This is a genomic window from Kitasatospora sp. NPDC093806, from assembly GCF_040683335.1.
GTDB lineage: Bacteria > Actinomycetota > Actinomycetes > Streptomycetales > Streptomycetaceae > Kitasatospora.
Genome location: NZ_JBFBDO010000038.1, coordinates 1 through 57671, shown reverse-complemented (window position 1 = coordinate 57671; position 57671 = coordinate 1). Strand labels below are relative to the sequence as shown.

Annotated in this window: 50 protein-coding genes; 36 read left to right on the top strand and 14 right to left on the bottom strand. The window is 73.4% G+C overall.

The genetic code is table 11. The features are described from left to right. Positions 1–55: 55 nt before the first annotated feature. A complete protein-coding gene (gene idi, locus AB0N76_RS19810) occupies positions 56–709 on the bottom strand; it encodes an isopentenyl-diphosphate Delta-isomerase (RefSeq protein WP_363558772.1) in 654 nt (217 codons plus the stop codon). Between the two features lie 442 nt (positions 710–1151). On the opposite strand from idi, the gene AB0N76_RS19805 reads away from it, so the two are divergent. The 15 genes from AB0N76_RS19805 (at position 1152) to AB0N76_RS19735 (ending at position 19115) form a co-directional block, all read left to right on the top strand. Continuing rightward, positions 1152–1907 carry a phosphocholine cytidylyltransferase family protein gene (locus tag AB0N76_RS19805; RefSeq protein WP_363558771.1) on the top strand — a complete coding sequence of 252 codons (756 nt, stop codon included), beginning with the start codon at positions 1152–1154 and terminating at the stop codon, positions 1905–1907. After that, positions 1895–2956, top strand: a complete 1062-nt coding sequence (locus AB0N76_RS19800; protein WP_363558770.1) for an iron-containing alcohol dehydrogenase family protein — start codon at positions 1895–1897, stop codon at positions 2954–2956. The genes AB0N76_RS19805 and AB0N76_RS19800 overlap by 13 nt, the downstream gene beginning before the upstream one ends. A 91-nt stretch (positions 2957–3047) precedes the next feature. After that, the gene (locus AB0N76_RS19795) at positions 3048–3785 is read left to right on the top strand and encodes a CDP-alcohol phosphatidyltransferase family protein (protein WP_363558785.1); all 738 of its coding nucleotides are present in this window, start codon (positions 3048–3050) and stop codon (positions 3783–3785) included. 89 nt (positions 3786–3874) lie between these two features. Beyond that, positions 3875–4720: a glycosyltransferase family 2 protein gene (locus AB0N76_RS19790; RefSeq protein WP_363558784.1), complete on the top strand. Its 846-nt coding sequence runs from the start codon at positions 3875–3877 to the stop codon at positions 4718–4720. A gap of 131 nt (positions 4721–4851) precedes the next feature. After that, positions 4852–5793, top strand: a complete 942-nt coding sequence (locus tag AB0N76_RS19785) for an ABC transporter permease (RefSeq protein WP_363558769.1) — start codon at positions 4852–4854, stop codon at positions 5791–5793. A 73-nt stretch (positions 5794–5866) separates the two neighbouring features. Then, entirely contained in the window at positions 5867–6661 is a 795-nt protein-coding gene (locus AB0N76_RS19780; protein WP_363558783.1) for an ABC transporter ATP-binding protein, read from the top strand. Positions 6662–7082: 421 nt separating this feature from the next. After that, positions 7083–8009 (top strand): squalene synthase HpnC, encoded by a 927-nt coding sequence (gene hpnC, locus AB0N76_RS19775; RefSeq protein WP_363558782.1) that lies wholly within the window; start codon positions 7083–7085, stop codon positions 8007–8009. A gap of 41 nt (positions 8010–8050) precedes the next feature. Beyond that, the gene (gene hpnD / locus AB0N76_RS19770) at positions 8051–8908 is read left to right on the top strand and encodes a presqualene diphosphate synthase HpnD (RefSeq protein ID WP_363558781.1); all 858 of its coding nucleotides are present in this window, start codon (positions 8051–8053) and stop codon (positions 8906–8908) included. 166 nt (positions 8909–9074) lie between these two features. After that, positions 9075–10511, top strand: a complete 1437-nt coding sequence (gene hpnE, locus AB0N76_RS19765) for a hydroxysqualene dehydroxylase HpnE (protein ID WP_363558768.1) — start codon at positions 9075–9077, stop codon at positions 10509–10511. A 269-nt stretch (positions 10512–10780) separates the two neighbouring features. Next, complete coding sequence (locus AB0N76_RS19760; RefSeq protein ID WP_363558780.1) at positions 10781–11812, top strand: polyprenyl synthetase family protein; 1032 nt, start codon at positions 10781–10783, stop codon at positions 11810–11812. Positions 11813–11819: 7 nt separating this feature from the next. Continuing rightward, positions 11820–13913, top strand: a complete 2094-nt coding sequence (shc, locus tag AB0N76_RS19755; RefSeq protein ID WP_363558767.1) for a squalene--hopene cyclase — start codon at positions 11820–11822, stop codon at positions 13911–13913. After that, a complete protein-coding gene (locus AB0N76_RS19750; RefSeq protein ID WP_363558766.1) occupies positions 13910–14605 on the top strand; it encodes a 1-hydroxy-2-methyl-2-butenyl 4-diphosphate reductase in 696 nt (231 codons plus the stop codon). The genes shc and AB0N76_RS19750 overlap by 4 nt, the downstream gene beginning before the upstream one ends. A 2-nt stretch (positions 14606–14607) precedes the next feature. Next, positions 14608–15633 (top strand): adenosyl-hopene transferase HpnH, encoded by a 1026-nt coding sequence (hpnH, locus tag AB0N76_RS19745; protein ID WP_363558765.1) that lies wholly within the window; start codon positions 14608–14610, stop codon positions 15631–15633. Positions 15634–15703: 70 nt separating this feature from the next. Next, the gene (gene dxs, locus AB0N76_RS19740) at positions 15704–17617 is read left to right on the top strand and encodes a 1-deoxy-D-xylulose-5-phosphate synthase (RefSeq protein ID WP_363558764.1); all 1914 of its coding nucleotides are present in this window, start codon (positions 15704–15706) and stop codon (positions 17615–17617) included. Between the two features lie 16 nt (positions 17618–17633). Further along, a complete protein-coding gene (locus tag AB0N76_RS19735) occupies positions 17634–19115 on the top strand; it encodes an aspartate aminotransferase family protein (protein ID WP_363558763.1) in 1482 nt (493 codons plus the stop codon). 63 nt (positions 19116–19178) lie between these two features. On the opposite strand, the gene AB0N76_RS19730 is transcribed toward AB0N76_RS19735, so the two are convergent. Continuing rightward, positions 19179–19451 carry a DUF6343 family protein gene (locus AB0N76_RS19730; protein ID WP_363558762.1) on the bottom strand — a complete coding sequence of 91 codons (273 nt, stop codon included), beginning with the start codon at positions 19449–19451 and terminating at the stop codon, positions 19179–19181. Positions 19452–19549: 98 nt separating this feature from the next. Between AB0N76_RS19730 and AB0N76_RS19725 the strand changes: the two genes are divergently transcribed. Beyond that, the gene (locus tag AB0N76_RS19725) at positions 19550–19738 is read left to right on the top strand and encodes an I78 family peptidase inhibitor (protein WP_363558761.1); all 189 of its coding nucleotides are present in this window, start codon (positions 19550–19552) and stop codon (positions 19736–19738) included. Here the strand turns inward: AB0N76_RS19725 and AB0N76_RS19720 are convergent. Then, the gene (locus AB0N76_RS19720) at positions 19689–20495 is read right to left on the bottom strand and encodes a phosphatase PAP2 family protein (RefSeq protein WP_363558760.1); all 807 of its coding nucleotides are present in this window, start codon (positions 20493–20495) and stop codon (positions 19689–19691) included. The genes AB0N76_RS19725 and AB0N76_RS19720 overlap by 50 nt on opposite strands. Positions 20496–20727: 232 nt before the next feature. Next, entirely contained in the window at positions 20728–21495 is a 768-nt protein-coding gene (gene fabG / locus AB0N76_RS19715; RefSeq protein WP_363558759.1) for a 3-oxoacyl-ACP reductase FabG, read from the bottom strand. 577 nt (positions 21496–22072) lie between these two features. Here fabG and AB0N76_RS19710 point away from each other — a divergent pair. Next, positions 22073–22873, top strand: a complete 801-nt coding sequence (locus AB0N76_RS19710) for a MarR family winged helix-turn-helix transcriptional regulator (protein ID WP_363558758.1) — start codon at positions 22073–22075, stop codon at positions 22871–22873. 242 nt (positions 22874–23115) lie between these two features. Here AB0N76_RS19710 and AB0N76_RS19705 read toward each other — a convergent pair whose 3' ends face one another. After that, the gene (locus AB0N76_RS19705; RefSeq protein WP_363558757.1) at positions 23116–23979 is read right to left on the bottom strand and encodes an aldo/keto reductase; all 864 of its coding nucleotides are present in this window, start codon (positions 23977–23979) and stop codon (positions 23116–23118) included. 287 nt (positions 23980–24266) lie between these two features. On the opposite strand from AB0N76_RS19705, the gene AB0N76_RS19700 reads away from it, so the two are divergent. The 11 genes from AB0N76_RS19700 to AB0N76_RS19650 all read left to right on the top strand — a co-directional run bounded on the left by AB0N76_RS19700 (position 24267) and on the right by AB0N76_RS19650 (position 35136). Further along, on the top strand, positions 24267–26039 hold the full coding sequence (locus AB0N76_RS19700) for an ABC transporter ATP-binding protein (RefSeq protein WP_363558756.1): 1773 nt from the start codon (positions 24267–24269) through the stop codon (positions 26037–26039). Positions 26040–26100: 61 nt separating this feature from the next. Further along, positions 26101–27873, top strand: coding sequence for an ABC transporter ATP-binding protein (locus AB0N76_RS19695; protein ID WP_363558755.1), 1773 nt, complete (start codon positions 26101–26103; stop codon positions 27871–27873). A gap of 109 nt (positions 27874–27982) precedes the next feature. Next, positions 27983–28228 (top strand): LapA family protein, encoded by a 246-nt coding sequence (locus AB0N76_RS19690; RefSeq protein ID WP_363558754.1) that lies wholly within the window; start codon positions 27983–27985, stop codon positions 28226–28228. Positions 28229–28329: 101 nt separating this feature from the next. Then, positions 28330–29058, top strand: coding sequence for an amino acid ABC transporter ATP-binding protein (locus AB0N76_RS19685; protein ID WP_363558779.1), 729 nt, complete (start codon positions 28330–28332; stop codon positions 29056–29058). Between the two features lie 10 nt (positions 29059–29068). Continuing rightward, entirely contained in the window at positions 29069–29956 is an 888-nt protein-coding gene (locus AB0N76_RS19680; RefSeq protein ID WP_363558753.1) for a glutamate ABC transporter substrate-binding protein, read from the top strand. A 15-nt stretch (positions 29957–29971) separates the two neighbouring features. Further along, the gene (locus AB0N76_RS19675; protein WP_363558752.1) at positions 29972–30616 is read left to right on the top strand and encodes an amino acid ABC transporter permease; all 645 of its coding nucleotides are present in this window, start codon (positions 29972–29974) and stop codon (positions 30614–30616) included. Beyond that, entirely contained in the window at positions 30613–31482 is an 870-nt protein-coding gene (locus AB0N76_RS19670; protein ID WP_363558751.1) for an amino acid ABC transporter permease, read from the top strand. The genes AB0N76_RS19675 and AB0N76_RS19670 overlap by 4 nt, the downstream gene beginning before the upstream one ends. A 124-nt stretch (positions 31483–31606) precedes the next feature. Continuing rightward, the gene (locus AB0N76_RS19665) at positions 31607–32521 is read left to right on the top strand and encodes a LysR family transcriptional regulator (RefSeq protein WP_363558750.1); all 915 of its coding nucleotides are present in this window, start codon (positions 31607–31609) and stop codon (positions 32519–32521) included. 99 nt (positions 32522–32620) lie between these two features. Continuing rightward, positions 32621–33187, top strand: coding sequence for a cysteine dioxygenase family protein (locus AB0N76_RS19660; RefSeq protein ID WP_363558749.1), 567 nt, complete (start codon positions 32621–32623; stop codon positions 33185–33187). Between the two features lie 7 nt (positions 33188–33194). Next, positions 33195–34238, top strand: coding sequence for a putative sulfate exporter family transporter (locus AB0N76_RS19655; protein ID WP_363558748.1), 1044 nt, complete (start codon positions 33195–33197; stop codon positions 34236–34238). 172 nt (positions 34239–34410) lie between these two features. Further along, entirely contained in the window at positions 34411–35136 is a 726-nt protein-coding gene (locus AB0N76_RS19650; protein ID WP_363558747.1) for a spermidine synthase, read from the top strand. A 46-nt stretch (positions 35137–35182) separates the two neighbouring features. On the opposite strand, the gene AB0N76_RS19645 is transcribed toward AB0N76_RS19650, so the two are convergent. From AB0N76_RS19645 to AB0N76_RS19630, 4 genes are all read right to left on the bottom strand, one after another. Then, positions 35183–37477, bottom strand: a complete 2295-nt coding sequence (locus tag AB0N76_RS19645) for a glycoside hydrolase family 18 chitinase (RefSeq protein WP_363558746.1) — start codon at positions 37475–37477, stop codon at positions 35183–35185. Between the two features lie 257 nt (positions 37478–37734). After that, positions 37735–39381, bottom strand: a complete 1647-nt coding sequence (locus AB0N76_RS19640; RefSeq protein ID WP_363558745.1) for a hypothetical protein — start codon at positions 39379–39381, stop codon at positions 37735–37737. 127 nt (positions 39382–39508) lie between these two features. Next, a complete protein-coding gene (locus AB0N76_RS19635) occupies positions 39509–40444 on the bottom strand; it encodes a TetR/AcrR family transcriptional regulator (RefSeq protein ID WP_363558744.1) in 936 nt (311 codons plus the stop codon). A gap of 85 nt (positions 40445–40529) precedes the next feature. Next, the gene (locus AB0N76_RS19630; RefSeq protein ID WP_363558743.1) at positions 40530–41030 is read right to left on the bottom strand and encodes an NUDIX domain-containing protein; all 501 of its coding nucleotides are present in this window, start codon (positions 41028–41030) and stop codon (positions 40530–40532) included. A gap of 61 nt (positions 41031–41091) precedes the next feature. Between AB0N76_RS19630 and AB0N76_RS19625 the strand changes: the two genes are divergently transcribed. Then, positions 41092–42312: a serine hydrolase domain-containing protein gene (locus AB0N76_RS19625; RefSeq protein ID WP_363558742.1), complete on the top strand. Its 1221-nt coding sequence runs from the start codon at positions 41092–41094 to the stop codon at positions 42310–42312. A 14-nt stretch (positions 42313–42326) separates the two neighbouring features. Here AB0N76_RS19625 and AB0N76_RS19620 read toward each other — a convergent pair whose 3' ends face one another. From AB0N76_RS19620 to AB0N76_RS19610, 3 genes are all read right to left on the bottom strand, one after another. Further along, positions 42327–42650, bottom strand: coding sequence for a nuclear transport factor 2 family protein (locus AB0N76_RS19620; protein ID WP_363558741.1), 324 nt, complete (start codon positions 42648–42650; stop codon positions 42327–42329). A 241-nt stretch (positions 42651–42891) separates the two neighbouring features. Then, the gene (locus AB0N76_RS19615) at positions 42892–44415 is read right to left on the bottom strand and encodes an aldehyde dehydrogenase family protein (protein WP_363558740.1); all 1524 of its coding nucleotides are present in this window, start codon (positions 44413–44415) and stop codon (positions 42892–42894) included. 297 nt (positions 44416–44712) lie between these two features. Then, the gene (locus AB0N76_RS19610) at positions 44713–45660 is read right to left on the bottom strand and encodes a terpene synthase family protein (RefSeq protein ID WP_363558739.1); all 948 of its coding nucleotides are present in this window, start codon (positions 45658–45660) and stop codon (positions 44713–44715) included. A 297-nt stretch (positions 45661–45957) separates the two neighbouring features. Between AB0N76_RS19610 and AB0N76_RS19605 the strand changes: the two genes are divergently transcribed. From AB0N76_RS19605 to AB0N76_RS19575, 7 genes are all read left to right on the top strand, one after another. Further along, complete coding sequence (locus tag AB0N76_RS19605; RefSeq protein WP_363558738.1) at positions 45958–49041, top strand: AAA family ATPase; 3084 nt, start codon at positions 45958–45960, stop codon at positions 49039–49041. Positions 49042–49202: 161 nt separating this feature from the next. Next, on the top strand, positions 49203–50288 hold the full coding sequence (locus AB0N76_RS19600) for an aldose epimerase family protein (RefSeq protein WP_363558737.1): 1086 nt from the start codon (positions 49203–49205) through the stop codon (positions 50286–50288). A gap of 354 nt (positions 50289–50642) precedes the next feature. After that, on the top strand, positions 50643–51920 hold the full coding sequence (locus AB0N76_RS19595; RefSeq protein WP_363558736.1) for an extracellular solute-binding protein: 1278 nt from the start codon (positions 50643–50645) through the stop codon (positions 51918–51920). 112 nt (positions 51921–52032) lie between these two features. After that, positions 52033–53037 (top strand): sugar ABC transporter permease, encoded by a 1005-nt coding sequence (locus AB0N76_RS19590; RefSeq protein WP_363558735.1) that lies wholly within the window; start codon positions 52033–52035, stop codon positions 53035–53037. A 36-nt stretch (positions 53038–53073) separates the two neighbouring features. Continuing rightward, a complete protein-coding gene (locus tag AB0N76_RS19585; RefSeq protein WP_363558734.1) occupies positions 53074–53985 on the top strand; it encodes a carbohydrate ABC transporter permease in 912 nt (303 codons plus the stop codon). Positions 53986–54041: 56 nt separating this feature from the next. Beyond that, a complete protein-coding gene (locus AB0N76_RS19580) occupies positions 54042–55748 on the top strand; it encodes a glycoside hydrolase family 13 protein (RefSeq protein ID WP_363558733.1) in 1707 nt (568 codons plus the stop codon). A 25-nt stretch (positions 55749–55773) separates the two neighbouring features. Further along, positions 55774–56793, top strand: coding sequence for a LacI family DNA-binding transcriptional regulator (locus AB0N76_RS19575; protein WP_363558732.1), 1020 nt, complete (start codon positions 55774–55776; stop codon positions 56791–56793). A gap of 69 nt (positions 56794–56862) precedes the next feature. On the opposite strand, the gene AB0N76_RS19570 is transcribed toward AB0N76_RS19575, so the two are convergent. Together AB0N76_RS19570 and AB0N76_RS19565 are read right to left on the bottom strand one after the other, a co-directional pair. Continuing rightward, positions 56863–57063 carry a hypothetical protein gene (locus AB0N76_RS19570; protein ID WP_363558778.1) on the bottom strand — a complete coding sequence of 67 codons (201 nt, stop codon included), beginning with the start codon at positions 57061–57063 and terminating at the stop codon, positions 56863–56865. Positions 57064–57222: 159 nt separating this feature from the next. Beyond that, on the bottom strand, positions 57223–57671 hold a 449-nt coding region (locus AB0N76_RS19565), incomplete at its 5' end, for a C40 family peptidase (RefSeq protein WP_363558731.1).

Sequence of the window (57671 nt, the reverse complement as noted above, 5' to 3'; positions counted from 1 at the left end):
TGCCGGCCGGACCGCCGGCCGAGTCACGATCCGTGAACCGGGCCGGGCCCGCGACCTACCAGTCGTTGCCGGCGATCTCCCGGATCCCCGGCAGCGCCGCCTCGAACACGGTCCGGAACCACACCGAGAACGGCCGCTCCTTCTCCAGCTCGCGCAGTTCCTCGGCGGTCACGAAGGCGTAGTCGTCGACCTCCTCCGGGTCCGGCTTCACCGGCCCGGTGACCAGGCCCACGAACAGGTGGTTCCACTCCCGCTCGATCAGCCCGGAGGCCTCGTCCGGCAGGTCGTAGCGGACCGTCCCCGCCTCGCACAGCAGCGCCGGGGCGACCCCCAGCTCCTCGGCGGTCCGCCGGGCGGCGGCCACGAACGGCTGTTCATCGGGGTACGGGTGCCCGCAGCAGGTGTTCGACCAGACGCCGGGGGAGTGGTACTTGCCGAGGGCGCGGCGCTGGAGCAGCAGCCGGCCCTGGCGGTCGAAGAGGAAGACCGAGAAGGCCCGGTGCAGCCGGCCGGGCTGCTGGTGGGCCCAGTGCTTCTCGGCGGTGCCGATGGTCACGCCCTCGTCGTCGACCAGTTCCAGCAGGATCTCGGTGGCGCCGGCGGCCTGCGCACCGCTCGTGGTGCTGGGGGAGACGTCGGTCTCCACGTCGAGACCGGTGTCGATCTCCGAGGTGAAGTGCGTCGGGTCGGTCGGCAGGCTCTGGGGCATGAGGCCTCTTTCGGAAGCTTCGGGACATCGGGGGCAACGGGAGCGTGGCAACGGGGGCATTGCGGGCGGCGGGAGCATGCAACGGAGCATCGCGTCGGGAGCATTGCGGGCGACCACGGCACCGGTGGCGTCGGGCCCAAGTCTGCCGTACGGGTGGCACCGCACAGGGGTCCCACGCACAACACAGGGGGGTCCCGGGCACAACCGGCCGGGAAGGGGCGGGAAGCGGCCGGGGATGAACGTTGGATTAGCAGAGCCGTTCGGAATGTGTTCGATTTGTGTTCGAGTCCTTGGCCGCGTTCGGGCTGGTCGTCGCGGTCGCCTACCATCACATAGGACACCGCGGCCGCATCTCGGTGGCCCGGCGCGCCACCGCCGACACCCGGAGCGAACCCGGAACCGGGCGTGGCAGCGCACCGCACGACGGATCAGGAGACCCCGCATGATCGGCCTCGTTCTGGCAGCCGGCGCCGGCCGCCGACTGCGCCCGTACACCGACACCCTGCCGAAGGCACTGGTGCCGGTCGACGGGGAGCGGACCGTCCTGGACCTCACCCTCGGCAACTTCGCCGAGGTCGGCCTGCGCGAGGCGGCGATCGTCGTCGGCTACCGCAAGGAGGCGGTGTACGACCGCAAGGAGGCGCTGGAGCGCCAGTACGGCGTCAAGCTCACCCTGGTCGAGAACGACAAGGCCGAGGAGTGGAACAACGCCTACTCGCTCTGGTGCGCCCGTGAGCTCTTCGCCGAGGGCCTGCTGCTCGCCAACGGCGACACCGTCCACCCGGCCTCGGTCCAGCGCACCATGCTGGAGGGCAACGCCCGGCTGACCGCCGAGGGCCGCGCCCCCGGCATCCTGCTCGCCCTCGACACGGTGAAGTCGCTCGCCGACGAGGAGATGAAGGTCGTCGTCGACCCGGCCACCGGCATGCGCCGGATCACCAAGCTGATGGACCCGGCCGAGGCCACCGGCGAGTACATCGGCGTCACCGTGATCAACCCGGCCGCCGCCGCCGACCTCACCGACGCCCTGCGCGCCACCTACGAGCGCGACCCGCAGCTGTACTACGAGGACGGCTACCAGGAGATGGTCGACCGCGGCCTGCGGATCGACGTCCAGCCGATCGGCGAGGTGTCCTGGGTCGAGGTCGACAATCACGACGACCTGGCGAAGGCGCGGGAGATCGCGTGCCAGTACTGACGCGGCTGGTGCCGTCGCCGGTCTTCGTGGAGATCCGCCCGGGCGCGCTGGACGCGCTCGGCGGGATCCTCGCGGACCAGCGGCTCTCCGCCTCGGGCCGGATCGCGGTGGCGATCAGCAACGGCTCGGGCGCGGTCCTGCGCGCCCGGCTGGAGCCGGCGCTGCCCGGCGCCGACTGGTTCGGCGTCGACGACGGCAGCATCGACAGCGCGGTCCGGCTGGCGGACGCGATGCGCGGCGGCCACTACGACACCATGGTCGCGCTGGGCGGCGGCAAGATCATCGACGCGGCCAAGTACGCGGCCGCGCGGGTCGGCCTGCCGCTGGTCTCGGTCCCGACCAACCTGGCCCACGACGGCATCTGCTCACCGGTCTCCACCCTCGACAACGACGCCGGGCGCGGCTCCTACGGGGTGCCCAGCCCGATCGGCATCGTGATCGACCTGGACGTGATCCGGGACGCCCCGCCGCGCTTCGTCGCGGCCGGGATCGGCGACGTCGTCTCCAACATCTCGGCCTGCGCCGACTGGGAGCTGTCGCACGCCGTGACCGGTGAGCCGGTGGACGGACTGGCCGTCGCGATGGCCCGTTCGGCCGGCGAGAACCTGCTGCGGCACCCAGGAAACCTCCAGGATCGGGACCTCCTCACCGCGCTCGCCGAGGCACTGGTACTGTCCGGCATCGCGATGAACATCGCGGGCAGCACCCGGCCCTCGTCGGGCGCCTGCCACGAGATCTCGCACGCTCTGGACGTGCTGTATCCCAAGCGGTCCGCCCAGCACGGCGAGCAGGTCGGCCTCGGCGCGGCCTTCGCCAGCTTCCTGCGGGGCGAGCGCGAGCTGACCGGTCTGATCGTGGCACGCCTGGCGCACCACGGGCTGCCGGTGACCGCGGCCCAGATCGGTTTCACCGAGGCGGAGTTCACCGAGGCGGTGCACTACGCTCCGAACACCCGGCCGGGCCGTTTCACCATTCTTGAGCACCTCGACCTCTCCCCTTCCGCAATCAGGGACGCGTACGCCGACTATGTCCAAGCCGTCAACAGCTGACCGCTCCGCCGCGGGGGCCACGCCGCCGCCGGTGGACCTGACCCGCCGCCCCTCGATCGAGGAGCTGCGCGCGGTGATCCACCCGGAGGGGATGCTCCAGCGCCGCAGCGCCGAGCACTGGGCCGGCCGGCTCTACATGCGGAAGATCTCGCTGCGGATCACCCGCGTGCTCTCCACCATGACGGCGATCACGCCCAACGGCCTGACCTACCTGATGATGGTGACCGGCATCCTGGCCGGTGCCGCGCTGATCGTCCCGGGCCTCGCGGGCGCCGTGCTGGCGGCCGTACTGATCCAGGTCTACCTGCTGCTGGACTGCGTGGACGGCGAGGTGGCCCGCTGGCGCCGGCAGACCTCGCTCACCGGCGTCTACCTGGACCGGGTCGGCCACTACATGTCCGAGGCGGCCCTGCTGACCGGCCTCGGCCTGCGCGGCACGGACCTGCTGCACCGCGAGGGCTCCGGCGCGCACTGGGAGTGGGCGTTCCTGGGCACCCTGGCGGCGCTCGGCGCGATCCTGATCAAGTCGGAGACCGACCTGGTCGACGTGGCCCGGGCCCGCAGCGGCATGACGGCGGTCGAGGACAGCGCCTCGGTGCCGCGCTCGGCCGGCGTGGCCAAGGCCCGCAAGGCGGCCTCCCTCCTCAAGTTCCACCGGCTGGTGGGCGCGGTCGAGGCCTCGCTGTTCATCCTGGCCGCCGGGGTCGCGGACGCCGTGCACGGAGGCCTCTTCTTCACCCGGATCGCGGTGGTCGTGCTGGCCGCGATCGCCATGCTGCAGACTGTGCTGCACCTGCTGAGCATCGTCCTGTCGAGCAGGCTCCGGTGAGCGACGTGACGGAGAGCACCCTGAACACCCGGCCCACCCCCGCCACGTCCCCGGCGGACAGCTTCAAGCTCGGCGCGGTCATCATCACCATGGGCACCCGCCCGGCCGAGCTGAACGCGCTGATCGAGTCGGTCCGCGCCCAGCAGGGCCCGGCCGTCGAGCTGGCGGTGGTCTGCAACGGCGCCCCGCTGCCCCCGCTGCCGCCGGACGTGCGCTCGGTCGAGCTGCCGGAGAACCTCGGCATCCCGGGCGGCCGCAACGTCGGCATCGAGCTGTTCGGCCGCAACGGCCGGGACGTCGACGCGGTGCTGTTCCTGGACGACGACGGCTCGCTGCCCGGCACCGACTCGGCCCGCCTGCTGCGCGAGGCCTTCACCGCCGACCCGGAGCTCGGCATCGTGAGCTTCCGGATCGCCGACCCGGACACCGGCGTCACCGCGCGCCGGCACGTGCCCCGGCTGCGCGCCAGCGACCCGCTGCGCTCTTCCCGGGTGACCACCTTCCTGGGCGGTGCCAGCGCGGTGCGCTGCGCCGTCTTCGAGAACGCCGGACAGCTGCCCGCCGAGTTCTTCTACGCGCACGAGGAGACCGACCTCGCCTGGCGCGCGCTGGACGCCGGCTGGGCCATCGACTACCGGGCCGACGTGGTGCTGCACCATCCCACCACCTCGCCCGCGCGGCACGCCACGTACTTCCACAACGTGGCCCGGAACAGGGTTTGGCTCGCGAGGCGGAACCTTCCGGCCCTGTTGGTGCCTCTCTATCTGGGAACCTGGTTCCTGCTGACGCTGGCCCGCCGCCCCTCCCCGGAGGCGCTGAAGGCCTGGCTGGGCGGGTTCCGGGCGGGCTGGCGCGAACCCTGCGGTGCGCGGCGGCCCATGCGATGGCGTACCGTTTGGCGATTGACCAGGCTGGGCCGGCCTCCGGTCATCTGATCCGATCGCCTGGCCGGTGACCACACACCGGCCGCACTCCCCCCGAGATCCGAGTGGATCCCCCTCGGCGCAAGGCCGGCGGACCCCCGTCGACCGGCCCGCCCCGACCCGATCCCGCGCGAAGGACGAATGTGTCGACAGTGAGTGAACCCGTCAGCCTCTCAGCCCCGAGGGGGGTGGACGCGGGCCTGACCCCCAAGCAGCTCGCGGACAAGTACGGCCTGGCGGTGAGCGGCAGACGGCCCGGCCTGATCGCCTACACCAAGCAGGTGTGGGCGCGGCGCCACTTCATCTGGGCCTTCGCCACCGCGCGCCTGGTGGCCCAGTACACCGACGCCAAGCTCGGCCAGCTGTGGCAGGTCGTGACCCCGCTGCTGAACTGCGCGGTGTTCTACCTGGTCTTCGGTGTGATCCTGAAGAGCAAGGACAACTTCCCCGAGGGGACGTACACCGCCTGGCTCTGCATCGGCGTCTTCGTCTTCCAGTTCACCCAGAACGCGGTGCAGTCGGGCACCCGGGCGATCGCCGACAACCTCGGCCTGATCCGGGCGCTGCACTTCCCCCGCGCCTCGCTGCCGATCGCCTTCACCGTGATCCAGCTCCAGCAGCTGCTGATCTCGATGGTCGTGCTGGTCGGCGTCGTGCTGGTGAGCGGGATCGAGCTGGGCCGCACCTGGGTCCTGGTGGTCCCCGCCCTGCTCCTGCAGTCGGCGTTCAACACCGGTGTGGCCCTGATGATGGCCCGGATCGGTTCCAAGACCAGCGACATCTCCCAGCTGATCCCGTTCGCGATGCGGGCCTGGATGTTCCTGTCCGGCGTGATGTTCAGCATCCAGGACAAGATCAAGGAGTGGCCGGAGTTCTGGCAGAAGGTGATGCAGCTCAACCCGGCCTCGGTCTACATGGACCTGGTCCGGCACGCCTTCGCCCCGCTCATCTACAACAAGCACCTCCCGGCGCACCAGGACTTCCCGCCGCACCAGTGGAAGTACGCGATCGCCTGGGCAGTCGGTATGTTCGTGATCGGATACGTCTTCTTCTGGAAGGCTGAGGAGGAGTACGGCCGTGGCTGACACCGACGTGCGCAAGAGCGACCTGCGCAAGACCGGCCTGGGCAAGAAGGGCGAGGACGGGCTGGAGGACCTGCTGCCGCCGCGCCGCAAGGTCTTCGACGCCGACGTGGCCCGCGACCCCACCGTCGTCGTGGACGACGTCCACATCGTCTACCGGGTGCACGGCGCCGGCTCCGGCAAGGGCAGCGCGACCTCCGCGCTGAGCCGGATCATCAGCCGCAAGCGCGGCGCCGGCGTCCGCGAGGTGCACGCCGTCAAGGGCGTCAGCTTCACCGCGTACAAGGGTGAGGCGATCGGCCTGATCGGCTCCAACGGCTCCGGCAAGTCCACCATGCTGGCGGCCATCGCGGGCCTGCTGCCGACCGAGAAGGGCGGCATCTACACCAACGGCCAGCCCTCGCTGCTCGGTGTCAACGCGGCGCTGATGAACGAGCTCACCGGTGAGCGCAACGTCATCCTCGGCTGCCTCGCCATGGGCATGTCGCCGGCCGAGGTGAAGCGCCGCTACCAGGAGATCGTCGACTTCTCGGGCATCAACGAGAAGGGCGACTTCATCTCGCTGCCGATGCGCACCTACTCCTCCGGCATGGGCGCCCGGCTCCGGTTCGCGATCGCCGCGGCCAAGACCCACGACGTGCTGCTGATCGACGAGGCGCTGGCCACCGGTGACCAGGCGTTCCAGGCCCGCAGCAAGAAGCGGATCGAGGAGCTGCGCGAGTCGGCCGGTACCGTCTTCCTGGTCAGCCACGACAACGCGTCGATCCGCGAGACCTGCGAGCGGACCATCTGGATCGAGGCCGGCGAGCTGATCATGGACGGGCCGACCGAGGAGGTCGTCGGCGCCTACGAGCGCGGCGAGCGCCCGTAACGCAGTACCGGAACGTCAGCGAGGGCCGGCCGCCGGAGGGATCCGCGGCCGGCCCTCGCTCGTTCGCGCGCATCGTTCGGGCACCGTCGTTCGTGCGCCCCCCGGCCGCCGGTCGTGCCCCGGGTGGCCCGCCACCGCCCGGGTGAGCGCCCCGTGCGCCGGGCGAGGCGCTCTTCTCCGGCGCGGCCGACGGTGTCAGGCTGTAGGCGCGGGGGTGGTGTGCCGGACGTGACTACCGAGTCGGACGCGTGTCCGACTCGGGCCGATCACCTGAGCGGTGTAGAACGGGGGAGTGACAGCAGTGTCGGCTTCGGCCCAGCCCAGCAGTGAATCCCAGCCCGGCGGCGGGCCCCGGCCCGGTGACGGCCACCCCGGGGAGCGCCCCGCGCAGAGCGCCGCGGCGAACCAGGCGGGCGCGACCCTGGCCAAGGCGGACGCGGAGAACTTCCCGGTCGCCCCGTTCTTCCTGCCCGCCGCCTGGCGCGACGACCTGATGACGGTCTACGGATTCGCCCGGCTGGTCGACGACGCGGGCGACGGCGACCTCGCCGACCCGGCCGGCGCCGCCGCCCTGCTCGGGGTCGCCGCGCCCCCCGCGCCGCCGGCCGGCGTCACCCCTTCGGCGCAGCCCACCCCGGCCGAGACGGAATTCCGGCTGGCCCTGCTGGACGGCCTGGAACGGGACCTCGACCGGGTCTTCGAGGCCGCCCTGCACCCGGGGGCCGCCGAGGCCCCCCGGCACCCGCTGATGCGCCCCCTGGTGCCCCTGGTGGACCGGCGCGGACTCACCCCGGAGCCGTTCCGCCGGCTGATCGAGGCCAACCGGGTCGACCAGACCACCGCCCGGTACGCCACCTACCAGGACCTCGCCGGCTACTGCACGCTCTCCGCCGACCCGGTCGGCCGCCTGGTGCTGGCCATCGCGGGCGTCGCCACCCCCGAGCGGATCGCCCTCTCGGACGCGATCTGCACCGCGCTGCAGATCGTCGAGCACCTCCAGGACGTCGCCGAGGACCTCGCCCGCGGCCGGATCTACCTGCCCGCCGAGGACCTCGACCGGTTCGGCGTGACCGAGGCGGACCTCGCCCGGCCGAGCGCGAGCGGCGCCGTCCGCGAGCTGATCGCCTTCGAGGCGGACCGGGCCCGCACCCTGCTCGACCGCGGTGCGCCATTGGTAGGTACGGTTCGGGGGAGGCTTCGACTGCTCCTGGCGGGATTCACCGCCGGCGGCTACGCGGCCCTGGCGGCCGTCGAGGCCGCCGGGTACGACGTACTCGCCCAGCAGGCGAAGCCGGACAAGCGCCGCCTCGCAGCGAAGGCGGCGGCCATCTTCGCGAAGGGAAGGTGAACGCCCGAGTGGCGGCATCACCACTGGCGTCGGCGCCGGTCATGGCGGCCTACCGGTACTGCGAGGCAGTGACCGGACTGCAGGCCCGCAACTTCAGCTACGGGATCCGGCTGCTGCCGGAGCCGAAGCGGCTGGCCATGTCGGCCCTGTACGCCCTCGCCCGCCGGGTGGACGACATCGGCGACGGCGACCTCCCCGCGGACCGCAAGGCGGAGGCGCTGGTGCGCACCCGCGAGCTGCTGGACGAGGTCCGGGCCGGCTCGGTCGCGGAGGACGACACCGACCCGATCAAGGTCGCCCTGGCGGACACCGCCCGGCGCTTCCCGATCCCGCTCGGCGGCTTCGACGAGCTGATCGACGGGGTCGAGATGGACCTCAAGGGCGCCGAGTACCAGACGTACGAGGAGCTCAAGGTCTACTGCCGGTGCGTGGCCGGCGCGATCGGCCGGCTCTCGCTCGGCGTGTACGGCTGCGAGGACCCCGAGCGCGGCGCGGAGTACGCCGACACCCTCGGGCTGGCGCTCCAGCTCACCAACATCCTGCGCGACCTGCGCGAGGACGCCCTGAACGGCCGCACCTACCTGCCCACCGAGGACCTGGTCCGGTTCGGCTGCCAGGAGGGCTTCGCGCTGGCGAAGCCGCCGGTCGGCGCCGACTTCTCGGGCCTGATCTCGTTCGAGGCGGCCCGCGCCCAGGCGGCGTTCGAGGAGGGCCTGCGGCTGCTGCCGATGCTGGACCGCCGCAGCCGGGCCTGCACCGCTGCGATGGCCGGCATCTACCACCGGCTGCTCGGCCGGATCGCCGCCGACCCGGAGTCGGTGCTGCGCGGCCGGGTCTCGCTGCCGGGCTGGGAGAAGGCGTACGTGGCGCTTTCCGGGCTCGCCGGGGGGCGTTCTTGATTCTTGCCACAGTTCTGTCACGCTGTGTCAGCGGGGAATCACTGATGGGTAGAGCCCTGTTGACCGCCGTGCCGGGTCCGGTCGCACCGGTCCCGGGCACGACCGCACCGACCAGGGGCGTCCCGGCCACGACCGGGCCGGGCGCCGGACGCGAGGGGGAGGGCCGATGACCGGGCGAGCCGATTCCGCGCGCCCGGCCGCCGTCGTGGTCGGCGGCGGCCTCGCGGGCATCACCGCCGCGCTGCGGCTGGCCGAGGCCGGCCACCGGGTCACCCTGGCCGAGGGCCGGCCCCGGCTGGGCGGGCTGGCGTTCTCCTTCCAGCGCGGCGAGCTGACCGTCGACAACGGCCAGCACGTCTACCTGCGCTGCTGCACCGCCTACCGGGGCCTGCTGGACCGGCTCGGGGCGACCGGGCTGGCGCGGCTCCAGGACCGCCTGGAGGTGCCCGTGCTGGGCGTCTCCGGGCCCGCCGACGCCCCGGTCCGCACGCTCGGCCGGCTCTCCCGCGCCGCGCTGCCGGTACCGCTGCACCTGGCCGGCAGCCTGGCCCGGTACCCGCACCTCGGTCCGGCCGACCGGGCCCGGGTGGTCCGCGGCGCGCTCGCGCTGCGCCGCCTCGACCTCGCCGACCCGGCGCTGGACGCGGTCTCCTTCGGCGACTGGCTGCGCGGTCAGGGCCAGAACGAGCGCACCCTCGCCGCCCTGTGGGACCTGGTCGGCGTGGCCACCCTGAACGCCCGGGCCGACCAGGTGTCGCTCGCGCTGGCCGCCATGGTGTTCAAGACCGGCCTGCTGTCCGACCCCGGCGCCTCCGACATCGGGATCGCCGGCGTCCCGCTCGGCACGATCCACCACGACCGGGCGCTCGCCGAGCTGGAACGCGCCGGCGTGCGGGTCCTGCTGCGCGCCCGGGTGACCGAGCTCAAGCCGGCCGCCCCGCAGCACGCCGTCCGGCTGGAGGGCCGCGAGGAGCCGCTCGCCGCCGAGACCGTGGTGCTGGCCGGCGCCCAGGACACCGCGGCCGCGCTGCTGCCGGCCGACGCCATCGCCCGGCAGTCCCGGCTGGCCGAGTTCGGCACCGCGCCGATCCTCAACGTGCACGTGATCTACGACCGCGAGGTGCTGCGGCGGCCGTTCTTCGCCGCGCTCGGCTCCCCGGTCCAGTGGGTCTTCGACCGCACCGCGCACTCCGGCCTGGCCGGCACCGCGCTCGGCGCGGCCCACCCCGGCGCCCAGTACCTGGCGCTCTCGCAGTCCGCCGTACAGGACGAGATCGACCTGCCGGTGGCCGAGCTGCGCCGGCGCTACCTGCCCGAGCTCGCCCGGCTGCTCCCCGCCGCCGGGGGCGCCGAGGTGCTGGACTTCTTCGTCACCCGCGAGCGCACCGCCACCTTCGACCCGGCCCCGGGCACGGCCGCGCTCCGCCCCGGGCCGCGCACCGCCGTCCCCGGCCTGCTGCTGGCCGGCGCGTGGACGGCCACCGGCTGGCCCGCGACCATGGAGGGCGCCGTCCGCAGCGGCCACGCCGCCGCCGACGCGGCCCTCGCCGCCGACGCCCGGCACCGGCCGGTGGACCGCGGCGACGGGAGGTGGCCGAGGTGACCGGGGCCTCGTACGCCGGCGACCTCGGCGAGCCCGCCAGAGCGGGCGGTCACCCCAGCGGTCCCACCGGTCCCGGCAGCCCCACCGGCCCCGGTGGCGCCGCCGCCCGGACCGGCCTCGTCAGCACCGGCCCCGTCAGCACCGGCCGCACCACCACCGCCAGCGTCCGGCCGTCCCACGCGGCCAGGCACCACCAGGGAGAGGGAACACACGTGGAGTCACGCAGCGGCGCCGCCGTCGGAGGCACGGCACCGGCGGACCCGGTCTCGGTGCCGGAGCTGCTCAACCGCAGCCGCGCGCTCTGTACCCCGCCGCTGAGAGCCACCGTCGCCCGTCTGGCGGCACCCATGGACACCGTGGCCGCGTACCACTTCGGCTGGATCGACCGGGACGGCACGCCGGTCACCGGGGACAGCGGCAAGGCCGTCCGCCCGGCCCTGGCGCTGCTCTCGGCCCGGGCCGTCGGCGCCCCGGCGGAGGCCGGCGTGCCCGGTGGGGTCGCTGTTGAACTGGTGCACAACTTCTCCCTGCTCCATGATGATCTGATGGACGGTGACGAGACCCGGCGCCACCGGGCCACCGCCTGGACGGTCTTCGGTCCGGCCCAGGCGATCCTGGTCGGTGACGCCCTGGCGACGCTCGGTACGGAGGTGCTGCTCGACGCCGCGACCACGGGCGGCGCCAGCGCCGTCGACGCCGCGCGCGCCGTCCGGCTGCTCAACACCGCGACCCGGCAGCTGATCGACGGGCAGGCCAGGGACGTCGCCTTCGAGACGCGGGACAGCGTCACCGTCGCCGAGTGCCTGGAGATGGAGGGCGGCAAGACCGCCGCCCTGCTGGCCGCCGCCGCCGCGATCGGCGCCGTCCTGGCCGGGGCCGACGACCGCGTCTCGGACTCCCTCCAGCGCTACGGCCAGCACCTGGGCCTGGCCTTCCAGGCGGTGGACGACCTGCTCGGCATCTGGGGCGCCACCGAGGTCACCGGCAAGCCGCACTGGGGCGACCTGCGCCAGCGCAAGAAGTCCCTGCCGGTCGCCGCCGCCCTCGCCGAGGGCGGCGCCGCCTCCCGCGAGCTCGCCGAGCAGCTCGCCGACCCCAAGGGCCGCGGCGAGGAGAGCGAGAGCGAGCTCGCCGCCCGGGCCACCCTGATCGAGCGGGCCGGCGGCCGCGCCTGGACCCAGGAGGAAGCCCGCCGCCAGCACACGACTGCCCTCGCCGCCCTGGACGAGGTCCCCATGCCCGACGGGGTGCGCGAGCACTTCGTCGCACTCGCCGAATTCGTGGTGGTACGAGAGAGGTGACGTTACGTTGACAGCAACCGCGGACGGCCGGCTCGACCCTGAGTACGATTCCGAGCCGGTCGCGGTGGGCGGCCTCCCCCCGGCGCTGATGGGCGCCGGGCGGTGGCAGCCCGACGGGTCCGCCCCGGCCGTCCCGGCCGAGCGGACCGAGCACCACCGGGACGGGCCCGCCTCCGCCGAGGAGGCGCTGGCCCGCGCCACCACCCACCTGCTCTCGCTCCAGAGCTCCGAGGGTTGGTGGAAGGGCGATCTGGAGACCAACGTCACCATGGACGCCGAGGACTTACTGCTCCGGCAGTTCCTCGGCATCCGGACCGAGGAACAGACCAAGGCCACCGCCGAGTGGATCCGCTCGCAACAGCGGGAGGACGGCACCTGGTCCACCTTCCACGGCGGGCCAGCCGAGATCTCCACCACCGTCGAGGCCTACGTCGCCCTCAAGCTCGCCGGCGACGACCCCAACGCCCCGCACATGCTGGCCGCCGCCCGCTGGATCCGCTCCGCCGGCGGCATCGCCGCCTCCCGGGTCTTCACCAGGATCTGGCTCGCGCTGTTCGGCTGGTGGCCCTGGGACCGGCTGCCCGAGATGCCGCCCGAGATCATCTTCCTGCCCAGGTGGCTGCCGCTGAACATCTACGCCTTCGGCTGCTGGGCCCGCCAGACCATCGTCCCGCTGACCGTGGTCTCCGCCCACCGGCCGGTGCGCCCGGCCCCCTTCCCGCTCACCGAGCTGCACACCGACCCGGACGACCCCTTCCCCGTCCGGCCGCTCGCCCCCGCCACCAGCTGGGACGGCCTGTTCGAACGGCTCGACAAGGTCCTGCACGCCTACCACCGCCGCGCGCTGCGCCCGCTGCGCCGGCTCGCCGTCTCCCAGGCCTGCCGCTGGATCGTCGAACGGCAGGAGGCCGACGGCTGCTGGGGCGGCATCCAGCCGCCCGCCGTCTACTCCCTGATCGCCCTCCACCTGGAGGGCTACGAGCTCGACCACCCGGTGATGCGGGCCGGACTCGCCTCGTTCGACCGGTTCACCGTGCACACCGAGGACGGCCGGCGCTGGCTGGAGGCCTGCCAGTCCCCGGTCTGGGACACCTGCCTGGCCACCATCGCGCTGGCCGACGCCGGACTGCCGGCCGACCACCCCGCCCTGGTCTCCGCGGTCGACTGGATGATCGGCGAGGAGATCACCAAGCGCGGCGACTGGTCGGTCCAGCGGCCCTCGCTCGCCCCCGGCGGCTGGGCCTTCGAGTTCGAGAACGACACCTACCCGGACATCGACGACACCGCCGAGGTGGTGCTCGCGCTGCGCCGGGTCGCCCACCCCGACCCGGCCAAGGTCGACGGCGCCGTCGACCGGGGGGTGCGCTGGAACCTCGGCATGCAGTCCAAGAACGGCGCCTGGGGCGCCTTCGACGTCGACAACACCAGCACCCTGCCGAACAAGCTGCCGTTCTGCGACTTCGGTGAGGTCGTCGACCCACCCTCCGCCGACGTCACCGCGCACGTGGTGGAGATGCTCGCCGAGGTCGGCAAGGCCCGCGACCCGCGCACCCGGCGCGGCGTCGAGTGGCTGCTGCGCAACCAGGAGGCCGACGGCTCCTGGTTCGGCCGCTGGGGCACCAACTACGTCTACGGCACCGGCTCGGTGCTGCCCGCCCTGGTCGCCGCCGGCGTCCCGGCCGAGCACCCGGCGATCCGGCGCGCCGTCCGCTGGCTGGAGGACCGGCAGAACACCGACGGCGGCTGGGGCGAGGACATGCGCTCCTACGAGGACCCGGCCCGCTGGGCCGGGCGCGGCGACTCCACCGCCTCGCAGACCGCCTGGGCGCTGATGGCGCTGCTCTCGGTCGGCGAGGGACCGGACGGCCGGGCCAACCCCGCCGTCGAACGCGGCGTCGACTGGCTGGTCCGCACCCAGCTGCCCGAGGGCACCTGGGACGAACCCCAGTTCACCGGCACCGGCTTCCCCTGGGACTTCTCCATCAACTACCACCTGTACCGGCTGGTCTTCCCGGTCACCGCGCTCGGCCGCTACCTGCACGGCAGCCCCGCGACCGGCCGGCCGGCCACCGGTACCCCGGCGATCGGGGCGTCCCGGTGAAGCCTGCCCCGCTGCTGGTCCTCTGCGCGCTCGGCCCCGAGGTGTGGGCCCTGCGCGGCGGGGACTGGCGCGGCGCGGCCGGCGGCCCGCCGGTCGTGGTGCGCACCGGCGTCGGCCGGCGGCGGGCCTCACTGGCCGTCAGACGGCTGCTCACGGCCGCCCCCGGCGGCTACGGCGCCGTCGTGGTGGCCGGCTTCGGCGCCGCCGTCGCGCCGGGAATAACGCCCGGTGACGTGATCGTTGCGGACGGGGTGCGCGATGCCGAGGGGAACCACTTCGCCGTCGACTCCGGCCCGGAGCTCACCCGGGCCCTGACCGTGCGCGGGATCACCGCGCACACCGGCGTGCACCACACCGCCGACCACGTGGTGCGCGGCCTGGAACGCCGCGCCCTGCACCTGCAGGGCGCGCTCGCGGTCGACATGGAGGCCGCCGCCGTACTGGCGGCCCTGCGCGAGCTGCGTCCCGCCCTGCCCGCCGCCGTGCTGCGGGTCGTGGTCGACACGCCCGAGCGCGAGCTGCTGCGCCCGGGCACCCTTCCGGCCGGCGTCCGCGCCTGGCGGACGCTGCGGGCCACCGTGCCCGCACTGGTCGACTGGCACCGGCGCGACGACCGGCCGGACCGGGGGCGCCCCTCGCCCGCCACCCTCAACCACCCCACACCCTCGACGCTCCCCCAGGAGGCGAGCTAGCCATGGCCATGCCGTTGCGCCAGACCGTGCGGGTCGGCACCTACCTCATGCAGCAGAAGCTCAAGCGCCGCGACAAATTCCCGCTGATCGTCGAGCTCGAACCGCTCTTCGCCTGCAACCTGGCCTGCGAGGGCTGCGGCAAGATCCAGCACCCGGCGGGCGTGCTGAAGCAGCGGATGCCGGTCGCCCAGGCGGTCGGGGCGGTCCTGGAGTCGGGCGCCCCGATGGTCTCGATCGCCGGCGGCGAGCCGCTGATGCACCCGCAGATCGACGAGATCGTCCGCCAGCTCGTCGCCCGCCGCAAGTACGTGTTCCTCTGCACCAACGCGCTGCTGCTGCGCAAGAAGCTGGACAAGTTCAAGCCCTCGCCCTACTTCACCTTCACCGTGCACATCGACGGGCTGCGCGAGCGGCACGACGCCTCGGTGGCCAAGGAGGGCACCTTCGACGAGGCGGTGGCGGCGATCAAGGAGGCCCAGCGGCGCGGCTTCCGGGTCACCACCAACTCCACCTTCTTCAACACCGACACCCCGCAGACCATCATCGACGTGCTCGACTACCTCAACGACGAGCTCAAGGTCGACGAGATGATGATCTCCCCGGCGTTCGCCTACGAGAAGGCCCCCGACCAGGAGCACTTCCTCGGCGTCGAGCAGACCCGGGACCTCTTCCGCAAGACCTTCGCCGGCGGCAACCGGCGCCGCTGGCGGCTCAACCACAGCCCGCTCTTCCTGGACTTCCTGGAGGGCAAGGTCGACTTCGAGTGCACCGCCTGGGGCATCCCCAACTACTCCCTGTTCGGCTGGCAGCGCCCCTGCTACCTGATGGCCGACGGGTACGTGCCCACCTACCGCGAACTGATCGAGAAGACCGACTGGGACAAGTACGGGCGCGGCAAGGACGCCCGCTGCTCCAACTGCATGGCGCACTGCGGCTACGAGCCCACCGCCGTCCTCGCCACCATGGGCTCCCTCAAGGAGTCGCTGCGGGCGATCACCGAGACCGTCGGCTCCAGCCGGAGCCACTGAGCGCACCCGCCGGCGGCCCGCGCCGCCGGCGGGTGCACCACCGCACCGCTCCGAGTCGTGAGGTGAACCCATGTCACTGCTCTCCAGCGTCACGTCCCCGGCGGACCTGAGATCCCTGCCGGCGGCCGAACTGCCCCGGCTCGCCGACGAGATCCGCGACTTCCTGATCGACGCCGTCACCCGGACCGGCGGCCACCTCGGCCCCAACCTCGGCGTGGTGGAGCTGACCATCGCGCTGCACCGGGTCTTCGATTCCCCGCGCGACCGGATCGTCTGGGACACCGGCCACCAGAGCTACGTCCACAAGCTGCTCACCGGCCGCCAGGACTTCTCCCGGCTGCGCTCCAAGGGCGGCCTGTCCGGCTACCCGTCCCGCGCCGAGTCCGAGCACGACCTGGTGGAGAACTCGCACGCCTCCACCGCCCTCTCCTACGCCGACGGCCTCGCCAAGGCCGCCCAGCTGCTCGGCCAGCGCGACCGGCACACCGTCGCGGTGATCGGCGACGGCGCGCTCACCGGCGGCCTCGCCTGGGAGGCGCTCAACAACATCGCCGCCGCCAAGGACCGGCCGCTGGTCATCGTCGTCAACGACAACGAGCGCTCCTACGCCCGCACCATCGGCGGCCTGGCCAACCATCTCGCCGCGCTGCGCACCACCCAGGGCTACGAACGGTTCCTGTCCTGGGGCAAGGACGCGCTGCAGCGCACCCCGGTGGTCGGCCAGCCGATCTTCGACGCGCTGCACGGGGCCAAGAAGGGCTTCAAGGACGCCTTCGCCCCGCAGGGCATGTTCGAGGACCTCGGCCTCAAGTACCTCGGGCCGATCGACGGCCACGACGTCGCCGCGCTGGAGTCCGCGCTCGCCAAGGCGCGCGGCTTCGGCGGCCCGGTGATCGTGCACTGCCTCACCGTCAAGGGCCGCGGCTACCTGCCCGCCGAACAGGACGAGGCGGACCGCTTCCACGCCGTCAACCCGATCGACCCGTACACCTGCCTGCCGATCGCGCCCAGCGGCGGCGTCTCCTGGACGTCCGTCTTCGGCGACGAGCTGCTGGCCGTCGGCGCCGAGCGGCCGGACGTGGTGGCGATCACCGCGGCGATGCTCCAGCCGGTCGGCCTGGCCAAGTTCGCCAAGGCCTACCCGGAGCGGACCTTCGACGTCGGCATCGCCGAGCAGCACGCCGTGACCAGCGCCGCCGGCCTGGCCACCGGCGGACTGCACCCGGTGGTGGCGGTGTACGCGACCTTCCTCAACCGGGCCTTCGACCAGGTGCTGATGGACGTCGCGCTGCACCGGCTGGGCGTCACCTTCGTCCTCGACCGCTCCGGCGTCACCGGGCCGGACGGCGCCTCGCACAACGGCATGTGGGACATGTCGATCCTCCAGGTCGTCCCCGGCCTGCGGCTGGCCGCCCCGCGCGACGCCGACCAGCTGCGCGCCCAGCTGCGCGAGGCGGTCGACGTCGCCGACGCCCCGACCGTGGTCCGCTTCCCCAAGGCGACCATCGGCCCGGCCGTCCCCGCGGTCGAGCGGGTCGGCGGCGTGGACGTGCTGCTGCGCACCGGGGAGCTGCCGGAGATCCTGCTGGTCGCGGTCGGCACCACGGCCGGCGCCGGGCTGGACGCGGCCCGGCTGCTGCTCGCCGAGGGGTTCACCGCGACCGTGGTCGACCCGCGCTGGGTCAAGCCGGTCGACCCGGCGCTCCCGCTGCTGGCCGCCGAGCACCGGCTGGTGGTCACCGTCGAGGACAACGGCCGCACCGGCGGCGTCGGCGCGGCGATCGCCCAGGCGCTGCGGGACGCCGACGTGGACGTCCCGGTCCGGGTGCTCGGGCTGCCGCAGGAGTTCCTGGGGCACGCCGCGCGCGGCGAGATCCTGGAGGAGACCGGCCTGACCGGGACCGGGGTCGCCGCCCAGACCGCCGCCTTCGCCAAGAACCTGCTACCGGCCCGCGGACTTCCGGACCGGGGACTACCGAAGTGAGGAGCGAACCAGCACCATGCCGGCCGACCCCGACAGCACCGACCGCCTGGACCGTCCCGAGCACCTCGACGGTCTCGACCGCCTCGACCGCCGCGCCGCCGGGGCGGACCGCGCGGAGCCGCGCTTCGACCTCGCCGCGCTGCTCGCCGAGCGCGGCGGGGAGCGGTACGAGCTGCAAGAGCGCTACCTGAACCCGCAGCTGTCGCGGATGCTGCACACCATCGGCTTCGACAAGTACTACGAGCGTGCGAAAGGGCAGTACTTCTACGACGCCGAGGGCAACGAGTACCTCGACATGCTGGCCGGTTTCGGCATCTTCGCGCTGGGCCGCCACCACCCGGTGGTCCGCTCGGCGATCCAGCAGGTGATGGACCTGGACCTGCCCGACCTGGTCCGCTTCGACTGCTCGCCGCTGCCCGGCCTGCTGGCCGAACGCCTGCTGTCGTACGCGCCCGGGCTGGACCGGGTGTTCTTCGGCAACAGCGGCACCGAGGCGGTGGAGACCGCGCTCAAGTTCGCCCGCTACGCCACCGGCCGGCGGCGGATCCTCTACGCGGACCACGCCTTCCACGGGCTCACCACCGGGTCGCTCTCGGTGAACGGCGAGAGCGGCTTCCGCAAGGGCTTCGACCCGCTGCTGCCGGACACCGCCATCCCGCTCGGCGACCTCGGGGCGCTGGCCAAGGAGCTGAAGCGCGGCGACGTCGCGGCGCTGATCGTCGAGCCGATCCAGGGCAAGGGCGTGCAGGCCGCCCCGCCCGGCTGGCTGCGGGCGGCGCAGGAGCTGCTGCACCAGCACAAGGCGCTGCTGATCTGCGACGAGGTGCAGACCGGCGTCGGCCGCACCGGCGACTTCTTCGCCTACCAGCACGAGGACGGCGTGCTGCCGGACCTGGTCTGCGCGGCCAAGGCGCTGTCCGGCGGCTACGTGCCGGTCGGCGCGACGCTCGGCAAGGGCTGGATCTTCGAGAAGGTGTACTCCTCGATGGACCGGGTGCTGGTCCACTCGGCCAGTTTCGGCTCCAACGCGCAGGCGATGGCGGCCGGGCTGGCGACCCTGGAGGTGATGCGGGACGAGCGGGTGGTGGAGAACGCCCGCAAGGTCGGCGACCACTTCCGGGAGCGGCTGGCGGCGCTGGTCGACACCTACGAGCTGCTCGCCGAGGTGCGCGGCCGCGGTCTGATGATCGGCATCGAGTTCGGTCGGCCGAAGTCGCTGAAGCTGCGGACCGGCTGGACGGCGCTGCAGGCGGCCCGCAAGGGGCTGTTCGCCCAGATGGTGGTCGTCCCGCTGCTGCAGCGGCACCGGATCCTCACCCAGGTGTCCGGCGACCACCTGGAGGTGATCAAGTTGATCCCACCGCTGATCATCACCGAGCAGGACGTCGACCGGTTCATGGACGCGTTCACCGAGGTGATGGAGGACGCCCACCGGGGGAGCGGCCTGATGTGGGACTTCGGCCGGACGCTGGTGAAGCAGGCGGTCACCAACCGCTGAGCCCGCCGCGGTGCGGGGCGGGAGGCCGGGCGGCCGGCTTCCCACCCCGCGGGAGACACCGCGTCAGAGCTCGGTCCGGCGGCGCCGGAGGACGACGACGAGATCGACGACGGCGAACAGGGTGAGGATCCCGCAGGCCACCGCGAAGCCGGTCAGCGTCCCCCGGCTCGGCGCGCCGAACGCCGGGGCGCGGGCCGCCCAGACCGCGAACCCGGCGGTGGCCAGGGCGAACAGCGGGGTGAAGGTCAGCGCGAGCAGGTAGCGCAGCTTGAGGTCACTGCGGGCGGTGGCGGGCTCGGTGCCGCTGCGCCACCGCCGCGGGGTGGTGGCGGGCATCCGAAGTCGCCTCCCGGGCCTGGCCGTTCCGCGTGGTTGTGCCGTACGGGCCGTCTACGATTCCAGCGTACGTCGGGGCAGCGAGCCGGGGAGGGGCGATGACGGAGACGGACGCGGAGGGCTACGCGGGGTTGCGGGTCGAACGGGCGGAGGAGCTGGCCCGTCGGCACGGCTGGGCCTCGGTGCGAGTACTGCCGCAGGGGTCGGCGATGACCATGGACCACCGGGAGGGGCGGCTCAACCTCGCGGTGCGCGACGGGGTGGTGGTACGCAGCTGGGAGGGGTAGCGGGGGTCCCGCCAGGCGTCGCGGGGCGGCGGGTGAGCCGTCGCTCCGCGGTGAGCACCAGTGGCTCCAGCAGCGGGAGCGAGAGCAGCACGAGCAGGCCGGCGGCCCAGCCGGCCAGCACGTCGGTCACCCAGTGGGTGCCCAGGTAGACGGTGGTGAGGCCGACCGACCAGGCGGTCGCGCCGGCCAGCAGCGCGCCCGTGCGGCGCCAGCGGACGGCCAGGTGGGCGAGCACGCCCCAGGTGACCACGGCGTTGGCGGTGTGGCCGGACGGGAATATGGTGCCGCCGGAGAAGAGCTCGGGCGAGCCGACGTAGTGGGCGTAGTGCGGGCCGAGCCGGCCGGTGACGATCTTGACCCCGCCGACCGTGAGGTTGAGCAGCAGCAGTGCCGCGCCCATGACCAGCAGCGGGCGGATCCGGCCCAGCCGGCGGGCGCGCCAGCCGAGCCAGGCGAAGGCGGCGAGGCCGGACGGGCCGCGCTGGCCGGCCACCACCCAGTCGTCCAGCAGCGGCTGCGGGCCGGGCCAGCGTTCACAGGGCCGGACCAGGCGGATCTTCCAGTCGAGGTCGACCAGGGCGGTGTCCAGCAGGACCCCGATGACGACCAGCAGGTAGACCAGCGTGGTGAGGCCCAGCAGGGCGGCCCGGCGGCGGGAGAGCGGCGGCCGGCCGGGCTCGGCGGAGGGGGGCCGTCGGCACTCGCGGCGGGTGGTCGGGTGCTCCGGCTCGACCGGCGGTTCGCTCGGCGCTTGCACGGCCGGGAGCGTACCCAGCGGGCCGGGGGGATTCCCGGGGTAATTCGGAATTCCCCGGCAAAGCCGCAGTGTGATCGCATTATGGTGCTTTGGGGACGGTCTGCCGGTGTTTTCGGATCGAATGTCCGTATGGTGTTCGTGTGCTTTTTCCCAATTCCGGGCAAAACGAACGGGGTGGGAGACCGGTCGGACCGGTTCCCACCCCGTGGTAACCCTGTGTAGGTTCGGTGCGTCAGTCGAGCGGGCCGCCGGCCACGTAGACGACCTGTCCGGAGACGAAGCCGGCGCCCTCGCTGGCGAAGAACGAGATGGTGTGCGCGACGTCCTCCGGGAGGCCGACCCGCTGCACCGGGATCTGGGTGGCGGCGGCGGCCTTGAAGTCCTCGAAGTCCATGCCCACCCGGGCGGCGGTGGCCGCGGTCATGTCGGTGGCGATGAAGCCGGGGGCGACCGCGTTGGCGGTGATGCCGAACTTGCCGAGCTCGATGGCCAGGGTCTTGGTGAAGCCCTGCAGGCCGGCCTTGGCGGCCGAGTAGTTGGCCTGGCCGCGGTTGCCCTGGGCCGAGGAGGAGGACAGGTTGACGATCCGGCCGAAACCGGCGTCGACCATGTGCTTCTGCACCGCGCGGGTCATCAGGAAGGCGCCGCGCAGGTGCACGTTCATGACCGTGTCCCAGTCGGATTCGGTCATCTTGAAGAGCAGGTTGTCGCGCAGGACGCCCGCGTTGTTGACGAGGACGACCGGGGCGCCGAGTTCGGCGACGATCCGGTCGACCGCGGCCTCCACCTGGGCGGCGTCCGAGACGTCGGCGCCGACGGCGATGGCCCGGCCGCCGGCGGCGGTGATCCGCTCGACGGTCTCCCGGCCGGCCGACTCCACCAGGTCGAGGACGGCAACGGCGTAGCCGTCGGCGGCCAGCCGGACGGCGGTGGCGGCGCCCAGGCCGCGCGCCGCGCCGGTGACGACGGCGACCCTGGTGGCGGTGGTCTGCTCGGTCATGCTCGGTCTCGTCTCTCTCGGAGTCTCTCGGAGCCTCTTCGGATGTGCCCGGTGGCTTCGGCGGCCTGCGCGTTCCCAGCGTTCTCCCAGGGAGTACCCGGGGAGTTCCCCGGAACCGGAGGGCCGGTTTCGGACCGGTTCGGGCGGGCGGTCCGGTCGAGGTGGCCATACCCTACCCGCGAGTAGGGGGTGCGGCCAGGACCGAAGGCGCAGGTGACCGAGGGTAAGGACCGACCGGTCGGCTTTCTCCTGCGAACGGGTTACCGACGGGTCGGCTCGGCGCGTAAATATGCCAATGTTGCCGAACCTGCGTCTACTATCCGCCCCTGCCTGCCAGCGAGGGCCCGCCGTTTGTATAGTGTCCGCCAGCAGCCACCGGCTGCACGGCTGGAGCGTTCTCCCTCACAGCGGGACGCCCACTCGCCGTTACTGCCCCACCCGGGTGTCCCACACACACCGGGTGTGACATCGGGACGGATACATGGTGCTGGGGGAGATCCCGACGACCCGTGTGTCCGCGCGACTGCAGCAGTCGCCCGGACACCTCATCCGCGTTGCACAGCAGGTCCACACCCGGTTGTGGTCCGAACACGTCGGAGCCGATCTCACGGCTCCGCAGTTCGCCGTGCTGCTGGTCCTCGCCCTCGAACCGGGCGCTGACCAGCGGACGGTGGGCGAGCGTGCCTCGCTCGACAAGGCCACGATGGCCGAGATGGTCGCCCGGCTGGTCCGGCGCGGCCTGGTGCTTCGGCGCCGAGACCCGGCCGACGGCCGGCGCAAGCTGCTCGCTCTCTCGCAGAGCGGCGCCCAGGCCGTGCGTGAGGCCACCGGCGGAGTGGTCCGCGTGCAGCGCACGCTCTTCGAGCCGCTCACTCCGGAGGAGCAGCTGGAGATCGTCCGGGTGATGGCCAAGATAGCCAGACTGGAACCGGCTCAGGTCGCGGTCCTCACGGACGCGCGGCCGATGCTGGACGCCCAGCGGGCGATCGGCTACCTCATCCGGGTGAGCCAGCAGGTGCACACCAAGCTCTGGTCCGAGCACGTCGGTTCGGAGCTGACGGCGCCGCAGTACGCGGTGCTGGACGCCCTCGAACTCGAGCCGGGCGCCGACCAGCGCACGGTCGGCGAGCTGGCCTCGCTGGACAAGGCCACGATGGCCGAGATGGTCAGCCGGCTGGTCCGGCGCGGCCTGGTCCAGCGTCGCCGTGACCCCTCGGACGGGCGGCGCAACCTGCTGTCGCTCTCGCCGGCGGGTCAGGACCTGCTGCACCGCTCGGCCGCGGGCGTGGCCCAGGTCCAGCGGCTGCTGCTGGACCCGCTGGAGGAGCACGAGCACGAGGCCGCGCTCGCGCTGATCGCCAAGGCGGCCAGGCTCTAGGCCCCGTGCCGCGAGTACAAGCCAAAACGATTCGCCAGGCGACCGACGGTTGACCGAAGCGGACCGGTAGCGGTTCGTGTGGACCGGTGACGGTTCGTACGGGTCAACACGGTGAAGGCCGTCCTCCCCACCGGGAGGGCGGCCTTCACCGTTGCCGCGGGCCGGTCAGCGGCGTGACCGGTCGGTCACCGCTGCCGCGCGGCGTTGACGCCGGTCCGGCCCGTCGGGGCCGGCGGGGGCGGTCAGTTCCAGTCGAAGTCCTGCGGGTCCGGGCCGATCCGGGTGCCGGTGGCGACACCGGCGATCGCGGCCAGGTCCTCGGCGTCCAGCTCGAAGCCGGCGACGTCCAGGTTCTCCTTGATCCGGGACGGGGTGACCGACTTCGGGATCGCGATGACGCCGCTCTGCAGGTGCCAGCGCAGCACCACCTGGGCGACGGTGCGGCCGTGCTTCTCGGCGATCCGGACCAGCGCCGGCTCGCCGAGCAGCTCCTTGCCCTGGCCCAGCGGGCTCCACGCCTCGGTGGCGATCCCGTGCTCGGCGTGGAAGGCGCGCAGCTCCTCCTGCGGGAAGTACGGGTGCAGCTCGACCTGGTTCAGCACCGGGACGACCGAGGACTCCTCGATCAGCCGGGTGAGCTGCTGCGGTCCGAAGTTGGAGACGCCGATCGACTTGACCCGGCCGTCGGCGAGCAGCTGCTCCAGCGCCTTCCAGACGTTGGGGTAGCTGCCGTGCATCGGGCGCGGCCAGTGGATCAGGTAGAGGTCGAGGTAGTCGAGGCCGAGGCGGTCCAGCGAGGCGTCGAACTCGCGCAGCACCGCGTCGCGGCCCTGCTCGCCGGTCCAGTCGCGGGTGCCGGAGTTCCACAGCTTGGTGGTGATGTAGAGGTCCTCGCGGGCCAGGCCGCCGGCCAGGGCCTCGGTGACCGCCTGGCCGGTGCCGGCCTCGTTCTCGTAGATCGCCGCGGTGTCGATCGACCGGTAGCCGGCCTCGATCGCCGAGCGGACGGCGGCGGTGGCCTCCGCGTCCGGCACCTGCCAGACCCCGAAGCCGAGCTGGGGGATCTGCGAGCCGTCGTTGAGCGTGACGTTGGGGATGTTGCTCACGGAAGGAGTGCCCTCTCCTGGTCGTCCTTGGGTTCCGATGGGGCAACCGGCGGGGTGCCCGGAAATGTTCCCGATCGGGGAAAGAATTTTCCTACGCCTGGTACCGGCGCGTGCACAAGCGTACGGGGTGGGCGGGCGGTGGCGGGGCCGCGGCTCGGAAAACCTGTTGCGTAGGTCACATCCGGGTTGGCAGGCTCGCTGCCATGACCTCCTGACCAAGCCGCGGCCGTGACTCTGCCGACCGCCCCCCGCGTCCCTCCGTCCGCATCGCCCCGCAACGGAGCGTCATGCTGCTCGCAACCCTCCCCCTGGCCGATCCCGGCCGTCCCGAACTCTCCTCCCCGCTCGGCTTCCTGCGCTGGCTCCAGCGCGGCCAGCGGCGCGGGCAGGTGCTCGCCACCTGCTGGTCGCTGCTGGAGATGGGCTGTCAGGCCGCCCTGCCCGTCCCGGTCGGACTCGGCGTCCAGGCCGCCGTGGACGGGGACGCCGACGCCCTGTGGCGGGCCGGCGCGCTCGCCCTGGCACTGGCCGCGGTGTCCGCGCTCGGCACCGTCCTGCTGCACCGGCAGGCGGTCTGGAACTGGATCCACGCCGCCACCCAGGTCCGCCAGCTGGTGGCCAGACAGGCCTCCCACCTGGGCGCCGGGCTCTCCCGGCGGATCGCCACCGGCGAGATCGTGGCGGTCGGCAGCGGGGATGTCGAGAAGATCGGCTGGTACGTCGAGCTGATCGCCCGGCTGCGCGGCGCGGTCGTCGTCTGGCTGGCGGTCAGCGCGGCGGTGCTGGCCACCGAGCCGGTCCTCGGGCTGGCCGTGCTGCTCGGCGTGCCGGTGCTCGCGGCCTCGGTCTGGCCGCTGCTCGGCCCCTTCGAACGGCGCTACACGGAGCAGCGCGAGCTCGGCGGCAAGGCCACCGAGCTGGCCGCCGACACGGTGGCCGGGCTCCGCGTGCTGCGCGGCATCGGCGGCGAGGAGCTGTTCCTCGACCGCTACCGGGCCGCGTCCCAGAAGGTGCGCGCCGCGGCCGTCCGCTCGGCCCGGATCTGGTCCCTGATGCAGGCCCAGCAGGTGCTGCTGCCCGGCCTGTTCGTGGTCGGCATCACCTGGTACGGCGCCCGGCTGGCGGCCACCGGGCGGATCTCGGTCGGCACCCTGATCGCCGTCTACGGCGCGACGGCCTTCCTGGCGGCGCCGTTGCGGATCCTCGGCGAGGCGGCCCACGCCTGGAGCGTGGCCCGGGTCTCGGCCGGGCGGGCCGTCCGGGTGCTCTCGCTGGAGCGGACCGGCGGCGGCGAGGACGCGGTGCTGACCGGGCCCGCGCAGTCCGACCTGTTCGACCCGGTCACCGGGCTGACCGCGCGGGCGGGCGAGCTGACCGCGGTGGTCTGCGGCGACCCGGACTTCGCCGGCGCGCTGGCCGAGCGGCTCGGCGGGCACGTCCCGGTGGCCGAGGGCGAGCGGCCGGGGCCGTCCGTCCGGCTCGGCGGGACGGAGCTGGACGGCGTGCCGCTGGCCGAGGCACGGGCCGCCGTGCTGGTGCACGACAAGGAGCCGGTGCTGCTCTCCGGCACCCTGGCGGCGCTGTTCGACGTCCCCGCCTCCGGCCGGGTCGGGCCGGCCGAGGCGCTCGCCGCCGCCCGGGCGGAGGACGTGCTGGCGGCGCTGGTGGCCGGGGGCTCGACTTCCGAGGGGGACCCGATGGCGGCGGAGATCACCGAGCGGGGGCGGTCGCTCTCGGGCGGGCAGCGGCAGCGGCTGGCGCTGGCCCGTTCGCTGCTGGCCGACCCGCCGGTGCTGGTGCTGGACGAGCCGACCAGCGCGGTCGACGCGCACACCGAGTCCCGGATCGCCGGCGGGCTGCGGCAGAACCGCCGGGGGCGCACCACGGTCGTCCTCGCCACCAGTCCGCTGCTGCTCGACCAGGCGGACCGGGTGGTGCTGGTCCGCGACGGGCGGGCGGTCGCGGCCGGAAGCCACCGGGAGCTGATGCGGACCGAACCCGCCTACCGGGCGGTGGTCACCCGCGAGGAGGAGCCGGTGCCGACGGGGGAGCCGGCATGAGGCCGCGAAACCACCGCCCGCGCACCCGAGCCGACGTCCGAGCCCAGTCGAGGAGCACGTCATGAAGCCCCCCGTCCAACAGGAGCAGGGGCCGGCCACCACCCTGCCGGTCGGCTCCCCGGCCGCCGTGCGCGGGTACCTGCGGCTGCTGGCCCGGCGCCACCGGGGCGCCTTCGGCGCGGTGGTCGGCCTGCACTCGGTGGCCACCGTGGCCGGGCTGGTCGGGCCGTGGGTGCTCGGCACCCTGGTCGAGTCGCTGGCCACCGGCACCGCCGGGGCCACCATCACGGTGGCCGTCGCCTGGTACCTGCTCGCGCTGGCGGTGCAGTCCGCGTTCACCTGGTGGTCGCGGCTGCGCGGCAGCATCCTCGGCGAGCGGGTGCTGGCCGACCTGCGCGAGGACTTCCTGGTCCGCTCGGTGGCGCTGCCCACCGGCGTGCTGGAGCGGGCCGGCACCGGCGACCTCGTCTCCCGCGGCACCACCGACATCGACCGGCTGGACAAGTCGGTCCGCGAGGCGGTGCCCGAGCTGGCGGTAGCGGTCGTCTCGCTGCTGCTGGTGCTGGGCGCGCTGGTGGTCACCTCGCCGCTGCTCGCGCTCACCTCGCTGATCGGCCTGCCGCTGCTGCTGGCCTCCTCCCGCTGGTACTTCCGGCGGGCCCCGCAGTCCTACCGGAACGAGTCGGCCGGGTACGCGGCGGTCAACGCGGTGCTGGCCGAGACGGTGGACGCGGGCCGGACGGTCGAGGCGCTGCGGCTGGGCGAGCAGCGGGTCCGGCTGACCGACCGCAAGCTGGCGGAGTGGATCGCCTGGGAGCGGTACACGCTCTGGCTGCGCTCGGCCTGGTTCCCGACCATCGACGCGGTGTACACGCTGGCGGTGCTCGGTCCGCTGGTGCTCGGCGGGCTGTTCGCCGTCCGGGGCTGGATCACCGTGGGCCAGCTGACCACCGGGGTGCTGTACGCCCAGGCGCTTGTCGCCCCGGTCGACCTGATCCTGCGCTGGTACGACGAGCTGCAGATCGGGCAGGCCTCGCTGGCCCGGCTGGTCGGCGTGCGCGAGGTACCGGCGGCGGAGGGCGACGAGGAGGTCCGGCCGGACGGCCGGCGGGTCGAGGCGCGGGAGGTCCGGTTCGGCTACCGCGAGGGCGCCGACGTGCTGCACGGCATCAGCCTGGACGTCGCCCCGGGCAGCCGGGTGGCGCTGGTCGGGCCGTCCGGGGCGGGCAAGTCCACCCTGGGCCGGCTGCTCGCCGGGATCTACGCGCCCGGCCGGGGCAGCGTGACGCTCGGCGGGGCGGCGCTGGCGCGGATGCCGGCCGAGCGGGTGCGCGCCGAGGTCGCGCTGGTCAACCAGGAGCACCACGTCTTCGTCGGCACGCTCCGGGACAACCTGCGGCTGGCCGCGCCCGACGCCGACGACACCGAGCTGCGCGGCGCGCTGGACGCGGTGGACGCCGGGGAGTGGGTGGACGCGCTGCCGGCCGGGCTGGACACCGAGGTCGGTTCGGGCGGCGCCGCGCTGACCCCGCCGCAGGCGCAGCAGCTGGCGCTGGCCCGGCTGGTGCTGGCCGACCCGCACACCCTGGTGCTGGACGAGGCCACCTCGCTGCTGGACCCGCGGGCCGCCCGGCACCTGGAGCGTTCGCTCTCCCGGGTGCTGGAGGGCCGGACGGTGATCGCCATCGCGCACCGGCTGCACACCGCGCACGACGCGGACGTGATCGCGGTGGTGGAGGACGGGCGGATCAGCGAGTACGGGCCGCATCCCGAGCTGGTGGCGGCGGGCGGGCCGTACGCGGCGCTCTGGCGGTCCTGGCGGGACGAACGGTGAGCCCGCACCGGGACGAGCGGTAAACCCGCGCGGGGCCGCGTTGCCCCGTGCGGGTTACTCCCGGGCGCGTACCCGGGCAAACCCCGTCAATCGCCCGCAGACTGCACGGGTGACCAAGATTTCGGACGGTTCGTCCGGTTCCAAGCGCAGTGAGATCGGTGGGGTCCCGACCCGGTACATCGGGATCGGCGTCATCGTCGTCCTGGCGGTGTGGTTCCTGTTCGCCAACCTCGACAAGGTGAAGATCCAGTTCTGGGTGTTCACGGTGACCGCGCCGCTCTGGATCGCCCTGCTGGCCACGCTGCTCGCCGGTGGCGCGCTCGGCTGGCTGCTGAAGGGGCGGCGCGGACGGTGAGCGCGGCCGCCGAGCCCCCGTCCGCCCAGCCTCCCTCCGCCGCCCAGCCTCCGTCCGCCGCCGCGCCCCAGCCGCCGCCCGGTCCCGGCGGCTTCACGCCGCTGATCGAGCTGCGCGGCGTCAACAAGCACTTCGGGGCGCTGCACGTGCTGCAGGACATCGAGCTGACGATCGGCCGGGGCGAGGTGGTGGTGGTGATCGGGCCGTCCGGCTCCGGCAAGTCCACCCTGTGCCGGGCGATCAACCGGCTGGAGCCGATCGAGTCCGGATCCATCGTGATCGACGGCGAGCCGCTGCCCGCCGAGGGCAAGGGCCTGGCCCGGCTGCGGGCCGAGGTCGGGATGGTGTTCCAGTCCTTCAACCTGTTCGCGCACAAGACCGTGCTGCAGAACGTCTCGCTGGCGCAGATCAAGGTGCGCGGGCGTGGCAAGGCGGAGGCGGACGCCAAGTCCCGGGCGCTGCTGGAGCGGGTCGGGCTGGTCGGGCAGGCGGACAAGTACCCGGCCCAGCTGTCCGGCGGCCAGCAGCAGCGGGTGGCGATCGCCCGGGCGCTGGCGATGGACCCCAAGGCGCTGCTGTTCGACGAGCCGACCTCGGCACTCGACCCCGAGATGATCAACGAGGTGCTGGACGTGATGCGCGCGCTGGCGCACGAGGGCATGACCATGGTCGTGGTGACCCACGAGATGGGCTTCGCCCGCGCCTCCGCCAACCGGGTGGTGTTCATGGCCGACGGGCGGATCGTCGAGGACCGCGCCCCGGAGGAGTTCTTCGGCGCCCCGGAGAGCGAGCGGGCCCGGGACTTCCTCTCCAAGATCCTGAAGCACTGAGGCCGGGCCCGTGAAGAGGATCGTGACCGCCGCGGCCGTCGCCGTGCTGCTGGCCGGCTGCGGCAAGGCCGGCACCCCGCCGCCCAAGGGGCCGCAGCCCAGTTCGCTGCCCAGCTACCAGGTGGCGAGCGGCCCCGCCGTCACCGGCTCGCCGACCCTGGACGCGGCCCGCGGCCGGGGCCGCCTGGTGGTCGGCGCCAAGGAGGACCAGCCCTACCTGGGGCAGAAGAACCCGGCGACCGGGCAGTACTCCGGCTTCGACATCGAGATCGCCAAGATGCTCGCCGCCGACCTCGGCTTCGGCCCGGACCGGATCGAGTTCAAGACCATCGCCTCGGCCAACCGCGAGACCGCGCTGCAGAACGGCCAGGTCGACTACTACGTCGGCACCTACACCATCAACGACAACCGCAAGAAGCTGGTCGGCTTCGCCGGCCCGTACTTCCTGGCCGGCCAGTCGCTGCTGGTCCGCAAGAACGACAAGGCCATCAACGGGCCGCAGGACCTGGACGGCAAGAAGGTCTGCTCGGCGGCCGGCTCCACCCCGTACCAGCGGATCCAGAAGCAGTACCCGAAGGCCAGGCTGATCGGCTACGACACCTACTCGGCCTGCGTGGACAACCTGATCACCTCCCAGGTGGACACCGTCACCACCGACAACACGATCCTGATGGGCTACGCGGCCAAGGTGCCGGACGAGCTCAAGGTGGTCGGGCCGCTGTTCTCCCAGGAGCCGTACGGGATCGGCACGCCGAAGAACGACACCGTGCTGCGCGGGGCGCTCAACGACGCGCTGGCGCACCACGAGGAGAACGGCGACTGGAAGAAGGCGTACGACGCGACCCTCGGCCTCTCCGGGGTGCCCGCGCCGGCCCCGCCGCCGATCGACCGGTACTGAGAGGGGGACCCGGCTGTGAAAACGCTGACCGACAACTGGTCGACCTACTGGGACGGCTTCCTCGGCACCCTCTCGCTGTTCGCGGTGAGCGCGGTGCTGTCGCTGGTGCTCGGGGTGCTGATGGCGAGCTTCCGGGTGTCGCCGGTGAAGCCGCTGCGGGTGTTCGGGACGACCTGGGTGACCCTGCTGCGCAACACCCCGCTGACGCTGCTCTTCTTCATCGTCGTGCTGGGGCTGCCGCGGTTCGACATCACCCTGCCGTTCTTCACCTTCGCGGTGCTCGCGCTCGGCTGCTACACCTCGGCGTTCGTCTGCGAGGCGATGCGCGCGGGCGTCAACACGGTGCCGCTCGGGCAGGGCGAGGCGGCCCGCAGCCTGGGCATGACCTTCGGCCAGACGATGGGGCTGGTGGTGCTGCCGCAGGCGTACCGGTCGGTGGTGGCGCCGATCGGCAGCGTGATGATCGCGCTGGCGAAGAACACCGCGATCGCCGGCTCGTTCAGCGTGACCGAGCTGCTCGGCACCTACCGGACCATCAACGAGCTCGGCTACAGCATCGTCTGGACCTTCGTCTGGATCGCCGTCGGCTACCTGATCATCACCCTGGCCATCAGCGCCGTGTTCAACGTGCTGGAACGACGAATGGCGGTGTCGCGATGACGGTGGAGTCCTCGGCGCTCTACGACATCCCCGGCCCGAAGGCGCTCGCCCGGCACCGGCTGTACGGCTGGATCGCGCTGCTGGCGATCGCCGCGCTGCTCGGCTGGATCGTCTACATGCTCTTCCACACCCACCAGTTCACCGAGTCCAAGTGGCTGGCCTTCGAGTACGAGGGCGTCCAGGACCTGCTGCTGCGCGGGCTGGCCAACACCCTCAAGGCCTTCGGCTGGACGGTGCTGTTCGCGCTGCCGTTCGGCGCGCTGTTCGCCGCCGGGCGGCTCTCCGACCACCGGGTGGTGCGCTGGCTCTCCACCCTGGTGGTGGAGTTCTTCCGGGCCATGCCGCTGCTGGTGATGATCTTCTTCATCTTCGTGGCGCTCAAGGTCGAGCCGCTCTGGGCGCTGGTGGCCGGGCTGGTCCTCTACAACGGCTCGGTGCTCGCCGAGGTGTTCCGGGCCGGAGTGCTGGCGGTGCCCAAGGGCCAGAAGGAGGCCGCCTTCGCGCTCGGCCTGCGCAAGACCCAGGTGATGGCGTACGTGCTGGTGCCGCAGGCCAACCGGGCGATGCTGCCGGCGATCATCAGCCAGCTGGTGGTGGCGCTCAAGGACACCTCGCTGGGCTTCCTGATCACCTACGAGGAGTTCCTGCACGCGGGCAAGCTGATCGCCACCAACCTGGACTACGACCTGCCGTTCATCCCGGTGGTGATGGTGATCGCGCCGATCTACATCGGGATGTGCCTGCTGCTCTCCTGGTTCGCCCGCTGGGTCGAGCGGCGCAGCCGGCGCAGCCCGAGCGTGCGGGGCGGGGCGCCGGTGGCCAGCGCCGAGGTGTCGATGGGGCTGCCGCCCGCCGCCCAGCGGTAGCGCCGGTCGGCCGTGGGACGTGTGGTTCGGGGGTAAACCATAGGTTCAGGCGGGATCGGGCTCGATACCTCCAAACTCTGCTTATGATTGCCGGACAGTGGCACGGCGGCCGGGCGGAGGGGCAGTGGAGCCGGTATTCGACTCACGGCACATCAGGACCTTCCACGAGGTCGTCCGGGCCGGCTCCTACTCGGCGGCCGCCCGCGAACTCGGCTACACCCAGCCCGCCATCACCCAGCAGATGAAGGCCCTGGAGCGGACCGTCGGACTGCCGCTGTTCACCCGGGCCGGGCGCGGGCTGCGGCTCACCGAGGCCGGCGAGGCGCTCGCCCGGCACGCCGAGCAGATCCTCGGCAGCCTCTCCGCCGCCCAGCAGCAGCTCGCCGCGCTGTCCCGGCTGCGGGCCGGCCGGGTCCGGGTCTGCGCCTTCCCCAGCGCCAACGCCACCCTGATCCCGGAGGCGATGGCCCGGCTGCTCGCCGAGCACCCCGGCGTCCGGGTCGAACTGCTGGAGGCCGAGCCGCCGGACTCGGTCCAGCGGCTGCTGCGTGGGGAGTGCGACATCGCGCTGGCCTTCCGTTATCCGGGCGCGACCGCCGAGGTCCCGGACGGCCTGGACGAGATCCCGCTGATGGAGGATCTGCTGACGGTGCTGCTCCCGGTCGGCCACCCGCTCGGCCGCCGGCACGCCGTCCGGCTGGCCGACCTCGACGGCGAGCGCTGGATCGCGGGCTGTCCGCGCTGCCGGGCCAACCTGCTGCACGTCTGCGCCGAGGAGGGGTTCGCCCCCGACATCGTGTTCTCCACCGACGACAACCTCGCCGTGCAGAGCCTGGTCGCCGCCGGGGTCGGGATAGCCCTGATGCCCGCGCTGGTGCTCTCCTTCATGTGCCACCGCAAGGTCACCGGCCGGGCCGTCGAACCGCACCTGCGGCGCCAGGTCAGCGCGTACGTGCTCCGCGAGCACCGACGGATCCCGGCGACCGCGCTGGTCCTGGACCACCTGCGGCAGGCCGCCGCCACCCGGGTCGGCTGCTGAGCGCCCGGCGCCTCCCGCGCTGATTCATAAGCGGTGATTGGGGGAGCGCGAAAGAACCCTCCTTGGACGTGATAGGTCGGCCGGGGCGAACCTGCTCCCATGACAACGACAGCCACGGTCGGCAGCGACCGGCTCACCGAGCGTATGACCGCCCTCGTCGGCGAGATCCGCGCGGTCGTGGACCGCGGCCTGCCGCCGGAACTCACCGCCTACCTGGTCGGCGAACGCCTCGCCCCGCACCTCGGCGACGCCGAGCTGCTCACCGCCGAGCAGTGCGAGGGCGACCCGGAGCGCTACCGCCAGCACGTCCTGCACGCCGAGCACGACGGCTCCTTCTCCGTCGTCGCCCTGGTCTGGCTGCCCGGGCAGCGCACCCCGATCCACGACCACGTCTCCTGGTGCGTGGCCGGCGTCCACCAGGGCCAGGAGAGCGAGACCCGCTACCGGCTGGTCTCCGACGGCCGCACCGCCCACCTGGTCGAGACCGAGCACGTGGTCGGCCCGGCCGGCACCGTCGCCGCCTTCGCCCCGCCCGGCGACATCCACCTCGTCCGCAACGCCTGCGACTCCACCGCCATCTCCATCCACGTGTACGGCGCCGACGTCGCCCGGCTCGGCACCAGCATCCGGCGGGTCTACCGGCTGCCCGCCGGCGACCAGCGGTGAGCCCCGCATGGCACTGACCGTCCGGGAGCGCCGGGTCCGCACCCGCACCCTGCCCCCACTCGGCGGGGACACCCCCGGCCTGCTGCTCGCCGCCCTCGGGGTGGCCGCCGCGGTGGCCGTCCACCAGGCCGTCCCCGCCGTGCCCAAGCTCACCGCCGCCGTCGTCCTCGGCGTGGCCGCCGCCCACCTGCCGGGCCTGCGCCCGGTGGTCCGCGGCGTCGCCAAACCCGGGCTCTCCACGGCCGGCAAGCGGCTGATGCGGATCGGCATCGTGCTGCTCGGCCTCAAGCTCAGCCTGGACGACGTGCTCGGCCTCGGCTGGGCCACCGTCGCGATGGTGCTCGCCGTCGTCACCGCCACCTTCGCCGGGACCTACTGGCTCGGGCGGCGGCTCGGCCTGCCGGGCGACCAGCCGCTGCTGATCGCCACCGGCTACTCGATCTGCGGCGCCTCGGCGATCGGCGCCGTCAGCCAGGCCGCCGGCAGCGAGGAGGAGGACGTCGCCTCCTCGGTCGCCCTGGTCACCCTCTGCGGCACCCTGGCGATCGCCGTGCTGCCGCTGCTCCAGCACCCGCTCGGGCTGGACCCGAGCGGCTTCGGGCGCTGGGTCGGCGCCAGCGTGCACGACGTCGGTCAGGTGGTCGCCACCGCGCAGACCGGCGGCGCGGGCGCGCTGCGCGAGGCGGTGCTGGTCAAGCTGATGCGGGTGGTGCTGCTCGCCCCGCTGGTGGCCGGGGTCGCGGTGGCCGTCCGGCGCTCGCGGACCCGGAGCGGCAGGACGACCGGCAAGCGGCCGCCGCTGCTGCCGCTGTTCGTCGCCGGCTTCCTGGCGATGATCGCGCTGCGCACCACCGGGGTGCTGCCCGAGCGGACGCTCGCCCTGGCCGGGGACGCCCAGGAACTGCTGCTCGCGGCCGCGCTGTTCGGGCTCGGCAGCGCCGTCCACCTGCCGACGATGGTGCGCACCGGCGGACGGATCGCGCTGCTCGGGCTCGGCTCCTGGGTGATGGTGGCCGGGGTCTCGTACCTCGGGGTGCTGGTCACCACCTGAGCGCTCGGCGCCGGCGGCACACGTGACGCGGCCCACCCGGGGGTGGGCCCGTCTCGGCTATTGTCGGGCGGGTGGTCCGTCGGCCCGGCGGCGCACCGCAGCGTCGGCGCGTCGTTCGTCGGCCACCGCACCCGAGCACCCGTGTACCCGAGCACCGCAGAGGAAGCACCGCATGTCCACCGCACTGCCCGAACGGGACGGTCTCGGCGCCGTCGTCACGCTCGACCGGCGCGAGGGCCCCTTCGGGGAGGTGGTGCTGCGCCGGCGCGGGCGGGACTTCGAGATCATCGCCAACGGCTGCTTCCTGATGGACACCGCCGACGGGCGGTCCGAGCGGCTGCTGATCCAGGCGGCGCTGGACGAGCTGGACCGGGCCGGCGCGGCGGCCGGCACCGGCGCGCCGGAGCGGCCGGCGGTGCTGATCGGCGGCCTGGGCGTCGGCTTCTCGCTGGCCTACGCGGCGGCCGAGCCGCGCTGGGGGCGGATCGCCGTGGTCGAGCGCGAGAACGCGATCATCGAGTGGCACCGGACCGGCCCGCTGGCCGCCTTCTCGGCGGGCGCGCTGGAGGACGGCCGGGTCGAGGTGCTGCACACCGACCTGCTGGAGTACCTGGCGGCCGCCGACGGCGCCCGCTACCACGCGCTCTGCCTGGACATCGACAACGGCCCGGACTGGACCGTCACCGACTCCAACGCCGGGCTGTACGGCGCGGACGGGCTCGCCGTGCTCTGGCACCGGCTGGAGCCGGGCGGGGTGCTGGCGGTGTGGAGCGCGCAGCCGTCGCGGGCCTTCGAGGAGGCGCTGCGGGCGGCCGGCTTCTCCGACGTGGTCACCCACGAGGTCCCGGTGGCCCGGGGCGTGCCGGACGTCGTGCACCTGGCCCGCCGCGCGCTCTGATTCCGCCGAGCGCGCGACGGGCCGGGTGGTCCGGACCGATCGGTCGTTACTTCAGGCCGTTGTCCACGGCGGCCATCAGCTCACCGTTGGCGGTGTCGCCGTCGAAGGCCCAGATCATCGCGCCGGCCAGCCCCTGGGACTTGATCCAGGCGGTCTTGCGGGCGATCTCGGTCGGGTCGTCGTAGGTGTAGAAGACGGTCCCGTTGTAGATGTAGGAGTGGCCGGCCACCGGGTCGCGGTAGATGGTGTAACCGCCGCTGGTGGCCATCTCCTTGAGCTTGCGGTAGTCCTCGAACCCGGCCTCGTAGGTGCCGGGGCCGGGGCCCGTCGCGGTCTGGAAGAGGCCGTTGGTGGTGCCGCGCGGCACGCCCGTCCAGCCGCGTCCGTAGAACGGGATGCCCAGCGTGAGCTTGCTCTTCGGGGCGCCGCCGGTGACGTACGCGCCGATCGCGATCTCGGAGCTGAACTGCCGGGCGGGCGGGTTCGGGTCGCCGGCCGCGACCTTGATGCCGGACTGCTGGTTGGTGACCATCTCCCAGCCGCCGTGGTAGTCGTAGCCCTGGATGGTGGCGAAGTCGAAGGCGCCGAACAGGCCGGGGATGTCGATGCCGGCGGCGATCTTCGCCGGGTCGGCCGGGAGGAAGGCGCTCAGCGTGTAGTGCTTGGCGGTGGTGGCGCCGAGCGCGTCCAGCTGGCGGCGGAACTCCTGGGCCAGCAGGGTGTAGTTGGCCTTGTCGGCGGGCCGGAAGATGTTCCCGGTGTGCCCGTCCGAGTTCGGCCACTCCCAGTCGAGGTCGATGCCGTCGAAGATGCCGGCCGCGCTGCCCGGGCCGCCGCGGCCGTCGATCACCGGCAGGTTGCCCTTGATGTACATGTCGATGCAGGAGCTGACCAGCGCCTTGCGGGAGGCGTCGGTGGCCGCCGCGTCGGAGAACCACTTGCTGTAGGACCAACCGCCCAGCGAGATCTGGATCTTGAGGTTGGGGTACTTGGCCTTGAGCTGCTTCAGCTGGTTGAAGTTGCCGGCCAGCTTCTGGTCCCAGGTGTCGGTGGTGCCGGCCACCGAGCTGCCCGCGTCCCAGCCCTTGCCGAAGTCGGCCCAGGCGTCACCGGCGCCGTCACCGGCGTTCGGGTCGTTGTCCGGCCCGGCCGCCTTGTTGGTGATGAAGCACTGCTTGGTGGACGGGTGGATGTTGGCGAAGGCGTAGTTGAGCGTGGTGAGCCGGCCGGCCGAGCCGGAGGTGTCCAGCTTCTTCACGCTGTAGCCGCGGGCGTAGATGGACCACTGGGTGAAGTAGCCGATCTTCATCGTCGCGGGGGTGCTGCCGCCCGGCTTGGTCTTGCCGGTCACCGGGCCGGAGACCGGGGAGACGTTGCCGGCCGCGTCCCGGGCCTTGACGGTGAAGGTGTACGAGGTGTCCGGCGCCAGGCTGCCGACGGTGGCGGACGGGGTGGTGACGGTCGCGGCGAGCGCGCTGCCGCTGTAGACGTCGTAGGCGGTGACGCCGACGTTGTCGGTGCTGGCTGCCCAGCTCAGCGAGATCGAGTTGGCGTCGGAGCCGGTCACGGTGGGCGTGCCCGGGGTGGTCGGCGCCTCCTTGTCCTCCACCGGGGGCTTGGTGGTGACGCTGACCGGGCCGGCCGCCGCCGAGCGGTTGCCCGCCGCGTCGAAGGCCTGGACGGTGAACTGGTAGGCGGTGCCGGCGGTCAGGCCCTGCACGGTCGCGGCGGTGGTGGCGCCGTCGGTGGTGGCGACCTTGGTGGTGCCCTGGAAGACGTCGTAGCCGGTGACGGCCACGTTGTCGGTGCTCGCCGTCCAGGACAGGTCGACCGAGGTCTGGGTGACGGTGCCGGCCTGCAGGTTGCCGGGGACGGTCGGCGCGGTCTGGTCCCCGCCGTTGCCGTCGCACGGCTGGCCGTTCAGCTTGCAGTTCTTCAGCGGCTGGTAGGCGCCCGAGTAGGCGATGTTGAAGCCGACGTTGTAGGTGCCGCCGGCCGGCAGGGTGGCGGCCCAGCCGGGGTTCTTCACCGTGACGTGGGAGGCCGAGGTGGTGTACGTCGCGTTCCAGAGGCCGGCGACGGTGTTGCCGGTGGGCAGGTCGAACTCCAGCGTCCAGCCGTTGACCGGCGCGGTGGAGCCGTTGGTGATGGTGTAGCCGCCGTCGTAGCCGCTGCCCCAGTCGCTGCCCTTGGTGAAGGTCGCGGTGACCGATCCGGCGGCGGCCTCGGCGGCGCGTTCGGCCGCGGCGTTGGCCAGGGAGGCGGGGAGGGCTGCGGCGAGCAGCGGGACGAGCAGGGTCCCGGCTGCCAGCAGCGGCAGGCTGATCCGACGTCTGCGCATGGGTGTGGCTCCTGTCCTGGGGTCCCGGGGCAGGCCCGGACGCCCCGTTACCCGTGGGGAGGTGTCAGGTGCGTGGAGCGGTGTGCTCCGGGCCATGGGGGCGGCGCGGAACCGGAGACCTCGGGCCGTCGGGGTGCCACGGAGGATCCTGTGCCGAGGGTAGGGAGCGGGACCGGCAACTGGCAATAGGTCTGTACCAGTTGCCGGTCGTGGACATGGCGGATGCGCAGGTGGGCGATGTCGTTCCGGAAAACGGATCAGCCGAACGGGCTGTGCTCCGGGGCGGTGGCGGGCGGCGGCGGGGCCGGGGCCTCGGCGGTGGGCGGGGTGCCGAGGATGCCGAACGGGTCGAAGTCCGGCGGCGGGACGTTCACCGGCGTGCCCTTGGGACGGCGCTCCGGCTCGTCCTCCGGCGCGGCTGCGGCCGGGGCGGCGGCCGGGACGGGGGCGGCGACGGGCTCCGGGACGTCCTCGGGGACCAGGATCGGCTGGGCCGGGGTCGGGTCCGCGACCGGCGCGAAGGGGTTGAAGTCGGCCGGCGGGATCCGGACCGGCGTCCCGCGCAGATGGACCGGCAGCGGCGTGGCCTCGTCGGGCCCGGCCGCCACCGGCGGGACTGCCTCGACCGGGGCCTCGGCCGGGGGCACGGCCGGGGCCGGCGGAAGGACGGCTTCGGCGGCCGGGGTCGGGGCCGGGACGGCGGCCGAGGCGGCCGTGACCGGGGTGCCCGGCACGCCGTCCCAGCCGAACTGCACGCTCTTCAGCAGCTCGGCGAACACGTCCGCGTACAGCTCCCAGTCCTGCGGCTGGGCGGTGGTCAGCTGCGCGCACAGCACCGAGACGCCGTCCGGCAGCGGGACGAACGCCTCCACCACCGAGGTGACCGACCAGCGGCGCGCCCCGTCGGCGGCCAGCGGGCCGGGCACCGGGACGCTGCGGCCCTCGACCAGGACGGCGGCCGGCCCGGCGGGCAGCAGCACCGTCCAGACCTCGGCGTGCCGGCGGACGGTGGCCAGTTCGGTGGCGAGGCCGGTGATCGGCAGCGGGTGGCGGGCGAGCGAGACGACCAGGGTGGCGTCGGCGGGCCGGCCGTCCACCCGGAGGGCGCTGACGCCGGCGTAGACGGCGCCCGCGGCGGTGACCGCGTCCGCCAGGGCGGCGGCGACCACCGCGAAGTCGCGGCGCTCGGCCGGGCCGGCGCCGCTGAACAGCTCCTCGGCGGTCTCCGCCAGGTGCGCGGCCAGCTCGGCGGCGGCCGCGCCGGTGGCGGGGGCGACGCCCCGGCCGGCCGGGATGCCGTCGACCGGGCCGGTGGGCACCGTCCGGGCGGAGACCCCGGGCGGGCCGCCCGGCGAGGTGAGCGCGTGGAAGCCCGGCGGGACGACCAGCCGGACCTCGGCGCCCGCGCCGGTGGCCAGCTCGACCGGCTGCCGGGTCTGCTGACCGGCGGCCAGCGCGGCCAGCGGCGCGGCGAACGGCGGGCGGAGCTTGGGGTCGGCGGGCTCGCCGGTCACCGGGAGCCCGAAGCCGGCGGCGCTGAGCGCCTCGGGGGAGTCGGCCGGCGCGCCGCGGACGGGGCCGTCGGCGCCGTAGCGGGCCAGCAGCGCGCCGGTCACCAGTGGGGCGAGCTCGGCGCCGCTGCCGGGGCGGGCGGTGCCGGCGGTGACCACCGTGCCGAGCCGGTCGACGGCGGTGTGCACCGGGCCGTTGGGCGCCAGCGGCAGCTGGAACAGGGCCTCGGCGGCCGGGTGCGCGGTGGCCCGCAGGGCGGTCAGCGCGGCCGCGGGGTGGCGCGAGGTGCGGGCGTCGAAGAGGGCGTCGGTGAGGCTCCCGAGCGTCGCGGAGATCCGCTCGGCGGCCGCGAAGGGGTTGGCCTCCGCCGTGAACTGGCCGTCCTGGGTCAACTGTTGAGCCCCCCGCTCTGTTCGGTGTGCGTTCGCTGGTCCGGGGATCCGGGCCCGGGGGTGACCGGCGGGCCGTCAGATCCGTGCACATTCCTATCAGAGGCCGCCGACGTGGCAGAACCGGCCGTCAGTCGGCGGCGGGTCGGGTGGCGGGTCCGGTGGTGGCCTCGTCGACGGGCTCGTCGGCGCGCTCGGTGGCAGGTTCGGTGGCAGGTTCGTCGGCGGGTTCGACGGCCAGCGCGGTGACCGCCTCGGCCAGACCCGGGACCGTCAGCAGACCGGCCAGGTCGCGGACCAGCCGCCCGGTCGGGCCGTCCGGGCGCTCGTCGGCGAAGAAGCCGGCCAGCTCGGCGGCCAGCGCGGGCTCGCGGGCGGCGGTCAGCGTCAGCGCCGCGACGAACTCCTGCACCAGGTGCAGCTGCAGCTCCTCCAGCGGCACCGAGCGGTCGGCCAGCCACTCCAGCGAGGTGATCTCGGCGTTGGCGATCCAGGCTCGCACGGCGAGCCGCAGCGCCGGGCTGGGCGCGGGGAGCGCCAGGTGGCTGAGGATCTGCTCGTGCGCGGCCTGCCGGACCTCGTCGATCACCGCCGAGGTGTGGGTACTGGCCGCGACCGACCCGCCGCGCAGCAGCGCCGCGAAACCCGGGCCGTGGCTCTGTACGAAGTCCAGGTAACGGCCCATCACCCGGTACAGCCGCTCGGAGAGCGCGCCCTCGGCCGGCTCCTCGAAGCGGCCGGCCAGCTCCCGGCCGGCCCGGCGCAGCGACTCCTCGTAGAGCGCCTGCTTGCCCGCGAAGTAGTGGTAGACCAGCGGCCGGGAGGCGCCGGCGGCGGCCGCGATGTCGTCGATCGACACCTCCTCCGGCGGGCGGCGGCTGAACAGCTCCAGCGCGACGGCGATCAGCTGCTCGCGCCGCTCGTCGACGCTGAGCCGCCGCCGCTGCGGCCGCTCGGGGCGTCCGGCCGAACCGGCGGGCCCGGCCGGACCGGTGGGCCCGGTGCGCTCCGGACGGTCGCTGTGCGCGGGCGCGGGGGAGGGAGCCGACGGCGTGCGGGATGCCATGCGCGCCACCCTATCCGCCGTCCCCGGCGGGCCGGGGGCCGCCTTGTGGATCAGGCCGGGCCGGGGTCGATCCACCGGCCGCGCCTCAGCGGTCCAGGTAGCGGCGGTAGGCCTCCAGGCCGTCCGGGACGAAGGTGTCGCGGGCGAGGCGGTCGGCCAGTTCGGCCGGGGTCAGCCAGGCGTGCCAGGCGACCTCGGACTCCTGCGGCGCCACCGGGCCGTCCCACTCGGCCTCGTGGATGTCGCAGAACCAGGCCAGGCCGTCGCCCCGGTAGAGGAAGCGGAACAGCGGGCGGGTGGCGATCCCGCTCACCCCCAGCTCCTCCTCGGCCTCCCGGACGGCGGCCTCCGCGTAGGTCTCGCCGGTGCCCACCACGCCGCCGACGAACATGTCGTGGGCGCCCGGGGCGAACAGCTTGGTGTCGGTGCGCCGGTGCACGAAGATCCGCCCGGCCGGATCGCGGACCAGGATGAAGACGCACCGGTGGATCAGCCCGTCCCGGTACACCTCCCCGCGCGGTGCGGTCCGGATCACCCGGTCGTGCTCGTCGACGACGTCCAGCAGCTCATCGGCAGGGTTGGTCATGACTGACAGGTTAGGGTTTCCGGGCGATTCACGGACGGACGATCGATGAGGACGGCGCGCGGTGGTGGAGATCTGGGGCGAGACGGCCGAGGGCTTCGAGCCGGTGCGGGCGGCGTTCGCGCGCAACTTCCGCGAGTACGGCGAGCTCGGGGCCGCGTTCGCGCTGTACGTGCGCGGCCGCAAGGTGGTCGACCTGTGGGGCGGTGACGCCCGGCCCGAGGTCGGCGGCCGGCCCGCCCCGGCCGTGCCGTGGACGGCGGACACCGCGCAGGTGCTGCGCTCGGTGACCAAGGGCCTGACGGCGACCACCGCGCTGCTGCTGGCCGAGCGCGGACAGCTGGACCTGGACGCCCCGGTGGCCGGGTACTGGCCGGAGTTCGCGGCGGCCGGCAAGGGCGGGGTGCCGGTGCGCTGGCTGCTCTCGCACCAGGCCGGGGTGCCGGCGCTGGACGTGCCGCTGCGTCTGGAGGACGTGCTCACCTGGGAGCGGGCGGCCGCCGCGGTGGCGGCGCAGCGGCCCGCCTGGGAGCCCGGCACCGCGCACGGCTACCACCCGTACACCTTCGGCTGGCTGGTCGGCGAGGTGGTGCGCCGGGTGAGCGGGCGGACCGTCGGCCAGTACTTCGCCGAGGAGATCGCCCGGCCGCTCGGCCTGGACCTGTGGATCGGGCTGCCGGCCGGCGCCGCGCCCCGGGTCGGCCGGCTGGTCGACCTGCCCGCGCCGGAGGCGGCCCGGACCGGGCCGAGCGGGCTGCGGCTGCGGCCCAAGCAGTCGGTCCGGGACGCCTACCAGGACCCGGCCTCGCTGACCGCCCGGGCGTTCGCCTCGGTGCGGCCCGGGGTGGACCTCAACGACCCGGCGGTGCAGGCCGCCGAGATCCCCGGCGCCGGCGGCATCGGCACCGCGCGTTCGGTGGCCCGGTTCTACGCGGCGCTGATCGGCGCGGCGGACCGGCACGGCGGCAGCGGCGGGACGCTGCCGCCGCTGCTCGGGCCCGAGCTGCTGGCGCGCGCGGTCGGGCCGGTGGTCAGCGGCCCGGACCGGGTGCTGATCGTCAACTCGACCTTCGGGCTGGGCTTCTTCCGGCACGGCCCGACCTCGCTGATGGCCTCGCCGGCCAGTTTCGGCCACCCGGGGCGGGGTGGCTCGCTGGGCTTCGCGGACCCGGAGCTCGGGATCGGCTTCGGCTACGTCACCAACGGGATGCAGCCCGGGGTCACCGGGGACGTCCGCTCCCGGACCCTGATCCGCGCGGTGCGGGAGTGCCTGGGCCTGTCCTAGCCGGTCGGGGACGGTCAGGCCTGGCCGGTCTCGAAGCGGCTGATCCGGCCGCCGTGGACGGTGAACCGCCAGGCGGTGCGCATCTCGCCCCAGGTGTCGTTGCGGAAGTCGGCGACCAGCGCCAGGCCGCCGTCGGACTCCTTCTGCACCTCCATGTGGCCGTTGGCGGTGAAGATCTCCTTGTCGATCCACTGCAGGAGGTCGCGGTCGGAGCCGTCGTCGGACATGGTCGCGTCCGGGGTGAGCAGGCTGAGGAAGGCCTGCCGGTCGCCCGCGTTGATCGCGGTGACGGCGGCGCGCACGGTCGGGTCGGACAGCTTGGCGGGGGCGATGGTCATCCGGGTCTCCCAGGAGTCGGCGTCGGAACGGGACTCCTGTTTAGGGCGTCGGCCGGGACTCGCCGGGCATGTCGGCGGCGCGTCGGAGACTTCGGGGGATTCATGTGCTTAGATCCCGATACGGGTGATTTGCCCCTCAAGGGTCCCCGACTGGGCCACGGGGAGTGGCGTACGGAGTGGGAAGTCGGCCGGCCCGACTTCCCACTCCGCGTTCCGGGGGGAATCGCCGGACGGAGCCCGGCTAGAACAGGCCCTGGCCGGTCTGCGAGTAGCTGACCAGCAGGTTCTTGGTCTGCTGGTAGTGCTCCAGGACGGCCTTGTGGTTCTCCCGGCCGATGCCCGAGTTCTTGTAGCCGCCGAACGCCGCGTGCGCGGGGTAGGTGTGGTACGAGTTGGTCCACACCCGGCCGGCCTGGATGGCGCGGCCCGCCCGGTAGGCGGTGGTGCCGTTGCGGGTCCAGACGCCGGCGCCGAGCCCGTACAGGGTGTCGTTGGCGAGCGCGATCGCGTCGTCGAAGTCCTCGAACCGGGTCACCGCGACGACCGGGCCGAAGATCTCCTCCTGGAAGATCCGCATCCCGTTGACGCCCTCGAACACGGTGGGCGTCACGTAGTAGCCGCCGGCCAGCGAGCCGCCGAGGTCGGCCCGGTCGCCGCCGGTCAGCACCTTGGCGCCCTCGGCCTGGCCGATCTCGACGTAGGAGAGGATCTTGCGCAGCTGCTCGTCGCTGATCTGCGCGCCGACCTGGGTCTCGGTGTCCAGCGGGTTGCCCTGGCGCAGCGCGCGCACCCGCTCCAGGCCGTCGGCGAGCAGCCGGTCGTAGATCGTGGACTCGATCAGCGTCCGGCTCGGACAGGTGCAGACCTCGCCCTGGTTGAGGGCGAACATCGCGAAGCCCTCCAGGGTCTTGTCGTAGAAGGCGTCGCGCTGGTCGGCGACGTCGGCGAAGAACAGGTTGGGGCTCTTGCCGCCGAGCTCCAGCGAGACCGGGATCAGGTTGCCGCTGGCGTACTGCGAGATCAGCCGGCCGGTGGTGGTCTCGCCGGTGAAGGCGATCTTCCGGATCCGGTCGCTGGACGCCAGCGGGCGGCCGGCCTCCAGGCCGTAGCCGTTGACCACGTTGAGCACACCCGGCGGCAGCAGGTCGGCGGTCAGCTCGACCAGCAGCAGGATGGAGGCCGGGGTCTGCTCAGCGGGCTTGAGCACCACCGCGTTGCCGGCCGCCAGGGCCGGGGCGAGCTTCCAGATCGCCATCAGGATCGGGAAGTTCCACGGGATGATCTGGCCGACCACGCCCAGCGGCTCGTGGAAGTGGTACGCGACGGTGTCCTCGTCCAGCTGGGAGAGGCCGCCCTCCTGGGCGCGCAGCGCGCCGGCGAAGTAGCGCAGGTGGTCGATGGCGAGCGGCAGGTCGGCGGCCAGCGTCTCGCGGACCGGCTTGCCGTTCTCCCAGCTCTCCGCGACGGCGAGCCGTTCGAGGTTCTCCTCCATCCGGTCGGCGATCCGCAGCAGGACCTGGGCGCGATCGGTGGGCGAGGTCCGGCCCCAGGCCGGGGCGGCGGCGTGGGCGGCGTCGAGCGCGGCCTCGATGTCCTCGGCGGTGCCGCGGGCGACCTCGGTGAACACCTCGCCGGTGACCGGGCTGGGGTTCTCGAAGTACTCGCCGAGGGCCGGTGGGGTCCACCGGCCGCCGATCCAGTGCTCGTAACGGGGGCGGTAGCTGACGATGGATCCGGGCTGGCCGGGGGGCTGGTAGACCGGCATGCTCTGGGTGCCTCCTCGCGCTGACGGGGCACCGCTCCGGCGCGCGGGCCGGGCGGCGCGCCGGGCCGCGAAGGGGGCGGCCCGGCGGAGGGTACGGACACTCACGCGGGTCGGGCGCGCCCGTCCCCGGGGCACCCGCCGGGCAGCACCCTAGCCGGGAACGGCCGGTTCGGCTACGGTCGGTGCGGCCTCCGTCGACGGAGGGTGGCGCGATCCGGCCGCCCTCGGGCCGGGCCGGTCGACGGGCCCTCCTGTCCCGCTCGCCCCGGTCCTGGGGGCGAGCGGGCGGGCCGTCGTTCAGGCCGACTGGTAGCGGCCGGTGCGGCGCTCCCAGGTCAGGTAGCCGGCCAGCCAGGTGAGCAGGCCGTCGGCGTAGCGCTGGGCCAGGATCCGCTCGACCCGGGCCAGGCCGAGCTCGCGGTACACGTCGGGGAGCCGCTCGTGCAGCTCGCGGCAGCGCTCGACCATCAGCTGTGCCTCCGTCATCACCACGGCGCAGGCCTCCTCGGCCGAGCAGTCCCGCTCCCGCCGCACGATCATCACCAGGTTGTTGACGTCGCCGCGCGGCGCCTCCAGCGGGAAGGACCGGACGTCGTTGGTGAGGGACGGGATGTCGGCGGCGAGCTGGCGGAGCTGGCGCAGCACCGGGTGGTGCAGCACGGCGGGCGGCACCTCGAAGTGCCCGAGCCGCTCGACCATGTCGAAGATGGTCTCCATCGCGGCGGTGCCGCGCCGCAGCACCAGGTAGCCGTCCCGGTCCGGCGGGCGGAGCGAGATCCGGCCGGCCGCCTCGGCGGGGTGACTGGCCAGGTACCACTCCCAGTTGTACGCGGCGCGCGCCTGCCAGCGGGCGGGCATGCCGCGGGCGCTGCGCTCCCAGAGGTCGGCGAAGGCGGTCTCGACGGCGGAGCCCTGGTCGGGGCGGGCGCCGTGCAGGACGGCGATCAGCCGGTCGCAGATCGGGGCGACCTCGGTGGGGCGGCGGCCGAGCGGCCCGTCGAACTGGTCGTCGAAGAGGAAGTAGAACCCCATCAGGTCCGCCGCGAGGGAGAGTTCGTCGGGGCCGGCGTCGGGGTAGCCGAGCGCGGCGAGGTCCACCACCTCCCAGTGCGCGTACGAGGGGTGGGTGGGGTCGGGGAGCAGCGGGTGGCGGGTCAGCCAGTCGCGGTGCAGTTCGGTGGCGTACGGCCCGTGGAGGCTGCGACGGTGCGGGAACGGAATCTGAAGTGAGGTGTCGTCAGACATCGGACTCCCGGGGCGACGGTCGGTGTGGGGGCGGTTGTGGTAGTGATGGTGGTGCGTGGGGGAGTTGGGGTGGTGCGGCGCTGCGGGGCGGCACTGGCATGGCAAGATCAACTTGGCATGCGGGGCGTAGAGTATCTGATGCAATGATCCGACGTTAGGGATATAGGGCAATTGCCCTTGGCAAGCCCTTCGAACCCTCGATCTCGGCCCCGGCCTGCGCGAATGGGCTCCACGAGGCCCTTCGCGGCGCTACCCTTCGCTCCACGAGCAGGGAACGGGCGAGGCGGAGGCGCGACGGTGACCGAGCGGGACAGGGATTTCCGAGCGGAGGCGACGCCCGGCGCGCGGGACACGGAAAGCGCCCCGAACCGGGTCAGGCTGCGCGACCGTGACGCCGAACTCCGCTCCGCCGAGGCCGCGGTGGACAAGCTCTGCCGCGAGTTCGCGGCCGGCGGCACCGAGATCGGCGAACTGCTCACCTTCTCCGGCCGGCCCGGCATCGGCAAGACCAGCCTGCTGCACGAGGTCCGCCGCGCCGCCAAACTGCGCCCGAACGCCACCGTGCTGTTCGCCCGCGGCGGCGAACGGCAGTTCAACGAGCCGTACCACGTGCTGCGCCAGCTCCTCCAGCCGGTGCTCGGCGGCCTGGACGCCGGCGAGTTCCGCCAGGTCATGGGCACCTGGGAGGAGGTCGTCGGCCCGGCGATGGGCCTCAAGCAGCCCAAGCAGGGCGCCCGCCGCCTCGACCCGCAGGGCGTCCGCGACGGCCTCGACTTCGTCCTCACCCAGCTCGCCCCGCGCCGCGCCCCGCTGGTGATGATCGTCGACGACCTGCACTGGGCCGACCTCGAATCCCTCGCCTGGCTGGCCCAGTTCGCCGTCCGGGCCCGCGAGCTGCCCGTCCTGCTCGTCCTCGCCTACCGGGACGACACCGCCGACTGGCCCGCCGAGTCGCAGGGCCACCACCGGGCCGTCGCCGGACTCGCCACCCGCCGGCACGAGTTGAGCCGCCTCTCGCTGGTCGCCGTCACCGACATCATCCGCGCTGAACTCGGCGACAAGGCCGAGGACGCCTTCTGCTACGAGTTCTGGAACGTCGTCAACGGCAACCCCTTCGAGGTCGTCGCCCTCCTCGACCAGGTCCGCGACCAGGAGCTGGACCCGGTCGAGGAGAACTCCCAGCAGCTGCGCGAACTCGCCGTCGACGCCACCGGGATGACCCTCAAGTCCTGGCTCGACCGGCTCGGCCCCGCCACCCTCCGGTTCGCCTGGGCCGCCGCGATGCTCGGCACCGACATCCGGCCCGACCTCGCCGCCCGGATCTCCACCCAGAGCGCCGAGGGCGCCCGCGAGTCCGTCAAGGAGCTGCGCAAGCAGCGGGTGCTCACCGCCACCCCGAACGGCAACCTCGAATTCGTCCACCCGCTGATCGCCAGCTCGATCTACAACACCATGCCGGAGGCCACCCGCACCGGCATGCACGGCGTGGCCGCCGCCGAGATCGAGAACGCCGGGCTCGGCCTGCTCGCCGCCTCCCGCCACCTGGTGGAGACCTTCGCGGGCGAGGGCGACGACCGCACCGTCCGCAAACTCCGCAAGGCCGCCTCCGAACACCTGCTGATCGGCGCGCCCGAGGCCGCCCAGCGCTGCCTGCACCGCGCCCTCGCCGAACCGCCGGACGACCAGGACCGCGCCGAGGTGCTGTACGAGCTCGGCTGCTCCGCCCTGCTCACCGACCCGGTCGCCACCGTCAACCAGCTGAAGCTCGCGCTCGACCCGGAGGAGGGACCGCTGCGCCCCTCGCTGCGGGTGGACGCCACCTTCCGGCTCTCCGAGGTGCTCGCGCACAGCGGCGAGCTGCGCCAGGCCGCGATCGTCTGCCAGGAGGAGGCCGAACAGACCTTCGGCGACCCGGCGGGCAGGCTCCGGCTGGAGGCCGCCTCGTTCATGTGGCACGCCTACCGCAAGTCCGAGGAGGACGGGCCGGCCCGCTCCGCCCGGCTCGGCGTGCTCTGCGACGGCCTGGCCGGGCGGGAGGCGGCCGACCGCGCGGTGCTGGCCCTGCGCGCCTGGGACCTCACCCTGCGCGGCGAGCCCTCCGCCGAGGTGCTGCGGCACGCCGACGACGTGCTGGACAACGGCCGGCTGCCCAAGGGGCTCGGCTGGACCGACAACACCTGGGGCTTCGAGCTGCCCGCCACGCTCGGCCTCTCCTACACCTACAACGACCGGATCGCCCAGGCCGAGCGGCTCTTCTCGGACGCCATCATCCAGTTCGAGGTGGCGGGCTGGAGCGGTGCCCACCGCGGCTTCGCCTACTTCCTGATGGGCCTGGCCCGGTTCCGGCGCGGCCTGCTCGCCGAGGCCGAGGACTTCCTGCGCCGCGCGCTGCGGCTCTCCGAGCGGATCGGCTCCAAGCTGCCGCTGGCCTGGGACGCGGTCGGCGTGCTGATCGACACCCTGATCGCCCGCGGCCGCAGCCAGGAGGCCTGGGAGCTCGCCATCGACTTCGGCTTCCACCCGCCGTACCACGCCACCGCGATGGTGCTGCCGGACGCCGCCTCGCTCTACGGCAAGCTGCTGCTCGCGGTCGGACGGCCCGCCGGCGCGGCCGCCGCGCTCACCGAGGCCGGCGCCCAGCTGGACGTCCGGGGCTGGCACAACACGGTCTGGGCGCCCTGGGCCGGACACCTGGCCATCGCGCTCGCGGTGGACGAGCCGGAGCGCGCCCGCGGGTACGCCCGGCGCTCGGTGGCCGACGCGGAACGGTTCGGCACCGCCTCGGCGATCGGCACCGCGCTGCGGCTGCACGCCCAGATCGAGGACGGCCAGCAGGCCGTCGAACTGCTGGAGCGGGCCGTCACGTACCTCGGCCAGTCGCCGGCCGGCTACGAGCACGCCGTCGCGCTGGTCGACCTCGGGGCCGCGCTGCGCCGGGTCGGGCGGCTGGAGGACGCCCAGGAGTACCTGTACCAGGGCATCGAACTGGCCCAGCACTGCGCCGCCGACGGCCTGGTCGACCGGGCCCGGCGCGAGCTGGCCAACTACGGACTGCGGCCGAACCGGCTCGGCGACGTGCGCGAGATGCTCAGCCAGCCCGAGTGGGACGTCGCCGCGCTGGCCGTGGAGGGTGCCTCGCCGCGGCGGATCGCCGAGCAGCTCGGCCTGGACCTCAACCTGGTCAACCGCCGGCTGGCCGCCGTCTACCGCAAGGCCGGCAGCGGCCCGGACGGTCTGGCCGCCGCGCTCGGCCTGTCGGGTCCACGGCGGGACGGCGCGGTGCCGGTGCAGCGGCCGGACGACGCCTGGGACGCCTACCGGGCCGGGGACGCCAACCGGGCCGGGGAGGCGTACCGGACCGGCGACGCGCCGGAGGCGTGACCCGCGCGCCCGGCGCGCGGCACGGAGGGTGAGGCGCACCGGCGGCGCGCGGGCGCTTCGCTGACGCCCCGCCACCTCCCGGCTGGCTAGGGTGTGCCTGACCCATTTCACGGCGGATCAGCGGGCGGCGTCAGGGTGCGGCCGCCGGTGAGGAGCAGGCCATGGCGACGCCCCCGGCGAACCGGCCGCAGGCGACCAGCGTGCGGCGCGAGCCCTTCGAGCCCGCGGGCGCGGGCGCCGCGATCGAGCGGTGGACGCTGCGGGCCGGACCGTACGAGGCGAGCGTGCTCACCCTCGGCGCCACCCTGCACACCCTGGTCGCCCCGGACCGCGACGGCCGCCCGGCCCAGCTGCTGCTCTCCACCGACCGGCTGGCCGAGATCCTCGGCCCGGCCCGGCACTACGGCCCGGTGGTCGGCCGGTACGCCAACCGGATCGACGGCAGCGCGGTCACCATCGACGGCGCGGAGCACCCACTCGCCCCGACCGGCGGCGGGCTCACCCTGCACGGCGGCCCGGACGGCTTCGCGCACCGGATGTGGGCGGCCGAGGAGCTACCGGACGGGGTCCGGCTGCGGCTGCACAGCCCGCACGGCGACCAGGGCTTCCCGGGCGCGCTGGACGTCACCGTCGACTACACCCTGGCGCCCTCCGGCGAGCTGGCGATCCGCTACCGCGCGGTGACCAGCGCCCCGACCGTGCTCAACCTCACCAACCACGCCTACTTCAACCTGGGCGGCGAGGGCTCCGGCGACGTCCTCGGCCACCTGCTCACGCTGGACGCCGACGGCTACACGCCCGCCGACGAGCGGCAGGTCCCGTACGGCCGGGTCGAGCCGGTGGCCGGCACGCCGTTCGACTTCACCACCGCCCGGCCGATCGGCAAGTCGGTGCACGACGAGCACCCGCAGCTGGCCGGGCCGGGCGGGTACGACCACAACTGGGCGCTGCGGCCCCGTCCGGCGGACGGCGCCCCGGGCCCGGCGGCGCGGCTGGAGGACCCGGTCAGCGGCCGGACCCTGGAGGTGCTGACCACCGAGCCGGGCATCCAGGTGTACACGGCGAACAAGTTCCAGGGCGCGGTCACCGGGGCGAGCGGCGTCCCGTACGGGCCGTTCGCCGGGATCGCGCTGGAGACCCAGCACTTCCCGGACTCCCCGCACCACCCGGCCTTCCCGAGCACCGAGCTGCGGCCGGGGGAGGAGTTCCGCTCGACGACCCTGCTGCGGCTGGGGAACGCCGGCTGACGGAAATGCCGGCTGTCGGGGGCGCGGCTGTCGGGGGGCGCTACTGACGGGGCGCTGCAAGGCGCTTTCACCACGGAGGGTGGCCCCGGCGGCCCAAGCCGACCGGGGCGAATCGGGCATAAGCCAGCAAATGACCGGCCTGTCAACTACCGTGCGGCAACGTGAAGGACACGCGGGCGTAACGATCGCCGTTTCTTGCAGAAACTTGCTGCAAGGGCTTTCCGTGACTGTTGCCCCGCTGTTAACTTCCTTCCGAGCCCGACGGCAGCAACGGTGCGGTCGGCGCGAGGCAAGGCAGCCATTATGCGCCTGTCTCCCACTATTTCGGGCACCCCCACCCTCCAAGGAGTTCTCATGCGGCGTGGCATCGCGGCCTCTGCCCTCGTTGTGGCCCTCGCGGTCTCGATGGCTGCCTGTGGCAGCAGCGGCTCCAGCTCGGACGGCAAGGCCGACGGGCCGGTCACCCTCACCTACTGGGACACGTCGAACGCCACCAACGAGGCGCCGAACTACCAGGAGCTCGTCAAGAAGTTCGAGGCCGCCAACCCGGGCGTCAAGGTCGACTTCGTCAACGTGCCCTTCGACCAGGCGCAGAACAAGCTCCAGACCGCCATGGGGGCCAAGGGCGCTCCGGACGTCTTCCGCTCCGAGGTCGGCTGGACCGCCGCCTTCGCCAAGGCCGGCTACCTGGAGCCGCTGAACGGCACCCCGGCCGCCGCCGACTCCGCCAAGTTCCAGCCCAGCCTGATCCAGCAGGCCACCTACGAGGGCAAGCTCTACGGCGTGCCGCTGGTCACCGACACCCTCGGCCTGCTGTACAACAAGGAGATCTTCGCCAAGGCCGGCATCACCGCCGCCCCCACCACCTGGGACGAGCTGAAGACCGCCGCCGCCACCGTCAAGGACAAGGCCGGCGTCGACGGCTTCTGGCTGAAGGCCGCCGACGGCTACTACGCGATGCCGTTCCTGTTCGGCGAGGGCACCGACACCGTCGACGCCAAGGGCAAGAAGGTCACCGTCGCCGGCCCCGAGGCCGTCAAGGGCATCGAGACCTACAAGACGATGTTCACCGCGCCCGGCACCGCCAAGGCCGACGTCACCACCGACGCCTACGCGCACATGATGGACGCCTTCAACAGCGGCAAGGTCGCGGCGATCGTCCAGGGCCCCTGGGAGATCACCAACATCTACAAGGGCTCCGCCTTCGCCGACAAGACCAACCTCGGCATCGCCCCCGTCCCGGGCGCCACCGCGGGCAAGGGCGGCGCCCCCACCGGCGGCCACAACATCTCCGTCTACGCCGGTGCCGACCAGGCCCACAAGGCCGCCGCCGAGAAGTTCGCCGCCTTCATGACCTCGGCCGAGAGCCAGGCCTTCATCGCGCAGAAGAACTCCACGCTGCCGACCCGCGACGACGCCTTCACCCCCGAGGTCAAGGCCGACCCGGGCATCGCCGGCTTCCAGGCGGTCCTGCCCAGCGCCAAGCCGCGCCCCGAACTGCCCGAGTACAGCTCGCTGTTCGCCTCGCTCGGCACCAACCTCGGCAAGATCGTCCAGGGCACCGCGACCCAGGACGGCCTGAACACCGTCGCCACCGACTACGCCAAGCTCCTCCCCGGCTTCGCCAAGTAGTCCCCCCTCCGCAGCCGTCCGGCCCGCCTCCCCCACGGCGGGCCGGACGGCCGGACCCGTAGCAGCAGTCGCCGAAGCGAGGCGGCGGACCTCCCCGAGAAGGTGTCGAACAATGTCAGTCGCCGTGCAGGGCGCCACCGGCCAGGGCAGCCGGGAGCGCGATCCGCGTCCGGGCCTGATGGAGCGCCTCAAGCGCTCGTACGCCAAGCACTGGTACGCCTACGCGATGATCGCGCCGGTCGTGCTGGTCCTCGGTGTCCTGGTGCTCTACCCGCTCGCCGAGGGCGTCTGGCTCACCCTCACCGACGCCAACAGCCTCAACGCCGCCCGCAAGATCGGCGTCAACGAGATCCCGGCCAGCTACAAGTTCGTCGGCCTCGACAACTACGCCGACATCCTCTGGGGCCCCGGCTCGTACGACCGCTTCTGGTCGCACTTCGTCTGGACCATCAGCTGGACGGTGCTCTGCGTCCTCCTGCACTACACCATCGGCCTCGGCCTCGCCCTGCTGCTCAACCAGAAGCTGCGCGGCCGCGCCGTCTACCGGATGCTGCTCATCCTGCCCTGGGCCGTGCCGACCTTCGTCACCGTCTTCTCCTGGCGGCTGATGCTCGCCGACGGCGGCGCCGTCAACGGCCTGCTCGCCGCCCTGCACCTGCCCGAACCCGGCTGGCTGGACGACCCGCTGGCGCAGAAGGCCGCCGCGGTCCTGGTCAACACCTGGGTCGGCGTGCCGTTCATGATGATCTCGCTGCTCGGCGGCCTCCAGTCGATCCCGGCCGAGCTGTACGAGGCCGCCGAGATGGACGGCGCCACCGCCTGGCAGCGGTTCCGCCACGTCACCCTGCCCGGGCTGCGCACCGTCTCCTCGACCGTGGTGCTGCTCGGCGTGATCTGGACCTTCAACCAGTTCGCCGTCATCTTCCTGCTGTTCGGCGGCAACGGCGCGCCCGACGCCCAGCTGCTGGTCACCTGGGCGTACCGGCTGGGCTTCGGCCAGCAGCCCCGGGACTACGCGCAGTCCGCCGCCTACGGCGTCATCCTGCTCTCCATCCTGATCGTCTTCACCGCCTTCTACCGCCGCTGGCTCGCCCGCAACGAGCGCGCGAACGGCTGACCCGGCGAACCCAGCGACCACGAAGGAGGCACCCCGATGAGCACCACCACCGACCGACCCACCCCCCTCGCCGCCCGCCCCGCGGCCCCCGCCGCCCGGCCGGCCAAGGTCCGCCGCCGCGGTGAGAGCAGCCCGCTCGGCAAGGCCCTCGCGCACGGCGCGCTGATCCTGGCCAGCCTGATCGCGCTGTTCCCGGTGGCCTGGATCCTGTACGTCTCGCTCGGACCGGACAAGACGGACTACCTGCACCCCGGCCAGATCCTCGACAAGATGACCCTGTCGAACTACCGCACGGTGCTGTTCGACACCGACTTCTTCAGCTGGTTCGGCAACGCCTTCCTGGTCTCCGGCGTCACCACCGTGTTCGGCGTGCTGATCGCCGCCTCCACCGGCTACGCCGTCTCCCGGATGCGCTTCCCCGGCCACAAGCCGCTGATGTGGTCGCTGCTGGTCACCCAGATGTTCCCGATCGCGGTGCTGATCGTGCCGATGTACACGATCCTGTCCGAGCTCGACCTGCTGGACAGCTACCTCGGCCTGATCCTGGTCTACTCGACCACCACCGTGCCGTACTGCGCCTGGCTGCTGAAGGGCTACTTCGACACCATCCCGGTGGAGATCGACGAGGCCGGCCGGGTCGACGGGCTCACCCCGTTCGGCACCTTCTGGCGGCTGGTGCTGCCGCTCGCCCGCCCCGGCCTGGCGGTCGCCGCGTTCTACTCCTTCCTCACCGCCTGGGCCGAGGTCGCCTTCGCCTCCACCTTCATGCTCAGCTCCGACAAGTACACGCTGGCCGTCGGCCTGCAGACCTTCGTCAGCGAGCACGACGCCCAGTGGAACCTGATGGCCGCGACCGCCGTGCTGATCGCGATCCCCTCCTCGGTCCTCTTCTACCTGGTGCAGCGCCACCTGGTGACCGGCCTGACCGCCGGGGCCTCCAAGTCCTGACCGTCGGCCCCTCCTCGCCCCGACCGCACCTCTCCTAGCCCCAAGGGATACCGTCCATGACCCAGAACCTGGCCGACACCTCCCGGCCCGCCGCCGACGCCACCGCTCACGAGGCCGGCGCCGGCGCGGACAGAGGCTGGTGGCGGGACGCGGTCATCTACCAGGTGTACCCGCGCAGCTTCGCCGACTCCAACGGCGACGGCATGGGCGACCTGCCCGGCATCCGCAGCCGCCTGCCCTACCTGCGCGACCTCGGCGTGGACGCCGTCTGGCTCTCGCCGTTCTACGCCTCCCCGCAGGCCGACGCCGGCTACGACGTCGCCGACTACCGCGCCGTCGACCCGATGTTCGGCACCCTGCTGGACGCCGACGCGCTCATCCGCGACGCCCACCAGCTCGGCCTGCGGATCATCGTCGACCTCGTCCCCAACCACTCCTCGGACCAGCACGAGTGGTTCAAGCGCGCCCTGCGCGAGGGCCCCGCCTCCCCGCTGCGCGACCGCTACCACTTCCGCCCCGGCAAGGGCGAGAACGGCGAACTGCCGCCCAACGACTGGGAGTCCATCTTCGGCGGCCCGGCCTGGACCCGCACCGAGAACCCGGACGGCACCCCCGGCGACTGGTACCTGCACCTGTTCGCCCCCGAGCAGCCCGACTTCAACTGGGAGAACCCGGCCGTCGCCGACGAGTTCCGCTCCATCCTGCGGTTCTGGCTCGACATGGGCGTCGACGGCTTCCGGATCGACGTCGCCCACGGCCTGGTCAAGGCCCCCGGCCTGCCCGACCTCGGCGGCTCCGACCAGCTCCGGCTGCTCGGCAACGACGTCATGCCGTTCTTCGACCAGGACGGCGTGCACGCGATCTACCGCAGCTGGCGCGAGATCCTCGACGAGTACCCCGGCCAGCGGATCGGCGTCGCCGAGGCCTGGACCCCCACCGTCCAGCGCACCGCCAACTACGTCCGCCCCGACGAGCTGCACCAGGCCTTCAACTTCCAGTACCTGGGCACCTCCTGGGACGCCGCCGAACTGCGCGCGGTGATCGACCTGTCGCTCGACTCGATGCGCCCGGTCGACGCCCCCACCACCTGGGTGCTGTCCAACCACGACGTCACCCGGCACGCCACCCGGTTCGCCAACGAGCCCGGCCTCGGCACCCAGATCCGCACCCCCGGCGACCGCGCGCTCGGCCTGCGCCGCGCCCGCGCCGCCACCCTGCTGATGCTCGCCCTGCCCGGCTCCGCCTACGTCTACCAGGGCGAGGAGCTCGGCCTCCCGGACGTCACCGACCTGCCGGACGAGGTCCGCCAGGACCCGTCCTTCTTCCGCCAGGCCGGCCAGGACGGCTACCGCGACGGCTGCCGCGTCCCGATCCCGTGGTCCGGCACCGAGGCCCCGTACGGCTTCGGCCCGGTCGCCGGCGGCCCCAGCTGGCTGCCGCAGCCCGCCGAGTGGGCCGCGCTCAGCGTCGAGGCGCAGACCGGCGACCCGACCTCCACCCTGGAGCTGTACCGCTCCGCGCTCGCCGTCCGCAAGGCCCGCCCCGAGCTCGGCGCCGGCACCGAGGTCGAGTGGCTGGACAGCCCCGAGGGCACCCTGGCGTTCCGCCGCGGCTCGTTCGTCTGCACCGTCAACGCCACCGGCGCCCCGGTCCGGATACCCGCGCCCGGCCGGCTGCTGCTCACCTCCGCCGCCGCCGACCCGGCGACCGACGGCGACGAGGTCGTGCTGGCCGCGGACAGCACCGACTGGTGGGCGGTCTGACGTGGTTGCAATAGGCTCTGGGACCGTGACTACGGCGCGACTCTCAGACATCGCGGCGCAGGCGGGGGTCAGCGAAGCCACCGTCTCCCGCGTGCTCAACGGCAAGGCGAACGTCTCGGCCGCCACCCGGCAGACCGTGCTGGCCGCCCTCGACGTGCTCGGCTACGAGCGGCCGACCCGGCTGCGCCAGCGCAGCGCCGGGCTGATCGGGCTGATCACCCCGGAGCTGAGCAACCCGATCTTCCCCGCGCTGGCTCAGGTGATCGAGCAGGCGCTGAGCCGGCACGGCTACACGCCGGTGCTCTGCACCCAGACGCCGGGCGGCTCCACCGAGGACGAACTGGTGGAGATGCTGGTCGACCGGGGCGTGGCGGGCATCGTCTTCGTCTCCGGGCTGCACGCCGACTCCACGGCCGACCACGACCGGTACGCCCGGCTGGCCGGCCGCGGGGTGCCGTTCGTGCTGATCAACGGCTACAGCGAGAAGATCGACGCGCCGTTTATCTCGCCGGACGACCGGGCCGCGATGTGGATGGCCGTCCAGCACCTGGCCGAACTCGGCCACGAGCGGATCGGGCTGGCCGTCGGGCAGCGCCGGTACGTGCCGGTGCTGCGCAAGATCGAGGGGTTCACCGCGGCCATGCGGGAGGTGCTCGGCCGGACCGCGGAGGAGGCCGGGGACCTCGTCCACCACACGCTGTTCAGCGTGGAGGGCGGGCACGCGGCGGCCGGGGCGCTGCTCGACAAGGGCTGCACGGCGATCGTCTGCGGCAGCGACATGATGGCGCTCGGCGCGATCCGGGCGGTCCGGCAGCGCGGGCTCGCGGTGCCGCAGGACGTCTCGGTGGTCGGCTTCGACGACTCGCCGCTGATCGCCTTCACCGAGCCGCCGCTGACCACCATCCGGCAGCCGGTGGAGGCGATGGCCACCGCGGCGGTCGACGCCCTGCTGGAGGAGGTCGGCGGGAACGCCGCGCAGCGCGGGGAGTTCATGTTCCAGCCCGAGCTGGTGATGCGCGGCTCCACCGGGGCCCGCGCCCGCTGAGAGCGGTACGACACGACGGCCGGGGCCGGGGAGCGGAGAGCTTCCCCGACCCCGGCCGTCGTGCTGTTCTCAGCCCTCCTGGGTGGTGGGGCGGTCCTGGGCGACCCGGTGGCCGTCGGCGGCGTCGCCGGTGCGGGTCTCGGTGCGCCGGCCCCGTTCCAGGTAGTCGCGGAGGATCAGTTCGACGGCGTCCTGCGGGCTCCTGGTGCCGGAGAGCATCATCGCGTCGATCGCGAGGTTGGCGTCGAGCGAGACGGTGACCTGGGCCATGGTGACTCCTCCTCGGGTGCAGAGCAGCAGCATGCCCGGCGCGGCTCGCATTGACCATGGTCCTCCGGGATCCGCCGGCGCACGGCGGCCGGACACGCCGCGGCCCCCGGGGGGAGAGCGACCAGACTCTCCCCCCGGGGGCCGCGGGCGTTCGGTGGGTCAGACCCGGCCGGCGAAGTCCGGGGCCCAGTTGGCGACGGTCTGGGTCCGCACGCCCGAGCTCGGGTTGGCGGCCTCGACGTACTTGCCGTCGCCGATGTAGAGCGCGACGTGGTAGACGCCCGAGTCCTGGCCGTTGTTGGACCAGAACAGCAGGTCGCCCGGCTTGAGGGCGTCCAGCGAGACGTGGGTGGAGGCGGCGGCCTGGTCGGCGGCGACGCGCGGCACGGAGACGCCCGCGGCGCGCAGCGCGGCCTGGGTCAGGCCGGAGCAGTCCCAGCCGCCGTTGCCGGTGCCGCCGTAGACGTAGGCCTGGCCGACCTTCGACTGGGCGAAGGAGACGGCGGCGGCCATGCTGCCGGTGGCGGCCGGGGCCGGCGCCGGGGTCTCGGCCTGGGCGGCGGGCTTGGCGGCCGGGTCTGACCCACCGAACGCCCGCGGCCCCCGGG

Excerpts from the sequence above, each read along its gene's own strand:
- dxs (WP_363558764.1), top strand. The coding sequence starts at position 15,704 with ATGTCACTGCTCTCCAGCGTCACGTCCCCGGCGGACCTGAGATCCCTG.
- AB0N76_RS19695 (WP_363558755.1), top strand. The coding sequence starts at position 26,101 with ATGAAGCCCCCCGTCCAACAGGAGCAGGGGCCGGCCACCACCCTGCCG.
- AB0N76_RS19580 (WP_363558733.1), top strand. The coding sequence starts at position 54,042 with ATGACCCAGAACCTGGCCGACACCTCCCGGCCCGCCGCCGACGCCACC.
- AB0N76_RS19590 (WP_363558735.1), top strand. The coding sequence starts at position 52,033 with ATGTCAGTCGCCGTGCAGGGCGCCACCGGCCAGGGCAGCCGGGAGCGC.
- AB0N76_RS19630 (WP_363558743.1), bottom strand. The coding sequence starts at position 41,030 with ATGACCAACCCTGCCGATGAGCTGCTGGACGTCGTCGACGAGCACGAC.
- AB0N76_RS19730 (WP_363558762.1), bottom strand. The coding sequence starts at position 19,451 with ATGCCCGCCACCACCCCGCGGCGGTGGCGCAGCGGCACCGAGCCCGCC.
- AB0N76_RS19795 (WP_363558785.1), top strand. The coding sequence starts at position 3,048 with ATGCTCCAGCGCCGCAGCGCCGAGCACTGGGCCGGCCGGCTCTACATG.
- hpnH (WP_363558765.1), top strand. The coding sequence starts at position 14,608 with ATGGCCATGCCGTTGCGCCAGACCGTGCGGGTCGGCACCTACCTCATG.
- AB0N76_RS19725 (WP_363558761.1), top strand. The coding sequence starts at position 19,550 with ATGACGGAGACGGACGCGGAGGGCTACGCGGGGTTGCGGGTCGAACGG.
- AB0N76_RS19645 (WP_363558746.1), bottom strand. The coding sequence starts at position 37,477 with ATGCGCAGACGTCGGATCAGCCTGCCGCTGCTGGCAGCCGGGACCCTG.
- AB0N76_RS19670 (WP_363558751.1), top strand. The coding sequence starts at position 30,613 with ATGACGGTGGAGTCCTCGGCGCTCTACGACATCCCCGGCCCGAAGGCG.
- AB0N76_RS19660 (WP_363558749.1), top strand. The coding sequence starts at position 32,621 with ATGACAACGACAGCCACGGTCGGCAGCGACCGGCTCACCGAGCGTATG.
- idi (WP_363558772.1), bottom strand. The coding sequence starts at position 709 with ATGCCCCAGAGCCTGCCGACCGACCCGACGCACTTCACCTCGGAGATC.
- AB0N76_RS19610 (WP_363558739.1), bottom strand. The coding sequence starts at position 45,660 with ATGTCTGACGACACCTCACTTCAGATTCCGTTCCCGCACCGTCGCAGC.
- AB0N76_RS19650 (WP_363558747.1), top strand. The coding sequence starts at position 34,411 with ATGTCCACCGCACTGCCCGAACGGGACGGTCTCGGCGCCGTCGTCACG.
- AB0N76_RS19620 (WP_363558741.1), bottom strand. The coding sequence starts at position 42,650 with ATGACCATCGCCCCCGCCAAGCTGTCCGACCCGACCGTGCGCGCCGCC.
- AB0N76_RS19655 (WP_363558748.1), top strand. The coding sequence starts at position 33,195 with ATGGCACTGACCGTCCGGGAGCGCCGGGTCCGCACCCGCACCCTGCCC.
- AB0N76_RS19735 (WP_363558763.1), top strand. The coding sequence starts at position 17,634 with ATGCCGGCCGACCCCGACAGCACCGACCGCCTGGACCGTCCCGAGCAC.
- AB0N76_RS19700 (WP_363558756.1), top strand. The coding sequence starts at position 24,267 with ATGCTGCTCGCAACCCTCCCCCTGGCCGATCCCGGCCGTCCCGAACTC.
- AB0N76_RS19615 (WP_363558740.1), bottom strand. The coding sequence starts at position 44,415 with ATGCCGGTCTACCAGCCCCCCGGCCAGCCCGGATCCATCGTCAGCTAC.
- AB0N76_RS19805 (WP_363558771.1), top strand. The coding sequence starts at position 1,152 with ATGATCGGCCTCGTTCTGGCAGCCGGCGCCGGCCGCCGACTGCGCCCG.
- hpnE (WP_363558768.1), top strand. The coding sequence starts at position 9,075 with ATGACCGGGCGAGCCGATTCCGCGCGCCCGGCCGCCGTCGTGGTCGGC.
- fabG (WP_363558759.1), bottom strand. The coding sequence starts at position 21,495 with ATGACCGAGCAGACCACCGCCACCAGGGTCGCCGTCGTCACCGGCGCG.
- AB0N76_RS19635 (WP_363558744.1), bottom strand. The coding sequence starts at position 40,444 with ATGGCATCCCGCACGCCGTCGGCTCCCTCCCCCGCGCCCGCGCACAGC.
- hpnD (WP_363558781.1), top strand. The coding sequence starts at position 8,051 with ATGGCGGCCTACCGGTACTGCGAGGCAGTGACCGGACTGCAGGCCCGC.
- AB0N76_RS19585 (WP_363558734.1), top strand. The coding sequence starts at position 53,074 with ATGAGCACCACCACCGACCGACCCACCCCCCTCGCCGCCCGCCCCGCG.
- AB0N76_RS19570 (WP_363558778.1), bottom strand. The coding sequence starts at position 57,063 with ATGGCCCAGGTCACCGTCTCGCTCGACGCCAACCTCGCGATCGACGCG.
- AB0N76_RS19600 (WP_363558737.1), top strand. The coding sequence starts at position 49,203 with ATGGCGACGCCCCCGGCGAACCGGCCGCAGGCGACCAGCGTGCGGCGC.
- AB0N76_RS19595 (WP_363558736.1), top strand. The coding sequence starts at position 50,643 with ATGCGGCGTGGCATCGCGGCCTCTGCCCTCGTTGTGGCCCTCGCGGTC.
- AB0N76_RS19790 (WP_363558784.1), top strand. The coding sequence starts at position 3,875 with ATGGGCACCCGCCCGGCCGAGCTGAACGCGCTGATCGAGTCGGTCCGC.